Here is a 56,432-nt window from a genome sequence, read left to right on the forward strand (position 1 = left end):
ACCATGGCCAGGGTGTTTTTCATCCGGTGCGCAAGCTCACGATTGAGGAGCTTCAATTCCTCCTCGTGCCGCTGGCGCTCGTGCAGATGCTTCTGCGCCTCGACATAGGCTTCCTGCAGCGCCTGTCGGTCAACCACGGCGTGGGTGGTTTCGGTCACGACGTTGAGCAGACCTGCGATAAGGCCTTGATCGTCGTAGAGCGGGCTGTAGGAGAATGTCCAGAAGCTGTCCTGCATAACGCCGTCACGGCGGATCTGCAGTGGCAGGTTTTCCATCCAGGTGCCCTCGCCCGACTGCGCACGACGCACGAAGGGCTCAATGCCTTCCCAGACGTCGGCCCAATAGTCACGGAAGGGCTGACCCAGGGCGCTGGTTTCCCGGCCTGCCAGCATCGGCAGATAGGCATCGTTATGAAACTGCAGAAGCTCGTCGCCCCACCAAAAACACATGGGCTGGCGGGTCATGAGCACGAGGCGAAGCGTCGTCATCAAAGACATGGGCCATGTGTCGATCGGACCAAGCGACGTCGCTCCCCAATCAAAGGCTCGGATCTCCTCCACCATCTGGCCCGTGATGCCGTCAAGCTGCGTCGTGTCGCTCATGGGTCTCCAACTTCAGCAGCCTGCGCAAATCAAAATTGACGATAGTGCAATGGCTTAGGTTATCTTTTCCGCCGGCACAACCGAAACATGCCGCACAACCGGCCGAGGCCGAGCGAAGCCGATCAGTCGTCGTCTTCGCGGCGTGGGCGGTATTCTCCGGTTTCGGGATCCTGGATCAGCGTGCCAATCGCCTGGTTCTGCCGCTCCTTTTCTTCGGCGCGGGATTTTGCCGCGAGCTTTTCGGCATCGGATATGAAGCGGCGATAGAGCAGCCAGGCGCCACCGACCAGGATCGTCAAGAATATTAGCTGCGCCATGTCCCCTCGCCCGCCAGTCCCTCTCCATCGCTGCGGTCAGAGACCGTAGCGGCCCCATAGTGCCTTTTCCTCAAGCGTCTCGGCAAGACCGGCGACTGCCTGAGCAGCGATCTGGTCGGTCGAGCCGAAGGCACCGATGCCAGGCAAGCGACGACCGAAGAGACCCTTCTGCGCACCGACGAGCTCGAGGCGGGCATCCCTGCCGTAGCGGGTCTTGATCTCCTCGCGCAGGCCACCGAGGCGGTCGACGAGGCCGAGTTCGAGGCCCTTTCGGCCAGTCCAGAAGAGACCAGAAAACAGGGTCGGATCGTCGGCAAGCTGCGCGCCACGGCGGGCCTTGACCATGTCGATGAAGATCTCGTGGATCTCCGCCTGCAGGGTCTTGAGATATTCGATATCGCTTTCCTTTTCCGGCTGGAAGGGGTCGAGGATCACCTTGTTCTCGCCAGAGGTATAGACGCGGCGCTCGACGCCGATCTTCTTCAGGAGTTCCGGAAAACCGAAGCCGCCAGAGACTACGCCGATCGAGCCGACGATGGAGGTTGCGTCCGCGATGATCTCGTCACCGGCAATGGCGATCATGTAGCCGCCGGAGGCCGCGACGTCCTCGACGAAGACCAGAACACGCTTGTTCTTTTCTTCGGCCAGCGCGCGGATGCGGTCGTAGATCATGCGCGACTGGACGGGCGAGCCGCCCGGCGAATTGATCGACAGCGCCACCGCCGGGCTGTCCTTCATGGCGAAGGCCTTTTCCAGCTGGCCGGCGACCGAGGCGAGGTTCAATGCAGGGCGAAAGCGCGAACCGCCGCTCATGATCGGCCCATGCAGCCTGACGACCGGAATGACGATACCCTTCTTCTGGAAGCGCTTGGGAACCAGTCGTTTCAGAAAGCCTGCCATGGTCGCGTTTCAACTCCTCACGATCTCAATCTGATGGGAGATGTAAGAAGCGAGGCCGCAAACACAATGGTCGCCCCGGAAAATCAGTGTTTTCAACGCAGGCGCGGATATCCGGCCCGGCCATTGTTCAGATCATCGACAAAGGGCGCGAAGGCGTGGCTGTCGGGATTGTCGTGCATGAGAAGCGGCGCGCGCAACTGAAGCCTTGCCCGCGAACCCTTGATGGCGGTGACCAGGATGCGGGTCGCATTTTCGCCCGGTCGCGGATGGATAGCCGTGATCTCCAGTCCGCCGAAGCGCTTGCCGCAGGCGGCGATGATTTCGGCAATCGATTGGGGCCTTGCGATCAGCGACAGCTGTCCGCCGGGGATCATGATGGCACCCGCCGTCCGGATCCAGCTTTCAAACAGGTTTTCCGTCATCGCATGGGCTTCCGCCTTCAGCGCATCGGGTGTCTTGCGGTCGCCCGGGTCGTTGAAGGGAGGGTTCATGATGACGTGGTGAAAGCTGTCGTCGGCGAGGCCGGCAGCGACACGGGCCTTGCCGGTCAAAGTGACATCGGCCTGGATAACCTCGGCACGAGATGCGACATCGGCATTTTCCGTCAGTGCGAGGCTTTTGCGGGCGAAGCCGGCCATGTCAGGCGAGCGCTCGACAAGAACGACGGAAGCATGGGGAAGCCGGGTTGCGACGGCCAGACCGGCGGCTCCGGCTCCCGCACCGAGATCGGCAACGCGGATGGCGCGATCATCCACGATCAGACAGGCGAGCAGCATGGCGTCCATGCCGGCGCGATGGCCGCGACCGACGGGCTGCACGAGATGGAAACGACCGCGATGGAAGGCATCGACCGTTTCGGCCTGAGGCTTGTCGAGGCTGGGCTCTACGCTTGCCGCCATCGCGCCCTCACGCTTCGCGGTCGCGCAGTTCTGCCCCAAGGCCGGCATCGGTCAGGATGCGGCGGGCCTGATCCACGCAGTCGGAATCGACAAGAAGGCGTCGCTGCAACATGCCGAGCGAACCCTCCAGAATGCTCATCGACTGGTCTGCGATCATCGAAGCGATCCCGGCATCCCGCATCAGGCTTTCGGCAAAGGAGAGCAAGACGACGTCGTTGCTGCGAATGATCTCATGCATCGATTTCAGAACTCACTGTTAACGGCAAAACCGTGTTCAAGCCGGCAGGCGAGGCAATTCGCCCCTTGCCGTGGCCTTCCGGGCTTTTTATTGTCGGCCACCAAACTGAACAGGAGTCCGGTGCGTTGGGCGTAGTCATACCGCTTGAGGAAAGCAAAAACAAACAGGCATCCGTCAAGCCTCTGGTGGACCTGACCAAAAGCGGCATGGAGCGCGTCAACCAGCTGATCCTGTCGAAGGCAGGCTCGGATGTGCAGATGATCCCTGAGGTGGCCAACCACCTGATCTCGTCCGGCGGCAAGCGGCTGCGCCCGATGCTGACGCTGGCGACCGCGTCTATGTTCGGCTACGAAGGCGACCATCACATCAAGCTCGCGACATCCGTTGAGTTCATGCACACGGCAACGCTGCTGCATGACGATGTGGTCGATGAAAGCGATCTGCGCCGTGGCAAGTCCACCGCCCGCACCATCTGGGGCAACCAGGCCAGCGTTCTCGTGGGCGACTTCCTGCTTGGCCAGGCTTTCCGGATGATGGTCGAGGTCGGCTCGCTCGAGGCGCTCGACGTGCTCTCGACGGCGGCCTGCGTGATTGCCGAAGGTGAGGTGCTGCAGCTTTCCGTCGCCAAGAACATGGAGACGACGGAAGACGATTATCTGGCGGTGATCCGCGCCAAGACCGCGGCCCTGTTTGCTGCCGCCGCCGAAGTGGGTCCCATCGTTGCCGGCACGGACAAGGCTACCCGCAGCGCGATGAAATCCTACGGCATGAATCTTGGCCTCGCCTTCCAGCTGGTCGACGACGTGCTCGATTACGGCGGCAAGGCCGCAGAAACCGGCAAGAATGTCGGTGACGATTTCCGGGAAGGCAAGATCACGCTTCCAGTCATTCTCTCCTATCGCCGCGGCACGGCGGCAGAGCGGGAGTTCTGGAAGGAGGCGATCGAAGGTGGGCAGAACGACGATGCGCGGCTCGAGAAGGCGCTCGGCCTGATCGCCAAGTATGGCGCGCTCAACGACACCATTCAGCGCGCGCAGCATTACGGCACCATCGCACGCGATGCGCTGGCCCCGCTGCCCGAGACGCCATGGAAGAGCGCCCTCAACGACGTGATCGATTTCTGCATCTCGCGCGTGAATTGACGCAGACGCTGCGAGCTGCTTGCGAGGCTGCTTCAAAAAAGCCATTCTGTCGGTGAATCATCGTACGATCGTCCGCGCGCGGGCAACCGGCGCTCGTTCTCGGATCTGGAAAGGCTCGTTCATGCGGCAAAGCTTTGCCCTTCGCACTCTCGCTGGCACCGCGCTCGTGCTTCTTATGAGCCTCTCGCTGGCGCCACTGGCCAATGCGGCCGGCAGCGACAAACCCGCAGAGGCCGAGAGTTTCGATATCGAAGCCGTCGATTCCTTCGCCGGCGCCTTTCTTGCCGCACGGACGGCTGAGGCCGACCGCGATTATCCGAGTGCGGTGAAGTTCTACAAGAAGGCTCTGGAATTCACGCCCAACGAGCTGGAGCTGCAGCAGCGACTGATGATCGCGCTGATCATGAACGGCGAGTTCGATGAAGGTGCCGATCTCGCAAAGGTGCTTGAAAACGATCCGGCCGTCGAGCGCGTGACATCCGTTGCGCTTGGCTTCCGCGCAATCCGGGACGGCAACTACAGCGAAGCCTTGAAGCATTTCAAGTATCAGGGTCCGAATGATCTTGATCGCCTGATGAACCAGTTGCTGATCGCCTGGACCAAGGTTGGCGAGGACAAGGGCAAGGAAGCCCTGAAGCTGGTGCAGGAAATCAAAGGCCCGAGCTGGTACGGCATTTTCCGGAACTACAATGCCGGCGTGATGGCAGCCATGATCGGAGACGTGGACGCAGCCCGAAAAGCCCTGACCGAGACGGTGACGGATCGCAACGGCGGCGCTACGGCGCCGGATACGTTTGCGCGCGCCGTCATTGCGCTTGCGACGCTTGAGGCGCAGGCCGGCAACAAGCAGAAGGCTCTCGACGCTCTGGCGGCCGGGGACGAGCTCATTACCAATTACGCGCCGTTCAAGGCGTTGCGGGACGAAATCGAAGCGGGCGGCAAGCCGAAGCCGGTGGTTGCCTCGGCGGCTCAAGGCGCGGCCGGCGTGCTGTTCTCGATTGGCGGCGCGCTCAATCGCGAGGGTGCCGAAGACACCGTCATGCTTTATCTCCAGCTTTCCCATGCGCTGGACAAGGAAGCGGCCGATACGCTGATCTTGCTGGGCGGCATTGCGGAGAATGCGAAGCAACCGGAAAAGGCGATCGCCTTTTACCGGCAGGTTCCCGAGACTTCGCCGATGCGCCGCATTTCCGAGCTGCAGCTTGGCCTGACGCTGGCCGAGACCGGCAAGGTCGCCGAGGCCCGGGAACATCTGCAGGCGCTCATCGCATCGGATCCACAGGACATCAGAAGCTATCTTGCCTATGGTAGCGTGCTCTCCGATGCCAAGGACTATGCAGCCATGGCGGAGAATTACGACCGGGCGATCGAGATCATCGGTCCCAACCCATTGCGGAACCATTGGTCTGTGTTCTTCCAGCGTGGCATTGCCTACGAGCGTCTGAAGAAGTGGGAGAAGGCGGAGCCGAACTTCCACAAGGCGCTTGAACTCAATCCCGATCAGCCGCAGGTTCTGAACTATCTGGGCTACTCCTGGGTCGACATGAACCGCAATCTCCAGGAAGGCCTGGAGATGATCAAGAAGGCCGTCGAACTGCGGCCGGATGACGGCTACATCGTCGACTCGCTGGGCTGGGCCTATTATCGCCTCGGCCGCTTCGAGGAAGCGGTGGTCGAATTGGAACGGGCCGTCGAGCTGAGGGCTGGTGACGCGACGATCAACGACCATCTGGGAGATGCCTACTGGCGCGTCGGGCGCAAGCTCGAGGCCAAGTATCAGTGGAAGCGGGCACTGGCCTCCGAACCGGAAGAGGTGCAGATTCCGAAGATCCAGGCAAAGATCGACAAGGGGCTGCCGCCAATCGAGGCTGATGCGGCGAAGGTCGAGACCAAGCCGGCCGCAGAACCCAAGAAAGACGACAAGAAGACCTGATCCGCATGACCCCTGTTGCAGAGCGCCGGCCGGAGCGGATCGTCGAGACGGCTCCGGCCAAGATCAACCTCGCTTTGCATGTCACGGGCCGTCGCGATGACGGTTATCATCTGCTCGACAGCCTCGTGACCTTCGCCGAAGACGGCGACGAACTTACCTTCGAGACGGCTGAGCAAGACGGCTTTATCGTGTCCGGCCGCTTCGGGAGTGGACTTTCAAGCGAAGACAATCTTGTTCTGAGGGCGCGCGATCTGCTGCGGGCAGCACTGGCCGAATACGGCGAGCCCTATGGACCCGTATGCATCACGCTCGACAAGAGCCTGCCGATCGCGTCGGGGATCGGCGGTGGCTCGGCAGATGCGGCAGCGACATTGCGAGGGCTTCTGAAACTCTGGAACGCGAAACTGGCTCCCGGGAGGCTGGAACAGATTGCCGTGAAACTCGGGGCGGATGTGCCTATGTGCCTTGCCTCGACGCCACTTCGGGCGCGCGGGATCGGTGAAGCGATCGAGTTCGCCACCATGCCCTCCTTGCCGCTGGTGCTGGTCAACCCGCTGAAACCTGTTTCGACGCCGGAGATCTTTCGCAACCTGAAGCGTCGCGACAATGAACCGATCGGCGAGATGCTGCAGTCAACCGATGTTGCGACCTGGATGCAGTCGCTCTCAGCATTGCGCAACGACCTGCAGCCACCCGCCGAGACGCTGGTGCCAGAAATTGCCGAAGCCTGTGATCTTCTGCGTCAGAGCCTTGCTGGTTTCGTGCGGATGTCCGGGTCCGGCGCCACCTGTTTCGGGCTTTATCAGACAGAGGCTGCGGCGATGCGCGCCGCTCTTGCGCTTTCGGCCTATCGGCCAAACTGGTATGTGCTGCTGACGCGCACCGTATCTGGAGACAGCCGATGAGCCGTATCGACGAGAGCCGCCCTTTCATACCGGTTGGCATTGCCGTGCTCACCGTCTCGGACACACGCGGCCTGTCCGATGACAAATCCGGCGACACGCTGGTCGCGAGGATCGAAGAGGCCGGCCATCGCCTCGTGGCCCGGGCCATCGTCAAGGACGACAAGGCGGCGATCCGCGAGCAGGTCGAGGCCTGGACAAAAACGCCTGAGATCGACGTGGTGATCACCACCGGCGGCACGGGCTTCACCGGCCGCGACGTCACGCCAGAGGCGCTGGAGCCCCTGTTCGAAAAGCGCATGGACGGCTTTTCAGAAGTCTTCCACCGCATCTCCTACGACAAGATCGGGACATCAACGATCCAGTCGCGGGCAACCGGCGGTGTGGCAAACGCAACATTCATCTTCGTGCTGCCCGGATCACCGGGCGCGTGCAAGGATGCCTGGGACGGTATCATCAAGCTCCAACTCGACTACCGGCACATGCCCTGCAATTTCGTGGAAATCATGCCGAGGCTCGACGAGCATCTAAAGCGCAGCCAAAGCTGATCAGCGGCGTGCTTCGCGGGCGACCCAAGAGGGGATGATCTCGCAGGCAAGCCGACGGGGTTTGTGGCCTCGCGCCAGTTGCAGCAGTTCCCTGCCCTCACCGGCAAGCCCTTGCGCCTGACGTTTGGGAATCAGCAGTCCATTTTCCAGCGGCGGCGTGCTGCGGGTCAGACGCCTGTAGAGGGGAAGCCGGTAAAGCCGCGACTCGGAAAAGCGGGCTGGCGCCTTGTTGAGCGCAACATATTCCGCCACCTCGTCGACCCAACCCTGGCCGAGCCGGGCGCCTGGCTCGATCAGGAGAAGCCATTCGCCGCGTGCCTTCCCCAGCAGATCCTTCATGTCCCATTGCTGATAAAAGCGGCAACCGGCGGCATCGGCCACGAAGGACGAGCCGTCCGTCGAACCATGGTCCAGGATGATCACATCACTCACAAGCCCTTCGACAGCACCGGCAACTAGCACGGACAGCGTCTGTGCAAGCTCGGGTTCCTGGTCGTGGCATTCCATGATCACTGTCAACATTGCCTATATCTACCGCATTGCACAAAGTTTTGCCACATACAGATTCTTGAAGTTTGTTCTTGCAATGTTCTCGTTTTGGGGCTAGGAATAAAGTCATTGAGCGAGGCCGGAAAGCCCGCGAGGAGCAAACATGAACGAGCTGTCTCTTGTGAGCCAGGCTGCCTTTCAGCCCGGCAATACGGCAGATATTGCCGACGCATTGATGAATGCTTCCGGCATGCGGATCGAGATCGATCGGCGGCGCGGACGGGCAGCCGGGATCAATCCGGCCGGGCGGTTCGAAGTCCAGGAACGTGTTGCCTTCGACGATGGCTGGCAGACGCTGGAGGACATGCCGCCCTTCCGCACCGAGGTGCAGGTCGAGAAACCGCGCACGGTGATTACCCGCAACGATTCGCCCGACATTCCCTTCGACCGCTCGATCAACCCCTATCGGGGTTGTGAACACGGCTGCATCTACTGCTTTGCCCGGCCGACGCACAGCTATATGGGGCTGTCCGCCGGCCTCGACTTCGAAGCCAAGCTGTTTGCCAAGCCCGATGCGCCGCGTCTGCTGGAGCGGGAGCTCTCCAAGCCGGGCTACAAGGTCAAGCCGATCGCGATCGGCACCAATACCGATCCCTATCAGCCGATCGAGCGGGAATGGCGCATCATGCGGCAGGTGCTTGAGGTGCTGGATAAGGCGAACCATCCCGTGGTGATCGTTACCAAGTCGGCACTGATCCTGCGGGACATCGACATTCTCAAGTCGATGGCCGAGCGCGGACTGGCGAAGGTGGGAATTTCGGTAACGACGCTGGATCGCAAACTGGCGCGGACGATGGAGCCGCGTGCCTCGACGCCTGCCAAGCGACTGGAGGCGATCAAGGCCCTGTCGGAGGCCGGTATTCCCGTGGCCATTATGATGGCGCCTGTCATTCCGGCGCTGAACGACCACGAGATCGAGCGGATCCTCGACAGCGGCAAGGCTGCGGGGGCGACAGAGGCGAGTTATGTGCTGCTGCGCCTACCGCTCGAAGTCAGCCCGCTCTTCCGTGACTGGTTGCTGCAGAACTATCCGGATCGCTACCGGCATGTGATGTCGCTGGTACGCTCGATGCGCGACGGCAAGGATTACGATGCCGAGTTCGGAAAGCGGATGAAGGGGGCCGGGCCCTATGCCTGGCAGATCAGCCGCCGCTTCGAGATGGCGACAAAGCGGCTCGGCCTGACACGGCGCAGCCTGCATCTGAGGGAAGACCTGTTTGTCTCACCCAACAGCGATGGGGTTCAGCTCTCGCTGCTCTGACGGCGTTTTCGTATTCCGGTGCCGTTGTCCGCCGCCTCGCACCGGATGAAGTCCCTGGTAAGCCGCCCCGGCGCCATGATCGGCGATCGGGACCGGGGACTTGCAGGAGGTCGGGTGCGCGTGCGATTTCTGCCGCATGAAACGACGCACGCCACCCGATTCTCCTGGCCTCTTCCCCGACCTGCCTCTCGTGCCTGACTTCTCGCTGGAGAGCCGGGCCAAACGAAGAGGACTTTGGCCGGTTGCGGGAACGGATGAAGCGGGCCGAGGGCCTCTGGCAGGCCCCGTGGTGGCCGCAGCCGTCGTCCTCGATCCGAAGCGCATCCCCGAAGGCCTCAACGATTCCAAAAAGCTCTCGGCTGTCCAGCGGGAGGCGCTCTACTACCTGATTCTGGAGCAGGCAACGGTCTCGATCGCCTCCTCGTCGCCCCGGCGGATCGATCTCATCGACATTCGCAAGGCCAGTCTCGATGCTATGCGCAGGGCGGTCGCGGGACTGCAGATCGAGGCGCGGCATGTCCTCGCCGACGGACGGGACGTGCCGATGGGGCTCACCTGCAGCGGTGAGGCCGTGGTCAAGGGAGACGGGCGATCAGTCTCGATCGCCGCGGCCTCGATCATCGCAAAGGTCATGCGCGACCGGATGATGGTGCGCGCGGGGCTCGTCTATCCCGGTTACGGATTCGAAGTGCATGCAGGCTACGGCACCGACCGCCACCGCAGCGCCATCGTCACCCACGGCCCCTGCCCCCTGCACCGGATGAGTTTTCGGCCGCTGAAGCCCGCGACGGTCGATCAAGATGATCGCTTAGATCGATAATCGCTCCGACCTAAGCCTGCGCCCTGAACTCAATGAGCGTCCCAGACATATCTGTGCGCCGCCTCACCAACCCCCACAAACGAAAACGCCCCGAGCGGAAGACCACTCGGGGCGCCTGAACTTGTTTTGCCGCTAATGCGACCGAACCGACCTCAGTTGAGGCGCGACTTTACTTCGCCGATAGAGGCCTTGAACAGAGCCTGCTGTACGCCCTCATCAGACTTCTTGGCGAGAACCTTTTCCGCGGCAGCGATCGCAAGATCGACGGCTGCAGCGCGAACGGCATTCACAGCTTCCGTCTCGGCCTGCTTGATCTTCTGCTCGGAGAGTGCATTGCGGCGTGCAACGAACTCTTCGGTCTTCTGCTTGGCCTCTGCCGTCAAGGCAGCCGCTTCGCGTTCGGCCGCAGCGACGATGGCTGCCGCTTCGGCTTCAGCTTCCTTGCGCTTGCGCTGGTATTCAGCCAGCAGATGCTGGGCTTCTTCGCGCAGGCGCTTGGCTTCGGCAAGTTCGTCACGGATCTTGTCAGCGCGGTCATCAAGCGCCTTGGCCATCATGCCCGGCACCTTCAGATAGGCGAGCAGGCCGAGAAACAGGATGAGCGCAACAAGTGCAAAAAATGAAGCGTCCATGTTGCTTACGCTCCCTGCTTGGCGACGCCGGAAACGGCGGCCTTGATGTCGGCGGCGGTTGACTTCGTGCCGATCAGTTCTTCAACGATGGTACCGACGGTGTCGATGGCGATCGTGTCGACTTCGGCGAAGGCGCGAGCCTTGATGTCAGCGATGCGGCTTTCGGCGGCGGCGATCTTGGCAGAGAGTTCCGCTTCGATGGCAGCGCGCTCGGCGTCGGCCTTGGCCTTGGCCTGGTCGCGGGCGGCAGATGCAATCTGGCCGGCCTTGGCTTTGGCAGCAGTCAATTCGCGTTCGTAGGTTTCGATCGCGGCATCGGCTTCCGACTTCAGACGAGAAGCCTCATCGAGATCCTGCGCGATACGGTCGTGGCGATTTTCAAGAATGCCGCCGACGCGCGGAACGATGACCTTCTGCATGAGCATGTAGAACACGCCGAATGTGATCACCAGCCACAGAAGCTGAGACGGATAGGTCGAGAAATCGAACGGCGGGAACACGCCGCCGCCATGGCCCGCGTCGTGGGCAACGCCGGTTTCCGTGTGAAGCTGGCCTTCTGCCGGCACTTCCTCGGCATAGGCGGGGGTCACAAACATGCTCACCTCCAGGTGTATGCTCAAATGCGCGAGATCACGGCTGCCATCCCGGCGCGCCGTGACCCCAGACTCCAGCCGTTATCAGACGGCGAACAGGAGAAGGAGAGCGATGAGCAGCGAGAAGATGCCCAGAGCTTCCGTAACGGCGAAGCCGAATACCAGACGGCCGAACTGGCTGTCAGCAGCCGACGGGTTGCGCAGAGCGCCCGACAGGTAGTTGCCGAAGATGTTGCCGAGGCCGAGAGCCGTGCCGGCCATACCAAAGCAAGCCAGACCTGCGCCAATGTACTTTGCTGCTTCCGCTTCCATGAATGAACTCCTTCGAGATGGTTGTTGCGGGTGTTGACTGACGCGAGTGCGCCGATGTCGGTGATCCTTAGTGCCCGCCGGGGTGTATTGCGTCGTTGAGGTACATGCAAGTCAGCACCGCAAAAACGTAGGCCTGGAGGAAGGCGACGAGGAACTCGAGACCCGTCAGGGCGACGGTCATGATGAGGGGCAGAATTGCGCCGCCGATGCCGATCGCGCCAAGGGCGCTCAGCGAAGTGACGAAGCCTGCAAATACCTTGAGCGTGATGTGTCCGGCCAGCATGTTGGCGAAAAGTCGAACGGACAGAGAGATCGGACGCGACAGGAAGGAAATGATTTCGATCATCACGACCAGCGGCAGAAGCGCGCCTGGAACACCACTCGGCACGAAGATCTGCAGGAAGTGGAAGCCGTGCTTGTAGAAACCGTAGACCACAACGGTGCCGATCACGAACAGGGCGAGCGCGAATGTGACGATGATCTGGCTGGTGATCGTGAAGAAATAGGGGAACATTCCCAGAAGATTCGCCGTCAGAATGAACATGAACAGCGAAAAGACCATCGGGAAGAACTTCATGCCGTGACTGCCGGCACCTTCGCGCAGCATGGAGGCAATGAATTCGTAGGACATCTCGGCCACCGACTGCATGCGCGTCGGGATCAGGCCGCGATTGCTGGTGGAGAAGTACAGGAAGCCGGCAGCCGCCGCGACGGTCGCGACCATGAACAGCGAAGCATTGGTGAACGACAAATCAATTCCGCCAACCTCGATCGGCACAATCTTCTGAACCAGGAACTGATGAGTAGGATCGTTCGACACGTTCTGCTCTTTCGCTTTTGCCGCTCTGGGCGGGCACTTTCGTCCGGCACCGACCGTTAGAGGTCGTCGCCCTTGTTTTTAAAATCCATCCTGCGGTCTGCCGGATGAGGCGACGCCACCATCCCCACAGTTCGCATGACGTTCAACACACCGGCGCAGAACCCGAGGAGCAGCATCACGATCATGCCCCAGGGCCCTGTACCCGCAAAGTGGTCGAAAAGATAGCCGATGATCGCGCCGACAATGACAGCCGAGACGAACTCACTCGAGATCTTCATCGCCATTCCGTAGCCCTTGCGGGTTTCCTCGGCGCGGATCTCGTCGCGTTCTTCGTCCTTGTCCGCAGTTCCCCGCTGTGCGAGCTCTGCGGCCAGTCGCCGACGACGTTCTTCCAGACTTTCTTCTCGGTTATCCGTCACGATCCGCTCCGCCCGCTCCGTCTTCTGAGGGCGACCAGCGCCCGAAATGAATGCAGAAACGGCCGTATACAAACCCTCTGGCCCGCTTTGAAGTCGGGCGCACCATAATTTTGAGCCCCCGGATAGTCAAGGCATAGAAGGGGCAAGTTGCACCACAAATTAACCTCGGAAAATCATAGACTTAAGTACAAGGAGGGGAATCGTGTCAGATGACAGAGGACAATTCCGGTCAAATGACCGCGAGGAGCGGCCAGAATCTCCTGCGCGCAACAGCAATGACGGCGGCCTGCCGGGCCAAGGGAGACAGACATCCCGCAACAGCTTGCCGACGGTCGCGTCCCATGGGACGCTCCGTCTGACCCGGCCGGACAGGTTCAAAGATGACGCGCTTTCTTCTTCGCATTGCCATCAGCATCGTGCTCGGCTGGACGGTCGGCGTCTACGCAGCCTTGACCTTTGGCCCGGAAGGCAATCTCACGCCTATGCTGTATATCTTCGTGACGGTTCCGCTGACCTATGCGGCGTCGTTTCTGATCGTGCCGCTGCTATCGAACTGGCTGGACCGGCTGCGCTGAGAAGCGACTCAGCTCCAGCCGCCGCCATAGGTGCGATAAAAGATGTGCTTGCCGATCTTTTCGACGCGCTTCATCGTCGGCCCCCAGGCCGGGCGTACATATGTCGCATGGTAGTGGGTGGCAGAGCCGACGTCCTTGAACCAGATCTTGCCGGCAGTCACTGCCATCGCGATCTCCTTGGCGATCTTCCAGTGGCGTGGCGAGGTAACGAGGTCGGGGATGCGGTCGCAGGCGAAGGAGAACTGGCAGCGATTGCGCCAGTCTTCGTTCTGGTAGACCACGCCGCAAATCGTATCGGGATAATGGGGGTTGCGCACGCGGTTGAGGATGACCTGAGCGACAGCCGCCTGGCCCTTCACCGATTCGCCGCGCGCCTCGAAGTAGATGCCTTCGGCGAGGCACTTTTGCTCCTTGTCGGAGAAGACGCTGGCAGGCAGCGGAGTCGCGGCCCAAGCGTGATCCTGCGGCCCGATCTCGGGTATGAAACGGCCCTGATCAGGCTGTTTTTCGGTGAGGATGCTGTCGAATGGCGAGACTGTCGCGTAATCCGGCGCGGGCGGTGCATAGGCGGTTGCGAGAACGTCCGGTACGGTGTTGGTGACGAGGTCGGCGATCATCGGCGGCAGGGACGGATCGACTGCCGGTTTTTCGCGCTTGAAATAGAAGCTGGCGAGTTGAACGGGCTCTGCCTTGTCTTCTTCGCGAGCGAATACGGAGGGAGCCTTGAGCTCCGGCTCCAGTAGAGAACTGGTCCGCTGCATAATCGAACCGGCGGAGAAAGCGCGCGGCGGCAGCATGGGCTCGACGGCGACCACCCTGCCCTTCTTCTGGTCCCGGGTAACGCGCATCTCGTCTGGAAGCGAATTGGGATCGGCCTTGCCGCCATCGAAGGCAATCCGGCGGCCATCGGGCAGGATCAAACCGGCGCCACCGGAAAGTGCATCAGTCGCCTCACCCTCGGAGAAAGCCAGGCTGGCTTCGTGGATCGAGCCGGCCGGGGTCGAGGTCATGACCATGCGCCAGTTGCTGGTGCCACGGTCAAGACCGGTCAGAAGACCCGCCATGTCTGCCTGGGCGGCAACGGATGGGAAAATCAGCCAGCATGCGAGGCCGAAGACCAGGGGGGAGGTCCAGTTCTCCAATCGGGAGAGGACCTTCTTCGAAGGACGAAACTTGGGACGCAAGGCCACACTCCAACACACGCTGGCGCAGGTTCGATGGTTCGAACTGCAACCGGATTACATTAGAGGAATATCTCTCATTAACCTTGATGCTTCGTTAATGCGTAATCACAGCTTCGGGAGAAGGTCGCACATGGGAAAAGACCGCCGGACGCGCCTGCGGTCTTGTCGGGTTTGCGTGCTCCCGGACCGATCAGATGATGACGTGCGACCCGAGCTCGATCACCCGGTTGGCCGGAAGACGGAAGTAGTCGGAAGGGTCTGCCGCGGCTTCGGCAAGCGCGATATAGAGCCGGTCCTGCCAATGCGGCATGCCCATGCCCTGCCCTGCCACGAGCTTGCGACGGCCGAGATAGAAGGACGTCGACATGATATCGAACTTCAACCCGCCGCGCCGCAGGCTGGCCAGTGTCTTGGAGACGTTCTGGGTCTCCATGAAACCGAAGCGGATTTCAACGCGGGAGAAGCGTTCGGAGAGCTCTTCGACAGCGAAACGGTCCTCTTCGGCAATGCGCGGGCGACCCAGCGTGCGGATGGTCAGGATGATGTTGCGCTCATGGATGACATGGTTGTGCTTCAGATTGTGCATCAACGCTGCCGGCGCCCGTGTCGGATCGCTGGTGAGGAAGATCGCCGTGCCGGGGACGCAGGCCGGACCATGCTCGCCTTTCTTCTCGATCATGCCGATGAAGGCCTCGAGCGGGATATCGTCACGGCGGGTTTTCTGGAAGAGGATTGCGGTGCCACGCCGCCAGGTCCACATGAGCACCGTGAAGGCCGCGGCGAAAAGTACCGGTATGTAGCCGCCGTCATGGATCTTCAGGAGATTGGCGCCCAGGAAGACCAGTTCGAGCAGGAGCAGCGGGGTGAGCACGGCTGTTGCGAGCGCCAGGCTCCAGTTCCACTTCTTGCGGACGAATTCGAATGCCATGATCGTGGTGACAACCATCGCACCGGTGACCGAGATGCCATAGGCGGTGGCAAGCGCGTCCGAACTTTCGAAAAGCAGAACCAGCGACAACACACCGACAAGCAGCAGCGTGTTGACAGAAGGCAGATAGATCTGGCCGGTCTGGGTCTCTGATGTGAACAGGATCTGCATGCGGGGCAGGAAGCCGAGATGGATTGCCTGGCGCACGAGCGAGAAGGCACCGGTGATGACCGCCTGGCTGGCGATGATGGTGGCGAAAGTCGCGAGGACCACGATCGGCAGCAGCGCCCAGGAGGGAAACATCAGGAAAAAGGGATTGGACATCGTCGACGGGTCGCGGAGCACCATCGCACCCTGCCCCAGGTAATTCAGCACGAGTGCCGGAAAGACCAGAAAGAACCAGGCGAGCTGAATCGGCCTACGGCCGAAGTGCCCCAGATCGGCGTAGAGCGCTTCAGCGCCCGTGACCGTGAGGAAAACAGCACCGAGCACAACAATTCCGAGAAAGCCCTCGCGGAGCAGGAAGCTCACCGCGTACCAGGGATTGAAGGCAGCAAAGATGCCAATGTCATCGAAGATGTGGATGATCCCGCCAGCGGCCATGACAACGAACCAGATGGCCGTAATCGGTCCGAAGAAGCGGGCGACCGCGCCCGTGCCCCGCGATTGGACGGCAAACAGCCCAATCAGAATGGCAAGCGAGATCGGCACGATGAATTCGGACATGTCTGGTGCGACGAGCTTCAGACCCTCGACGGCCGAGAGTACCGAAAGCGCCGGCGTAATCATGGAATCGCCGAGAAAAAGGGCGGCGCCGATCAGGCCCAGCACCATCAGGATCGGGCCGTGGCCGTTTGCGCTTTTCGACAGGAGGGCGAGCAAGGACAGAGTACCGCCCTCGCCGTCATTGTCGGCACGTAGAAGGAAGAGGACATATTTCAGGGTCACGATGATGGTCAGCGACCAGATCATCAGGGAGATGAGGCCGATAACCTCGACGCGGGTGATGCCGTCAACGGCGATCGGCTTCAGGGCCTCGCGGAAGGCGTAGAGCGGGCTCGTTCCGATGTCGCCGTAGACGACGCCAACCGAGCCGAGTGCGAGGAGAAAAAGACTGCGTGCATCCTTCGGACCAGCCGCAGGCTGGTGATCGATCTGTTGCATGGGGTTACAGGCTCTTCAGAGCCAGCCTTTCCAACGGAAAAACAAGAAGGGGATGATGGCGGAAAGAAGCATGGCGAGGATCGCCATGGGATATCCGAAGTTCCATCCAAGTTCCGGCATGAACTTGAAGTTCATGCCGTAGATCGACGCGACGAGGGTCGGCGGCAGAAAGACCACCGAAGCGATCGAGAAGATCTTGATGATGGCATTCTGCTCGACATTGATGAGGCCGAGCGAAGCATCGAGCATGAAGGTGATGTTGTTGCCGACAAAGGCAGCGTGCTCTCCGAGCGACTGGATGTCGCGCGCCACGATCGTGCAGAGCTCCGCTGCATCCTCATCGCGCCGAACGACAGGCTGTGACTGGAGGAAGGTGACCAGACGAGCCAGGGAAACCAGACTGTCGCGCAGCTTGCCGACGAGCTGGTGATTGCTGGCGATGTCAAGCAGCTTGTCTTCCAGAAAACGCGGCGGCCGGCGCTTGGCCGCCTTGCGGTTGACGAAAATCGTTATCGACAAGGAGTCGAGGCGAGATGCCACCATCTCCAGGATCTCGGCCGTGCGGTCCACGACGGTCTCCAAGAGATGACCGAGCAGCTTGGCGCCCGTATCACACTGGCCATTCAGTCGCAGAAGGCTGGCGCTAAAGAGCGCAAAGGCCCTCGGCTCGGCATAGCGGATGGTGATCAGGCGCCCGCGATGGAGGATGAAGGCGACATCGGTGAGCAGCGGATAGGTGGAATCGGCCCGATAAATCAGCGAGGCCGTCATATAAATGGCCTCATTCTCGACGTAGAGACGGCTGGAGGGTTCGATATCCTTCAGTTCGTCCGGCGTCGGCAGCGGAATCCCGATCTGGCTCTCGACGAAGTGTTCTTCTTCGAGGGTCGGCTTGATCAGGTCGATCCAGATGAAGTCATCGAGGAAATTGCTGGCTTGAGGCTCCGTGCCGATGACTTCGGCACTTCCGTCTCGTCGATAGGCCCTTATCAAGGACTGGTCACCTTCATGGCACGCCGCACAATTGAGTTGCGGAGACAATCATAGTCCCGAATGGAAAGCCAAAGCAATTGTTGCAGCACAGCAATGCAGCCAATGCACGCCTGCGCGAGCAGATCGGCGAGCCGGCTCCTTGTTGCAGGTGACTATTCGAAGACGATGGCAGGCGCTGCGCGACCGGAACGTGCCTTGACCTGCTCCCAGGCCTTCGTCGCGATGTCACGGTAGATCCTCGCCTGCGGCCCATCGGGTTCGCTGACGACAACGGGTGTGCCGGCATCGGAGGTCTCGCGGATCGAGATGGTCAACGGCACCTCGCCCAGGAAGGGCACGCCGATCTTTTCGGCTTCCGCCTTCGCGCCACCATGACCGAAGATGTCGTAGCGGTTTCCAGTGTCGGGTGCGATGAAGTAGCTCATGTTCTCGACGATGCCGAGAACCGGAACCTCAACCTTGTTGAACATATTGAGCCCCTTGCGGGCATCGATCAGCGCAAGATCCTGCGGGGTCGAGACGATGACAGCGCCGGAGAGCGGCACCTGCTGGGCCATGGTCAACTGGGCATCCCCGGTGCCCGGCGGCATGTCAACGACCAGCACATCGAGATCACCCCAGGCAACCTCACGCAGCATCTGCATCAGCGCCGACTGGACCATCGGGCCGCGCCAGATCATCGCCGTGCCCTCATCGACCAGAAAGCCCATCGACATGGCCTTGATGCCGTAATTCTCCATGGGAACGATGATGCGGTTCTCGATCTGCTGCGGCCGTCCCGAAATACCGAGAAGGCGCGGCATGGAGGGGCCGTAGACGTCGGCATCCAGAATGCCGACTCGCAGGCCGTTCGCCTTCATTGCCAGAGCCAGATTGACAGCCGTGGTCGATTTGCCGACGCCGCCCTTGCCGGAGGCGACCGCGATGATCGCTTCTATCCCGGGAACGCCGGCCTTGACGCGCTGCGCCCCGCTCTGCGGAGCACCATGATTGTGGGCATGACCATGATGATGAGCAGGAGCCGCCGCCTGCGGACGCGGCGGCGGCGGGCTTGAGCCCTGCTTGCGTTCCGCCGTCAGGCTGACCACGGCGCCCTTGACGCCGGGCAGCGCCTTGACGGTGCGCTCGGCCGCCTGGCGCAGTGGCTCCAGCTCCTGCGCCCGTTCGGCCGGCACGTTGATCGAGAAATACACCTTGCCATCGGAGATGAAGACATCCGAGAGCATGCCGAGATCGACGATATTGCCGTCGAGATCCGGCCCGCGGACCCCCTTCAGCGCCTCAACCACCTGCTCGCGCGACAATTCGGCCATCTTGATCTTCTTTCCGCTTCCGCATTCACTTCAGCGCAACCAGATAATGGAGCGGAAGGCATTCGCCAACCGGAAATGCGGCGCCGGGCTGCGACCTTTGCGGCAGAAACAGACAAGCCGCCGGCGGAGAGCACCCCCCGCGGCGGCTTGTCAGGCTGCACCCGTTGACGGGTGTCGTGCAACGTCCCCTCTGGACTGTCTCATGTGATGCAGAAAGCGTGCCAATCTCGAAAACGCGGAAAATCAGGCCGCAAAGCACACTGCCTGAGTCACAACATCGCGTTCGTGCCGGGAAACTAGGCTGCCGCATTGGCTTGGCGCACAAAAAAGCACCAGCGTTTGCCGTTACTTGATCAGACCCAGCCTGAGCGCCTTGGCGACGGCCTGGGTGCGGTTGACGGCATCCAGCTTCTTGGTCGCACGGTTGAGGTAGTGGTTGATCGTGTGTTCCGACAAGGTCAGGATCTCGGCGATCTCCACGCTGGTCTTGCCGGCTGCCGTCCAGTTGAGGCAGTCGAGTTCGCGCTCGGTCAGCATATCGCTGTTGCGGCTGTCCATCTCGCGGATTTCGGCGAGGCGGTTGAAGACGTGGGCCGCGACATAGGCGAGCTCCATCATCTCCCGCGTATCAAACAGTTCACGATCGCCGATGAAGGAGACCGCGCCTCGGGCTCCGGTTGCATCGTGAACGGGGAAGTAAGCGCCGCGGTTCATGCGAAAGCGATGGAATAGCGCTTTGGACACTTCGCCTGAGCGCGGATCGCGCTGGGTAGCAACGTCATCGATATCGAAACGCAGGGGTATGGACGAGCGACGCAGATGCGCCAGCACGGGGCTGCCGGAAAGCAGTGAGACCTGGTCGAACTCCGTCAGCAGATCGGATGGCCAGTTGGTGATGATCGAACTGCTGCCGAGTTCCTGTGCTGTCGCACCGGGCAGGTTCAGTACCATGAAGGCGCGGGCACCATATTGCTCGGTCACGCGTTTCATAAAACGGAACACGTCAAACTGGGTCTTGAAGCCCTTGATGTCAGAGACCAGCGCTTCAACGCGGGCGGCAGCTGCCGCATCCTGGTTGGTCATCACACACCCGTCCAATCCGAATCAACGGTCAAGAGGTTCAGGAAGATCGTCCAAGACGTATACGTCAACTGCTACATCACCTGCCATCGGTCGTGCATCGGGAACGCAATGCGTCATGAAACGCGTGCCTATTCCCCATCATCGCCGGATCCTGCTTGCGGGATCATTCGAAAGAATGAATGAAGGGACACCCAAAGGCGATTTCAACAACGAATCTGGTCCCTCAGGTTGCTGGAGCATAGACTTGTCGAGGCCTTACGGTCCAGATACCCCAAAAATTTTACCGTAAACCTCTGTCTTCGGCCCTATCCGCAGCGCAGAGAGACACCGATAGCGACAAGGAGACGCGCGTGATCGCGACACAGAGCTTCAACGGAAAGCCACTCATCGAAGACCGGATGGAACTGGGTGAAGGCCCCACCTATGACGCCGCGACGGGCTTGCTCTACTGGTTCGACATTCTCGGCAAGACGCTTTGCGCCTTCGATGAGGCTACCGGTCAACTGAGCCGGCATTCGCTGCCTTTTCTCGCAAGCGTCCTGGCGATCATCGACGACAAGCGTCAGTTGCTTGCTTCCGACCAGGGTCTCTTCCTGCGCGACAGCCAGACCGGCACGCTCTCTCCTTATGCTGCCATCGAGGACAAGCCGCAGAACCGCTCGAATGATGGCCGCGTGCATCCGAGTGGCGCGCTCTGGATCGGTACGATGAGCCGGACTGCCGAGACGGGCGCCGGTGCGATCTATCACGTGAAAGGAACCGCGGTGACGAAGCTTTTCGATGCGGTCAGCATTCCGAACGGTATCTGCTTCTCGCCGGATGGCCGCGTCGGCTACTTCAACGATTCCAAGGTCAACCACATGATGCGGGTGGATGTGGATCCGACGACGGGTGTGCCGACGTCTGCGCCGACTGTGTTCATTGATCAGTCCCAGCGTCAGGGCGTCATCGACGGGTCGGTCGTCGATCTCGAGGGGACGATCTGGAACGCCAACTGGGACGGCGGGGCGGTGGATCGCTATGGCCCCGATGGCACCCACATTGCGCGCTACGCGGCTCCCATGCGCCGCCCGACATGCCCGGCCTTTTATGGCGCCAATCTCGACCGGCTTGCGGTGACGTCGTGCTGGGAGGGGCTGACGGATGCGGAACGTGTCGAAGACGTCCTTGCCGGTGTCACCTTCGATCTCGGCGTCGCCGTGAAGGGCAAGCCCGAACCCCGCTTCAAGCTCTGATAACCAAAGACGGACCGGATGCGGGGCCAAGGCGGCCCCGCAAACCATTGTCGGGACATTTTGTTCCGGCAGATAGACCAAAATATTCAAAGACTAACCTGCGGAACGAAGATCGCCGCCGGACATTTTCCTCTCGAACCGACGCGGCCCCGGAACATCTCGCAGGGCAGCGTCAGTCGCAGACCATCTCAGAGGAAAGGTAGGTCCATCATGAACAAGTCTCTCAAGACCCTCGCTGCAGCCATGCTGCTCGGCTCCACCGCCATGGCCCCGTTTGCCATCGCCCAGGACGCGGCGCCCGGTGCAACGACCACCCCGCCGGCCGCGACCGATGGCACCACAGGCTCCGGCGCTACGGGCACCGGTGTTGCTCCCGTGACCCCCGACGCGAATAGCGGTGCTGCCGGCACCATGGGCACGACCGCCCAGGACACGACCGGCGCAGCCTCCGGCAATGCCACCTACTTGACCGAACAGGCGGAAAACCACATTTCCGTCAACGACTTCATGGGTCAGGCGATCTACACCGCCGACAATCAGTCGATCGGCAACATCAATGACCTGCTCGTTGAAAAGGATGGCGGCGTTGTCGCAGCTGTCGTCGGCGTCGGCGGCTTCCTCGGGATTGGCGAAAAGAACGTCGCTGTTCCCTTCGAGAACATCACAATCACCCGCGTGATGGACGACGACACGGCAATGACGGGCACTGACGGTACTGCCACGACCGATGGCACCGCTGCCACCGGCATGGGTACGACCGGCACCACCGGTACGGCTGGCACGACGGCTGCCACCGGCACGGATCAGACCCAGGTCGAACAGGTGGCAGACGCGGAAGTGCGCCTGACGACCACTGAAACGGCCGAAAGCCTGCGCAACGCCCCGGAATTCCGCACGCTGGACGACCAGGCTGATGATGCGACCGACGGCACAACCACCTCGTCGACGGATAACAACTAATCCCGGAACGAGCTACGTGCTCGACGCTATGACGGGCGGCGCTTCGGCGCCGCCTTTTCTTTTGCAATCACAACAGGCTGCAAAAGCGCAGGGCGTCATAGATCGCCGCATGGATATTGCGGCTTTCGATAGCGTCACCGATGCGAACCAGATCGAAGGCTGCCTCTGCGTTCTTCACGGGTAGCGGATCCCGCCGGGCGATCAGGGCCGGATAATCGACTGCGCCGCAATTGCGTGAGAGCGGCTTGAGTTCCAGATAGAGATCGGCATTGGCCATGGTGCCATGTTCCACGACCACCTGAGCGACACGGCGTTCGAGACGGCTATCGGCGAAATCCGAGCCGAGGGTTGCGACGAGGCCGTTGCCCTCGCGACGCACGGCGACGAGCCGGGTGTTGATCGTCACCTTCACATTCTTTTGCGCAAAGACCTTCGCATAAGGCACGTGGTTCATGCCGCCCATTTCGGGCGCGAAGAAGCGTTCCGGCGAGACGACTTCCAGTTCGAGGCCAGCCTCGGCAATCAACTCCGCCGCACTCATGCCAGGATGGCCGCCATTGTCGTCAAACAGCAAAACGGGGCCTTCGGGCTTGACGCTGCCTGCGAGGATATCCCAACTCGAGGTCACCAGATCCTCGCCGGCCTCCAGTTCCGGAGCCTGAGCGATGCCGCCCGTCGCGATCACCACCAGATCGGGATTGAAGGCCATCACATCCTCGGCACCGGCATAGATGTCATAATGGATGGACACGCCAAGCCGCTCCAGTTCAGCAAGACGCCAATCGACGATGCCTACCATTTCCTTTCGGCGCGGATTGCGAGTGAGCAGGTTCACCTGGCCACCGGCCCGGCTCGATGCCTCCAAGACCTCGACATGATGTCCGCGTTCGGCGAGCACGCGTGCGGCTTCGAGGCCGGCAGGCCCCGCCCCGACGACGACCGCCTTGCGGGGTTTCGCTGCCTTGGGCAGGTCATGCGGGATCAGGGCCTCGCGGCTTGTCGCCGCATTGTGGATGCACAGAGCCTCGCCACCTTCATAGATGCGGTCGAGACAATAAGTGGCGCCGACGCAGGGGCGGATCTGATGTTCACGGCCCTCGATGATCTTTTTGACGATGTGCGGATCGGCGATATGGGCGCGGGTCATGCCGACCATGTCGAGCTTGCCCTCGGCAATCGCATGGCGGGCCGTCGCGACATCGGCGATGCGGGCGGCATGGAAGACCGGGAACTTGGTCGCCGCGCGCACGTCGCCGGCGAAATCGAGATGCGGCGAGGCCGCCATGCCCTGGATCGGGATCACGTCGTTCAGCGAGGCGTCGTGCTCGATGTGCCCCCTGATAATGTTGAGGAAGTCGATCTTGCCGGAGCTTGCGAAGCGCTTCGCGATCTCCACACCTTCGTCCCGGGAAAGACCTTTGTCCCAATCCTCGTCGGCGACCATGCGGATGCCGACGATGAAATCCGGGCCGACAGCCTTTCTGACGGCTGATATCACCAGGTTGGAAAAGCGCATGCGGTTGTCGAGCGAGCCGCCGAATTCATCGTCGCGCCTGTTGGTGGCCGGCGACCAGAAGCTGTCCATCAGGTGGCCATAGGCCTCGAACTCGATGCCATCGAGGCCGGCTTCCTGCATGCGGGCGGCGGCCGTCGCATAGTCGTCGACGATGCGCTCGATGTCCCAATCCTCGATCTCCTTGGGGAAATGCCGGTGGGCCGGCTCGCGGATCGGAGAGGGGCTAAGCACCGGCAGCCAGTCCCCCTTGTTCCAGTTGGTGCGGCGGCCGAGATGGGTAAGCTGGATCATCACGGCGCAGCCATGCTCGTGACAGTCGTTGGTCAGGCGCTTCAGATGCGGGACGATCTCGTCCTTCCAGGCCAAGAGGTTGCCAAAGGCGGGCGGGCTGTCGCGGCTGACACTGGCGGAGCCAGCGGTCATGGTCAGCGCAATGCCGCCCTTGGCCTTTTCGACGTGGTAGAGCCGGTAACGCTCGGTCGGCATGCCCCCTTCCGAATAGGCGGGCTCATGCGCCGTCGACATGATGCGGTTCTTCAGCGTCAGGTGCTTCAGCTGGAAGGGCTGGAGAAGGGGGTCGTTGGGGCGGTCAAGCATGGGGCATAACCCCCTCTGCCCTGCCGGGCATCTCCCCCTCAAGGGGGGAGATCGGATTGTCGCTGCCCTCCCAATCCGTTGATTTCAGTCCGGGCAGACAGTGGAACCGCAGGGCAGCGGATCGACCAATCTCCCCCCTTGAGGGGGAGATGTCACGCAGTGACAGAGGGGGGTGTCCCATGGGCTTGTCGTCTCTCAATACCAGGCGTCCGGCTTGGCGCGCTTCGTTCTCTCGACATAGTCTAGAAGCGCCTCGTCGATGGCGACATCCAAAGGCGGCGCTTCGTATTCGGCAAGCGTCTTCTTCCAGCGGGCATTGGCGCGCGTCGCCATGTCCGTGGAGCCGGCTTCCGACCATTTTTCGAAGGGTTCGTTGTCGGACAGCGACGAGTCCCAAAAGGCGGTCTGGTAGTTGCGCATGGTGTGGGCGGAGCCCAAGAAATGACTGCCCGGACCGACCTCTTCGAAGGCATCCATGGCGAGCGTGTTGTCGTCGACGACGACGCCGGCGAGATAGGAATGCAGAGCGCCGCAGAAGTCCGTGTCCATCACGAACTTCTCGTAGGACATGGCGAGCAGCCCATCGACGAAGCCGGCCGAATGCAGGATGAAGTTCGCGCCACAATGCACGGCCGACATCATCGACATGACGCCCTCCTGCATGGCCTGGGCATCCGGCAGCTTGGAATTGGAGAAGTTTCCGGCGCAGCGCAGCGGCAGTTTCAGCCGGCGGGCAAGCTGGCCGATGACCATGGAGCCGATTGCCGGCTCCGGCGTGCCGAAGGTCGGCGATCCCGAACGCAGCGACATTGATGACAGGAAGTTGCCGAAGATGACGGGTGCGCCGCGGCGTTCCAGCTGGGTGAGCGCGCAGCCGGCCATGGTTTCGGCGAGCGACTGGGCAATGGCGCCGGCATTGGTGACCGGACCCATGGCTCCGCCGAGGATGAAGGGCACGATGACAGCCGCCTGGTTGGCACGGGCATAGGCACGCAGCGCCTTGGTCATGGTGCCGTCCCAGACGAGCGGCGAATTGACGTTGACATTGCCGAGGATGACGCAGTTCCGGTCGACGAAATCCGCACCGAAGACGATGCGGGCCATCGCGATCGATTCCTCGGCGCGCTCTTCCGCCGTGACCGAGCCCATGAAGGGCCGGTCGGAATATTTGATGTGGCTGTAGACCATGTCGAGGTGGCGCTTGTTGACGGGAACATCGACCGGTTCACAGATCGTGCCGCCGGAATGGTGCAGCCAGGGCGATGACTGGGCGAGCTTGATCAGGTTGCGGAAGTCCTCGATCGTGCCGTAGCGACGGCCCTTGTCGAGGTCCATGACGAAGGGGGAGCCATAGGCAGGCGAGAAGACGACCGCATTGCCGCCGATCTCGACGTTGTTTGCAGGGTTGCGGGCATGCTGGGTGAAGGTTGCAGGCGCCGAGCTCAGGATTTCGCGCAGCATGCCCTTCGGAAACCGCACCCGGAGTCCCTCCATCTCGGCACCCGCCCCGCGCCACAGCTCGAGCGCTGCGGGATCGTCGCGGAACTCGATGCCGATCTCGGCGAGGATGCGGTCGGCCACGGCCTCGATGCGCTCGAGGTTTTCCTCCGACAGGATGTCGTAGGTCGGGATGTTTCGGCGGATGTAGGGCACCACCAAAGGCGAGACCAAGGCTCCCCCTCGCCGGGCCGGTCGCTGCCTGCGTGTGACGACGTTTTCCGCCAGTGCCTGATCCATGACGCTTCCCCTCGTTTTCTCAGAGGCTAGTTCAGGATAAACTTGCTGTGACGCTGGAAAATTACTGGAGATGCAATAAGCTCCACTTATGACAACATTTCGCAGCCTCATCCCCTCGGCCAATGCGCTGGTGATCTTCGAAGCGGCTGGCCGGCACGAGAACTTCACCCGGGCGGCGGAAGAACTCGGCATGTCGCAGGTCGCCGTATCCTATGCCATTCGCGGGCTTGAACAGCAGCTCGGCACGCAACTCTTCGAGCGGCAGCATCGGGCGGCACGGCTGACGGAGGTCGGCGAGCGGTTTCATGCCGATGTGTCGGCCGGGCTGTCGCGGATCGGCCGGGCGGCGGAGGAAATCCGCATGAAGGGCCGTGAGGTGAATGTGACGCTCGCGGCTTCCACGGCCTTTGCCTCGATGTGGATGCTGCCGCGCCTTTCCGCCCTCAGAGACGATCTGCCCGACATCGATCTCCGCATCCAGACCAGCGTGCGGGATCTCGATCTCGACGAGGAGGACATTCCGCTCGGGGTGCGCGGTGGCAACCCGCAGGACTGGCCGCATTATCATTCGGCCGAACTCGCTCCGGAGATCGTGGCGGCGGTGGCGAGCCCCGCCTTCGTCGAGGCGAATGGCTTGCCCGACAGTCCCGAGGCGATCGCGAAACACCGGCTGATCTGGCTGGAAGAGCCGGTGCGACAGGCCTGTAGCTGGCCGGAATGGTTCGCCTCGGCCGGTATCGACTATCGGCCGACCGGGCGGCGGCTGGCGATCAACGACTATGTACTCGTGATTCAGGCGGTGCTCGCCGGCCAGGGCATTTCGCTCGGCTGGCGGCATCTCGTCGAGCGGCTGGTCGAACAAGGGCAGCTTGTCGAGGTGGGCGGACATGCGCTGCGCACGGGGCAGGCCTTCCATGTCGTCTGGCCGAGGTCACGCGACTTGAGTGCGGCTGCGACGCGGGTGCGAGACTGGCTGCTGAAGCAGACCTGAGCGACAAGAGGATGAATCAGGCGGAGGCTCGGTCGACGAGCGCGAAGTCGTGATGGTTCTCGGCGAGGTAGCGAAGGGTGGCGGCTGCATCAACCGGCTTGCCGAAGTAATAGCCCTGTCCCATGCCGCAACCGAGTTCGCGCAGCTTCTGGGCTTCGGCCTCCGTCTCGATGCCTTCGGCGACGACCTCGAGATCGAGGCCTTCGCACATGCTGACGATCGCCTTGATGATGTGCTCGGACGTGCGGTCGGTGGTGATGGCCGAAACAAAGGCGCGGTCGATCTTGACCTTGTCGAAGGTGAACTCGCGCAGTCGCCCGAGGCTCGATTGGCCTGTGCCGAAGTCGTCGAGCGAGATGCGGATGCCGGCGTCCTTCAGTTCCTTGATGATACGGCGGGCGGTGTCGGCCGAGGACATGACCGCCGTCTCGGTGATTTCGAGTTCCAGGCGGCGCGGGTCGAAGCCGACGCTGTTCAAGATCGACAGCGTGTTGACGTAGGTCCTGAGATCCATGAGCTGAACGGATGACAGGTTGAAGGACAGGAACAGATCGCGCGGCCAGGCGAGCGTCGCTTCCGCTGCCTTGCGCAGCAGTGTCTCAGACAGCGTATCGATGAAGCCGCGCTCTTCAGCAAGCGGCACGAAGACGGCGGGGGAGACGAAACCTAGGTCCGGATCGATCCAACGGGCGAGCGCCTCGAAACCGACGACACGGTTGTCGCGCAGCCGCACGATCGGCTGGAAGTGAACATCGACCGTATCGTTGATGATCGCGTTGCGCAGCGCCTGTTCGAGCTGCGTTGCCTGCTTCATCTCCTGGGCGATCTCGCGGGAATAGACGGTGATCTGGCCGCGACCGCGGCGCTTGGAGCGGTAGAGCGCCGTCTCAGCGCTCTTCATCAGCTCCTCGAAATCCTCGCCGGCAAAGGGATAGACGGCGAAACCGAGCGAAGCAGAGAGGCGGACGTTGCGGTCTCCGAGATCATAGGGTGCGGACAGCACGTCCTTGATCAGCTGACCGGCGCGTTCGGCACCCAGTCGTTCGAAGACCAGCGGCAGGACGATTGCGAATTCATCGCCGTCGTGGCGGGTGACGGTCGCGCCATCGGGCACGCAGGCCTTCAGGCGATGGGCGACCTGGCAGAGGATCTCGTCGCCGGCGGCCTGGCCGAACAGATCGTTGATTGGCTTGAAGCCATCGAGATTGACGATGCCGACAGTGAAGGGGGCAGGATCGGAAGCACGGTCGGCGGCAAGCTGGCGCACCTTGTCACCCAGCCGATGGCGGTTGCCAAGGCCGGTCAAACGGTCGGTATAGCCTGTTATCTTCTGGTCGCCCTGAGCTTGCGGCTCAGAGGCGATGGCAGCGGGACCCATTCATGCTTCCTGGTACGGTTCCATTACGCATTCAGAATGGGTCCAAAACATTAAAATTATCATATCGATGCATGTGAAGACGCCGTCGCCTCCTCCCCAGAAATCGGGTATCAGGCTGTCGAGGCAATCCGCTCGATATCCGGCACGCGGCGGCGGATCGCCTGATCCACGACATCCGGGCTCAACGGCTTCAGGATGACATCGTTCATGCCGCAGGCGTAGCAGGCTTCGCGGTCGCGGTCGAAAGCCTGGGTCAGGACCCCGATGATCGGCACAGAGTTCACGACGTCGTCTTGTACCTGCCGGATGCGGCGCGCGGCCTCGAAGCCGTTGATCACCGGAAGTGTCACATCCATGAGGATGATGGCGGGATGAAGCTCGCTGCTCAGCCGCACCGCCGTCTCGCCATCGGTACAGATACGATAGGCGTAACCCAGACCTTCCAGGATTTGCGAGAAGACGATCTGGTTGATCTCGTTGTCCTCGGCCACCAGAACCAAGGAGGGTTCGGGTCTTGCCGGGATCGCCGGGGGCCTAGGGGCGATTTCATCCACTTGGCGCGCCACAGCGCCCTCACGAGGCGTGTCTTCCGTCGAAATCTCCCAGTCATCCGCCGGCGAGGGGCGCGCTTGCAGCGCGGTCAGCCGGTCGAGTACGCAGAAGGCGAGGTCCGTCTCGATCTCGCCAGCTGAAATCGTGAGATAGTCGACATCGGATGTCTGGAGCCGTTCGAGGCATCGCGTGTCGAGATCGATGTCAATGATGGCAAGATCTATCGCAACACCAACCGAACCGGCAACGTTGAGGAAGGCATCGACTTCCTGTTCGTCGCGTACGCAGCAGCTGTCGAGGCCAAGAAGCTGAAGAATGTCGAGCGCGCGCGCTTCGAACTCCCTGTCGGCGGTCACCAGCAAGGCCTTGCGCCCGGTCAGGCGACCATCCACGTGGATCGTTGAGATCGGCGGCGCATGACTGCTGGCCGCTGTCTCCGGGCGAGCCGTGGAAAGATCAGCCGTCGCGCCAACTTCGCCGAGGCTTGCCACCACCAGATAGCGGCCGGGTGTGCCGACACGCTGGACATGGACGAGGATCGGGCGAGGAGGATCGCCGTAAAGCCGCATGGACAAGGTCAGCGACGACGTCATACCGGTGTCAAGCACCTGACGTGCTGCGCTGGCCAGCCGTTCCGCGACTTCGGGCTCGAACAAGGCGTTGATCGTTCCCCCGAGAACATTGTCGGCGCCCACCGAGACTGCCGAGCAGAAGACCTTGTTGACCGCGACAAGCTGCAGGTTTCGGTCCTGAACGAAGACGGGATGGGCCAGATTGTCGAGGATTTCTTCGGTGAGCTGGACACGCTCGATGTCCGCACGCCATTGTTCTTCCCGGCGCTTCTGCTCGGTAATATCCGTCATCACACAGAAGCCATGGCCTGACGGAAGGCGACGCTTGGAGAAACGGGTCCAGCGCTTGCCATCGTTGCAGGCCTGAAACTCGTAACGCTCCTTCCAGTGCGCAGCGATCTGGCGCGTCAACCACTCCTCGCGGCTGAGCGTTGCGCCCTCTGCCTCACCGCTTGCCGCATTGCGAAGACCGAGATCATAGGCGGCTCCCAGGATATCCCGCAGACGCGTGCCGGGCTCGAAAAAGGAGATCGGCAGCGGCAGGAACTGGCGGGCACTGCGGCTTGCGAAGATCAGGTGGTCGTTGCGGTCGTAGACGAAGAAGCCTGAGGAGAATGCTTCGGCGACAGCATCCAGAAGGGCAGCATCCAGCGCAGCTTCAGCCGACGGATTGTCGAGCCCCTGCCCTGTTTTTTCCTGGCCGGGGACCGGTGGAAACTCGCTCACACTGCTGCCTCTTGGAACCTCGTCGCAAAAAGCGCCGAGAATTTGTGGGGCTGATGCCATGACGGAGACATGCCGTGTTGCACTTCCGGCGGGAACCCACACGAGGGACACATCGGCCGGTGCCCTCATTCCACTGCCAGCGGACCTGCTGTCGGTACATTGCAAGTCATTGTTCAGATTAGACAGATTCCGTTAAGGTCGGCTTAATGATGGGCATTTGCCGAGGCGAAGGCGATTTCGTCTTTCGTCGAAGGCCCGAATCCGCGAAAATGAAACCATGATCATCAAGCAGCTTTCCGAAACCCTGATCAACCAGATCGCCGCCGGCGAGGTCATCGAGCGACCGGCCAGTGCGGCCAAGGAATTGATCGAGAATGCGATCGACGCAGGCGCCACCCGGATCGAGGTGGCGACGGCCGGCGGCGGCAAGACGCTCTTACGCGTCATCGACAACGGTTGCGGCATGGGACCGGAGGATCTGGCGCTCGCCATTCGCCGGCATTGCACGTCAAAGCTCAACGAGACGTTGTTCGACATCCGCTCGCTCGGCTTTCGCGGCGAAGCCCTGCCCTCGATCGGCTCCGTGGCGAAGCTGACGATCACCAGCCGTCCGCCGGGTGCGGACAGCGGTGCGGAGATCGCCGTGGTCGGCGGCAAGGTCGGCGATGTCAGGCCGGCGGCGGCCAATCCCGGCACCACGGTCGAGGTGCGCGATCTCTTCTTCGCGACACCGGCGCGGCTGAAATTCATGAAGACCGAAAAGGCGGAAGCCGGCGCGATCACCGAGATCGTCAAGCGCATGGCAATCGCCTTTCCGGCGATCCGCTTCGTGCTTTCCGGCACCGACCGCTCGACGCTCGAATTCCCCGGCACCGGTGACGACCATCTGGCGCGCATCGCCCAGGTGCTGGGCGCCGATTTCAAGGACAATGCGATCGAGCTCGACGCCGAGCGCGAGGATGTGCGGCTGACGGGCTTTGCCGGCGTGCCAACCTTCAACCGGGGCAATTCGGCCCATCAATATGCCTTCGTCAACGGACGGCCTGTGCAGGACAAGCAGATCCTGTCGGCAATCCGCGGCGCCTATGCCGAGACCATTCCGCAAGGTCGATATCCGGTGGCGGTTCTGTCGCTGACGCTTGATCCGGCGCTGGTCGATGTGAACGTGCATCCGGCGAAATCGGACGTGCGCTTCCGCGACCCGGCGCTCGTGCGCGGCCTGATCGTCGGTGCCATCAGGCAGTCCTTGCAGCGCGAGGGAGATCGGGCGGCAACAACCGGGGCCGGCGGGATGCTGCGGGCGTTTCGCCCGGGATTTTCGCCGCAGCCGACGCAGGCCTGGTCACCGGCCAGTTCGCCCTCGCGACCGCTTTATGGCGGCGCACCAAGCTTCGGCGGCGGGTTTGCCGGGGCTGCAGCGCCAGCCGCTCGCGGGTTTGGCGAGGCAGCGCAGGCGGCTTTCGACAGCCTTTCCATGCCGACCGCCAGGAGCGAGCCGATCGTGGCCGCTCCGGAAACGCAGGGCGCTGCCGTCGACGCGATTGGCAGCTATCCGCTGGGAGCCGCGCGGGCGCAGGTGCATGCCAACTACATCGTCGCGCAGACGGATGACGGGCTAGTCATCGTCGACCAGCATGCCGCCCATGAGCGGCTGGTCTTCGAACAGATGCGCAAGGCGCTGACGGGTCGCAGGCTTCCCTCACAGGGTCTGCTGATCCCCGAGATCGTCGACCTGCCGGAAGAAGATTGCGACCGGCTGATGACCCATGCGGAAAGCCTGGAGCAGTTGGGGCTTGCGATCGAACGCTTCGGTCCGGGCGCCATTGCCGTGCGCGAGACGCCGGCAATGCTGGGCGAAATGGACGCTACGCAGCTGGTGCGGGACCTTGCCGACGAGATCGCCGAATGGGATACGGCTGACCGTCTGTCGGCGAAGCTCGAACATGTCGCGGCGACCATGGCCTGTCACGGCTCGGTGCGATCCGGGCGTCGCCTGAGGGTCGAGGAGATGAACGCGCTTCTGCGCCAGATGGAACAGACGCCGGGGTCTGGCCAGTGCAACCACGGGCGGCCGACCTATGTGGAGCTGAAGCTCTCCGACATCGAACGTCTGTTCGGGCGCAGTTGAGCGGCATTCGACGGGGTTTTGGGGTGGAGCATCTTTCATTCGCCGGGAGGGCGCTGTATTGCAGTTCCGTGACACGCGGCGCAGGAGAAGAGTGATGAACCGTTTCGAAGGCGGCGGAAACCGCGAAGCCAAGATCCGCTATCTCGATGCCGATTTCCAGATCCTGACGCCCGGAACCTTCGTCACCTGCGCGATCACCGGTCGCCCTGTCATGGTCGACGAGCTGAAATACTGGAGCGTGGCGCGGCAAGAGGCCTATGTCGACGCGGCAGCCTCCCTGGAAGCAGAAAAGCGCGCGGGCGCCCTGCCCAACCAGCGCCGCTGAGGTTTACGCCTTTTTTGCCAGACGCCTGCGGCGGCAGGCCTCGATCGCACGGTCGATGATCAGGCCCGGCGCCTTCGGATCGTCGAAAAGCATGTCGACATCCACCACGCGTGATTTCTCCCGAAGTTCTTCCGAACGGCCGTGACCACCGGTCAGGCGCACGCTGTCCTTGGCCGTTGTGACGAGCTGCAGCCCCTGCCTTTCGGCACGGGCCAGCAGGTCCGCGATCTCGTCGTCGGCGAGGTGGTGGTGGTCGGGAAAATCCTGGCGGTCGGCGATGACGGCGCCCAGCTCTTCCAGCGTGCGGTAGAACTTGTTGGGATCGGCGATGCCCGCATAGGCGAGGACCTGATAACCGGCGAGATCGTCTGCGGCGCGCGGCACGACATTGGCGACGAGCACGGGCTTGCCGCTGCGCGATGCTTGGCGGACGAACTGATCGGCGGCGTCCCCTCGCCCGACCTTCAGGATGGCATCGAGATGGCGCATCTGGATGCCGATCGGAGCGCGAACAGGCCCTGATGGGACGACCCAGCCATTGCCGATGCCTCTGAGGCTGTCGACCACGATCAGCGCGTAGTCGACGGCAAGACGCGCGCTCTGGAAACCATCATCCATGATGATGAGATCGGCGCCTTCTGCCACCAGCTTTTCGGCACCGGCGATCCGACGGCGGGAAATGACCGTCAGGCCCTCGCGGGCGAGCAGCAGCGGTTCGTCTCCGACGGCGGTGGAGCGGTGATGATGGCCGTCGACGACCGTGGTGACATCGAGCGAGCCGCCGTAACCGCGGCTTAAGAAACCCGGCTTCAGGCCCTTGGCCTTGGCGGCGCGGGCAATGGCAATTGCAGTCGGGGTCTTGCCGGCACCGCCGACGGTGAAGTTGCCGACGCAGATGACGGGAACCGGCAGTGCATGCCTGCGGCGGTGGCGCATGATGGCGCCGGAGATGCGGCCATAGACAAAGGAAAGCGGGTAAAGGCAGATCGCCTGCCAGCCGGTCTTGGTCCACCAGAAAGGCGGTGCCTCGGATACCATTCTCGTCCCTGTCGTGACCACGACGCCCCTGTGGCGTCCTTCCCTTGGGCGCAACAAGAACCATTGCAACGCATAATGGTCAAGCTGGAGCGTGCCAAAATGGCACTGACGGCATCAGGCGAGGACGGCCTCGAGCTCGGTAATGTCCGCCAGAACCATGTCGGAATGCAAGGTCAGCGTTTCGCGCGAGCCGGTGCCCGAGAGCACGCCGACCTTCAGCCCGGCGCCGGCATTTCGAGCCATGTGGAGATCGTGGTTGTTATCCCCGACGACGGCGACCTCCAGCGGGGACAGGCCGGTTGCGGCACAGAAGCCGAGCACCATTCCGGCCTCTGGCTTCTTGCCATGGCCGCTGTCATAGCCCGCGACGAAATCGATATAGGGCAGGATGCCGAAACGTTCGGCGGCCACGCGGATCGAGCGCTCGTTGTCGCTGGAGGCGATGCCGAGGCGCAGACCCTTGCCATGCAGGCGGGCGAAGAGCGGCTCAAGTTCGGTCACGGGAACGGAAAACTCGGCGGCCCGTGCAAAGCAGTCGTCGATCTTCGGAACCAGGGTTTCGAGACTGAAGGGCGAGCCAGCCTTGATCATGCCTTCGGCGATCTCGACCGTGTTTCCGGCGGCAAACAGGCTGTCGGGGACAATCGCGCCGCTCACCGGATCCATGCCGCAGGCTGTCAGCAGACGGTCTGCGAGGGACGCATCGCCGTCGGCGGCCATCAAGGCGACTTCCCGGTTGACCGGGCCCCAGCTCGCGTCGAAGTCGAGCAGCGTCCCGTCCTTGTCGAACAGAATACCGGCAATACGGGGTTTGTCGGTCATGGATAAGGTCCTGGATAAAGAATCAGCTCTGGCCTGCGACGCGCGGCTCAAGCTTGGCCTTGACTGAAAGTGGGCTGATATAGGGCTCGAGGCCCTTGAGGGTCGCGGTCAAGGCTCCGCGCATCTCCTGCATGCTTTCGAGACCGGCGTCGATCATCTTCGAGCGGGCGACTTCGTTGTTGAGGAGGAAATGCACCGCCTTGGCCAGCATCTCGGCATCGCGAACGATGCGGGCCGAACCCTTGCGCACGAGGCGCTGGTAGCTTTCGCGGAAATTGCTGACCTGCGGGCCGGAAAGAACTGCGCAGCCCAGCATGGCCGGCTCCAGCGGGTTCTGGCCACCGTCGGCGGAGAGCGAGCGCCCGACGAAGGCGACTTCGGTCAAGCGCAGGTAAAGACCCATTTCGCCAATCGTATCGCCGAGGAAGACATCGGTTTCGGGCGTGATCATATCGCCGCGGGTGCGACGGGCGACCACAAGCCCCTTTTCGACCAGCATGGCCTCGATCTCGTCGCTGCGCTCCGGATGGCGCGGCACGAGCACGGTCAGCATGCCGGTATGGGCCTTCAAGGCCCGATGGACCATGGAGGCGATCTTCTCTTCACCGTCGAAGGTGGAGATGGCGGCCCAGGTCTTGCGGTTGCCGATTTGCTGGCGATAGCGCTCCAGGACCTGCTCGTCGCAAGGCGGCGCATCGCTGTCGACCTTGATATTGCCGGAGACGCTGACCGGCCAGGCGCCGAGATCGCGGAAACGCTCGGCATCGAGATCGGATTGGGCAATCACCAGGGCAAGCTTGCCGAACAGGGTTTCGGCGATCGACGGGTGGCGCTTCCAGCGGTCGAAGGAGCGGTCCGACATGCGGGCATTGACGAGGATCTGCGGGATATGGCGGCGATGCAACTCGGCAAGCGTCGTCGGCCAGATCTCGGATTCGACGCCGATCGCAACGTCGGGCTGCCAGTAATCGAGGAAGCGGCGGACGGAGGGCAACAAATCGAGTGGCACATACTGGTGCAGCACCATATCGCCGAGGCGGTTTTTGGCGACTTCGGCGGAGGTCACGGTGCCGGTCGTCAGCAGTACGTGGATGTCGCGGCGGCGCAGTTCGCGCATCAGGGCGACGACCGCCGTCGTTTCGCCGACACTTGCCGCATGGATCCAGACCAGCGGGCCGGCCGGCCGGGCAAGGCTTGCATGGCCGAAGCGTTCGTTGCGGCGGGCGCGGTCTTCCTTGCCCTTGGCCGCACGATAGGCGAGCATCGGACGCGACAGAGGATATATGGCAAGCCCGAGCCAGCCATAGGATGTGAGCGCGAAGGATGCGAGACCGTCGCTCAGCGCCATGGTTCAGACCTGCTCATCTTCATCGACAATGCCATGTTTCCCGTTCAGGAGGCGTCGCTACGCAACAAGAGAGATGCAAGAAGACTGAGTTGAAAACGTGACCCTTTCGGGTCGGGTGCGGCGGCGGTCAACAAGCCGCCGCCTGAACCTCACTTGTCGGAGGGGTTCAGAAGCCGATGCATATGCACGATGAAGTAGCGCATATGGGCGTTGTCGACGGTTGCCTGTGCCTTTGCCTTCCATGCCACGAGTGCACTGGCGTAATCCGGGAAGATGCCGACGATGTCGAGCGCGTCCAGATCACGGAACTGCACCTCTTCGAGGTTCGACAATTCACCGCCAAAAACCAGATGGAGAAGCTGCTTGTTTTCGTTGGTTTCCGTCATGATTGCGGCCTTTTTCGCATTCTTGGTCTGTTGCAATCCATCTGCGCGATTTCCCCTGAAAGGTCAACTCCGTGGAACTCGGGTGATGTTCTTGAGCAATGCCGGAAGAAGGTCACCCGATGCTGCGCACAGCACGGGATGGGTGACGTCTTGCCTGTTATAAACGAGCGGCTGGCCCTCGAGATCGGTGATCGACCCGCCGGCCCGCGTCAGGATCAGATCGGCGGCGGCCAGGTCCCAATCGTGTGAACTCTTCTTGACCAGCGTCGCATCGATACGGCCATCGGCGACCAGAGCCAGGCGATAGGCGAGCGAAGGGATATGCTCGACGCGCTCGATGCGGGGTCTCAGCACCGGGCTGAAGCTTGCTATCATGTCCTGGGCGGAGGCGACCTTCAGGCTACCCTCGATGCCGGCCGTCGATACGGTGATGTCCTGGCCGTTGCGCCTTGCCGGACCGGCCGCAGTTGCCGTGAATTCCTCACCGAGGGAGGGCGCGACGAGAATGCCCGCGACCGGCTTTCCCTTGTGGACAACGGCGACCGACACACACCAGGTGTCCTTGCCGGCCAGGAAGGCGCGGGTGCCGTCGATCGGGTCGATGACGAAGAGGGTTTCGCAGGAAAGGCGTGCCGGGTCGTCATCGGTCTCTTCCGACAGCCAGCCATAATTTGGCCGGGCGTGGCGGAGGATTTCCTCCAGAATGCGGTTGGCGGCATAATCGGCAGCACTGACCGGCGAGCGGCCCTCGTTCTTCCACCAGACTTCCGGCGACTGGCCGAAATGGGCCATGGCCACCTTGCCCGCCTCGCGGGCCGCTTCGGTGATCAAAGCGAGATCCGCCTGCCAGTCGAAACGGGGTGCGCTTTCCGGCTTTCGATCAGAGTCCGGCAAGGGTCATGCCCTCGATGGCGAGCGTGGGAGCGGCCACACCGAACTTGCGGTCGATGTCGTTGGCGACCGTGATCCGCATGAACATGTCCTTGAGGTTCGAAGCCAGTGTGATCTCGGAGACCGGATAGGTGAGCTCACCGTTTTCGATCCAGTAGCCACTCGCACCGCGACTATAGTCGCCAGTGATCATGTCGACGCCACTGCCGATCATGTCGGTGACGTAAAGGCCCGTGCCGACGCTGCGGATCAGCTCTTCCGGCGAGATGTCGCCGGGCTCCAGCGCGAGGTTGGTTGAGGATGGCGAGACGGAGGTGCCGCCGCGCACGCCGCGACCATTGGTCTTGAGCCCCAGTTCGCGGGCGGCAGACGACGAGAGGAACCAGTGCTTCAGCACCCCGTCCTCGATCATGGTCAGCGCCTTGCCCGAAACGCCTTCGCCATCGAAGGGGCGAGAGGAGGAGCCGCGCATCTTCAGCGGATCGTCGGTGATGTTGAGGCCGGCCTTCAGCACCTGCTGCCCCATCTTGTCGCGCAGGAAGGAGGTTTTGCGGGCGACCGAAGCACCGTTGATGGCGCCGGCGATCGTGCCGACAAAACCACGGGCGACACGTGGGTCGAAGACGACGGTGAGGTTCGAGGCGGTCGGCACTTGACGCGGGTTCAGGCGGCGGATGGCGCGCTCGGCGGCGCGGCGGCCGATGTCCTCGGGGCTGTCGAGTTCGGCGAAATAGAGGCGGCTGTCGAAATCATGGTCGCGCTCCATCTTGGTGCCCTCGCCGGCGATGACGCCGACGGAGCGGGAGAAGCGCGAGCCGGCATAGCTGCCGGAAAAGCCGTGCGAGGTGACGAGCACCAGACCGCCCATGCCGGCGGAGGCACCGGCACCCAGCGAGTTGCTGACGCCGTTGACCGAGCGTGCCGCCTCTTCCATGGCCAGCGCGCTCTCGCGCAGCTGGTCGCTTGAGACATCCGTGTCGTCGAAGAGCTGGAGATCGGCGATTTCGCGTGCCAGATCGCCTTCGTCGGCGAGGCCGGCAAAGGGATCTTCGGGAGACACCTTGGCCATGGCGACCGCGCGCTCGGCGAGCGCCTTCAGGTCGAAGCCGGGATTGGCCGAGACGCTTGCCACCTGGCGGCCGATGAAGACGCGCAGCGAGAAGTCGTCGCTTTCGGATGCTTCCGTCGACTCGACCTTGCCGAGACGCACGCTCACACCCTTGGAGCGGGAGCGGACAACGACGGCATCGGCCTTGTCGGCACCCGCCTTGATGGCAAGATCGACAAGCTGTTCGGCGCGTTCGAGGAGGTTGGCGGAATCGATTTGATTGGGCATAGGTTGGCCTTTCCTTCCCGCTCCATTTATTGTGCCTTACAAGGGGCATCAAGGGCGGTTCGGGCTTTTCCATTCACGAGCCCGGCATAGGCCCACGAGAAGTCCGCCTGACGTCGGCAAACAAGGAGAATAGACTTGGCCAGCGCAACCGAAGCCCTGTTTGCCCAACCCCTGCTTCTGCTCGGCGGTGCCGTCATCGCGGCCCCGATTTTCCGCAAACTCGGGCTTGGGACCGTGCTGGGCTATCTCGCGGCCGGCGTGATCATCGGCCCTGTGCTGCATCTGATCGGTGGCTCGGGCGAAATCCTCGCCGTGGCCGAACTCGGCGTCGTGCTGCTGCTCTTCATCATCGGGCTTGAGCTCAAGCCCAGCCGCCTCTGGCATATGCGGCGCGACATCTTTGGGCTGGGCACCAGTCAGGTCGTGCTCACAGGTCTGGCGCTGACGGGCATCGTGATGGCTTCGGGTCTGCTCGACTGGCGCGGGGCGCTGGTTGCGGGGTTCGGCCTGGCGCTGTCATCGACCGCCTTTGCCCTGCAGCTTCTGGAGGATTATGGCGACATGAACAGTCGCTACGGACAGCGGTCCTTCTCGATCCTGCTGTTCCAGGACCTCGCGATCGTGCCGCTTCTGGCGATGGTTTCGGTGCTCGGTGCACAGGGAGGCGGGGCTGAGCAGTCACCGCTTCTTGAAGTGGCAATCGCGGTCGGAGCCGTGATCGCGATGATCCTGGCTGGCCGCTACCTGCTGACTCCGATGTTCCAGATCATCGCCAGGACCGGCGCCCGCGAGGTGATGATTGCCGCAGCCTTGTTCGTGGTGCTCGGATCGGCCTATCTCATGCAGGTCGCCGGGCTTTCCATGGCCATGGGCGCCTTCCTCGCCGGCGTGATGCTGGCGGAATCCTCCTATCGCCACGAGCTGGAGGCCGATATCGAGCCGTTCCGCGGCTTGCTGCTGGCGCTCTTCTTCATCGCCGTAGGGCTTTCGATGGAACTGCAGGTGATTACCGACAACCTGCTCTTGATCGCGCTTGCCGTACCGGTGCTGATGGCGGTCAAGGCACTTGCGATCTTCACGATCTGCAGAATCGCCGGATCGTCGCGCAATGATGCAATCCAGATCGCCATGCTCCTGCCGCAAGGCGGAGAGTTCGGCTTCGTGCTATTCACTACGGCTGCGGCGGCCGGCCTGTTCAGCGGCGCGGAGGCCTCGCTGCTGATCTCGATCGTCACCCTCTCGATGGCGCTGACGCCGCTGACGGCGATGATCGGCCAGAGGTTGCTGAGCCGGGATTCCGTCGAAAAGGAAGAGATGGAAGAGGATTTCGAAGGGGCCGGATCCGACGTGCTGATGATCGGCTTCTCGCGCTTCGGCCAGATCGCGGCGCAGATCCTGCTGGCCAGCGGACGGGACGTGACCATTCTCGACGACAGCCCGGACCGCATTCGTCAAGCGGCGACCTTCGGCTTCCGGATTTATTTCGGAGACGGCACACGGCTCGACATGCTGCGCGCAGCCGGCATCGAGAAGGCGAAGATCGTTGCCGTGTGTACGCACAAGAAGGAAATCACCGACAAGATCGTCGACCTTATCCGGTCAGAATACCCGGATGTCCGGCTCTTCGTGCGCGCCTATGACCGGATCCACAGCCTCGAACTGCGGGCCAGGGACGTGGAATACGAGCTGCGCGAGACCTTCGAGTCCGGTCTGCTTTTCGGTCGCCGAACCCTGGAGGGCCTGGGGGCTACCGAGGACGAGGCCTATGAAATCGGCGAGGATATCCGCCGGCGTGACGAAGAACGGTTGAGGCTTCAGGCACAGGAAGGCATTCTTGCCGGCCGGGAACTGATGCACAAGCGACCGGTGAAACCGGAACCGCTGATCAAGCCGAAGAAACCGATCCAGACGGTCGAGGAAGACGACAAGATACCAGCGGCCTGATCGCGCTCAGTGGCGGACGAAATCCTCGATCCGGGCAGCAAGATCACGCTTCAGCGGATCCTTCAGGCGGTCGCAGATCTCGAGGATCTGGCGGGCCTTGAAGAAGTCGAGGACCTTGTAGCTGTTGACCTCCGGCCGGATGTAGATATCCGGCTGGCAGATCTTCATCTTCAGCGCGATATGCGACTGCATCATCAGCTGCGAGGCGCCGAAGAGGCTGTCGATGCGGTTCGGGACGAGCGAGCCATCGCCTTCCGGCGCACCGATGACGTCGATCGCCACCATGATATCGGTCTTGCCGACGAGATGGTCGTAAGGGACCGGGTTGAAGATGCCGCCATCGATCATAAGCCGACCATCAATCGTCACGGGTGCGAAAAGCGCCGGGATGGCCGCCGATGCCGACAGCGCTTCGTAAAGATCGCCTTCGCTGCGGACCATTTCGCACTGGCCGTAGTAGTCGGTCGCGATCACCGTCAGCGGCAGTCTCAGGTCTGCAAAACTCTCGGGGATCTGCGGCGGCAGGAAGGCGCGCAAGAGGCGCGGCAGGTTGAACTGGCCAAGCCGAAAACCGCCCAGCGCGCGGATGCTGGCCGGGCGCAGGCTCCAGAAACGGTTGAGAACAAGGCCCCGGTTGTCGGCGAGTTCCAGGGTGTAGTCCCTGATGTCGCGACCGCTCATGCCGGCGGCATAGCCCGCACCGAGGATCGCGCCCATGGACGAGCCGGCAATCAGCGCCGGCCTGATGCCGAGTTCATCGAAGACTTCGAGAACCGGAATATGGGCAAAGCCGCGAGCGCCCCCTGCCCCAAGCGCCAGACCGATCGTCGGATCGGCCTTGACGGCTGTGGATGGGATGGGCGTTTCTGCAACGAGATCCATGGGCTCAGCCTTTCTCCACTGACGGGATCAGGATGGCCTATAGGAAAAGAAGTACATTTTCGTGTCACCGAAGGTGCGCTCCTCGATGAAGGCGAAGACCGGATCGACGGAGACCTGCACATCGCCGCGCTCTTCGAGGATGACGAGCGCATCCTTCGCCAGCCAGCCACCCTGATGGGCGGACAGGAGCGCCTTTTCCCCCAACCCCTTCCCATAGGGCGGATCGGCAAACAGAAGCTCGAAGGGTTCGATATTGTTCGAGGGGCCGAGGCTGGTGGCGTCGCGCCTCAGGATGCGGGCCCGGCCGTGCAGGCCGAGCGCATCGATGTTTTCCCACAGAAGGCTGCGGCCCTCGACGCTGTTTTCGACAAACAGCGCCGACTTGCAGCCGCGCGACAGCGCCTCGATGCCAACGGCACCTGTCCCGGCAAAAAGGTCGAGGATGCGGGTGCCGTCGAGCACGCCCGGATGGGCGTGCGCGAGGATGTTGAAGAGGCTTTCGCGCGTCCGGTCGATGGTCGGCCGGATGTCATTCGACTTCGGCGTGGCCAGGCTGCGGCCACGAAACTCACCGCCGACGATGCGCATGCCGGTTTACCTCTTGCCCTTCGGGGCGCCGCTGCGGCCACCGGAGGGCTTACCGCCCGGGCCACCCGCGCGCGGGCCACCGGCAGGACGACCGCCTGGCTTGCCGCCAAAGCTCTTGCCACCACCGGGCTTGCCACCAAACGACTTTCCACCAGGCTTACCTGCGGGCTTGCCGCCGAAGGATTTGCCTGCAGGCTTGTCACCGAAGGGCTTTCCGCCACGCGGCTTGTCGCCGAAGGGACGTTCGCCACGCGGGCGGTCATCCCGGGGTCTGTCGTCGCGGGGACGATCATCGCGCGGGCGATCGCCACGCGGAGGACGATCACCAAAGTCACGCTTCGGACCACGGTCGGAAAACTCGCGGCGCGGGCCGCGGTCTTCACCTTCGCGACGCGGCGCTCGTTCGGCACGGTCGCCGAAATCGCGGCGAGGTCCACGGTCGGCACCTTCGCGGCGCGGAGCGCGATCGTCACCGTCACGACGGGGCGGACGGGCACCGAAGCCACCAGGCTTACCACCGCGGCCGCCGGGCTTCTGATCCGGACCGTCGGCGCGGATCCAGTCACCCTCTTCGTCGCGGGCACGAGTGATCTGAACGGTCGAGGTCGGTCGGTCGTCAAAACGGTCAACGGGCTTTGCGCCCCGCGGATCGGGCTTCCGGCGCGCTGCGGCGGCGGCTGCCTTTTCGCCAAGCGGACGGGCGCCGGGCGCCATCCAGACATTGGCGGTGCGGCCTTTGGTGTTGCCAGCCGGACGCTTCGGCTTGTCGCCAAACTTGTCGCCGGACTTGCCATCGTCGCGGCGCGTGTCGAGGCGTCCGAGTGCCTTCTCGCGGCGGTCGCCCTTGTCGGACCAGTCTTTTGGCGCGCGCTTCTTGTCTGTCGGGCGCTCTTCGCGGCTCCAGTCGGACTTCGTTTCGCGGCCGGGCTTCTTCGCCGTCGCTTGCGCCTCTTCCTCGTCGGTCTCGACGCCGTGGCTGTAAAGCGGCGCGTCGAAATTGGCCTTGGATTCCTCGATCAGGCGGGGACCGAGCTGGTCGCGCAGCATGCGGCCGCGGACCTCAAGCACCTTTCCTTCCGGCAGGTCGCCAAGCTGGAAGGGACCGTAGGAGATACGGATCAGGCGGTTGACCTCGAGACCAAGCGCGCCGAGCACGTTCTTGATTTCGCGGTTCTTGCCTTCGCGCAGACCCATGGTGATCCAGACATTGTGGCCCTGCTTGCGGTCGAGCGTGGCGTCGATCGCGCCATAGAGCACGCCGTCGACGGCGATGCCTTCCTTCAGCGCGTCGAGCGCCGGCTGGTCGACCTCGCCATAGGCGCGCACGCGGTAGCGGCGCAGCCAGCCGGTGGTCGGCAGTTCGAGCACGCGGGCGAGACCGCCGTCATTGGTGAGCAGCAGCAGGCCCTCGGTGTTGATGTCGAGGCGGCCGATCGACATGACGCGCGGCAGCTCTTCTGGCAGGTTCTCGAACACTGTCGGGCGGCCTTCCGGATCGGAATTCGTCGTCACCAGGCCGGCCGGCTTGTGGTAGAGCCACAGACGGGTACGTTCGATGCCACGGATCGGATGACCGTCGACCTCGATCTTGTCGGCGAGCGTCGCATTGACGACGGGGGTGTCGAGCACCTTGCCGTTCATCGACACGCGGCCTTCCATGATCATGCGCTCGATGTCGCGGCGCGAGGCGACGCCGGCGCGGGCGAGCAGCTTGGAGATACGTTCGGGCTTGACGACGTCGTCGCTCGCGGTTGCTTCGGCACGCGGAGCGCGGGCGGGCTTCGACGCGGGCTTGTCTTCGAACTTGTCGGCCGAACGGGCGGTTGGTTTTCTGGTTTGCGGCTTGCCGCTGCGGTCGGAGGACTTTGCCCCCGGACGCCTGGACTTGTCTTTGAATGTCATTTGCTGTTTGCCTGTGGTTTGGGCTGTCGTATCAGGTCGCGCGGCTCTGGTTAAGTGGAAAGTTCAGGCATGGCGCAGACAAACGGCTTCATGGAAGCGGCTTTCGAGGAGGCGCGGGCCGCCGGCGCCCGGGGCGAGGTTCCGATCGGCGCCGTGGTCGTGCGCGACGGCGAGATCCTTGCACGAGCCGGCAACGAAACGCGCGCGCTGAACGATGTCACGGCGCATGCCGAGGTGCTGGCCATCCGGCGCGCGGCCTCTGCCGTCGGGGACGAGCGTCTCGTCGATGCCGATCTTTACGTGACGCTCGAGCCCTGCACCATGTGCGCCGCTGCAATCTCCTTTGCCCGTATTCGCCGACTCTATTATGCTGCGCAGGATGTGAAAGGCGGAGCGGTGGAGAATGGCGTGCGCTTCTACGAGCAGGCAACCTGCCATCACGTACCGGACGTCTATTCGGGCATCCGCGAAAGCGAGGCCGCCGAGATGATGCGCAACTTCTTCCAGGACAGGAGAGATTGATGATCTATGTCGTGCTCGCTCTTTCGATCGGGATCATGGCATCCATTTCGATCTGGGCCTATCGCAATGTTGCGCCGCAGGCGGACAGGCTGCCAATGCAGTGGTCGGCGCGCGGAGAGATCAACTGGCGGGCTCCGCGCATCGTCGCCGTGGCGGCATCGCCGCTGCTGATGATCAGCCTCATCGTGATCATCTTCATATTTTCCCGGCATGACCATGCCGAGCGCAACATGGCCTTGCTCTGGGTTTCGTTCATCGGTCCGGCCTTGCAGGCCCTGCACATGGCGCTTGTCGCACGCACTGTCGAAAACGAGGAGTAACTCTCGATCAGGAACCGGCGAAGGTCTTCAGCTTGTCGCCGGCCATCCGATAGCGGATCCACTCCGTCTGCGGTTCGGCACCGACGGCGTCATAGACGCGGATCGCCGGCTCGTTCCAGTCGAGCACGCTCCATTCAAACCGGCCACAGCCCTTGTCTACCGCGATGCGTGCGAGATGCTTGAGCAGCAGCTTGCCGGCCCCTGAACCACGATAATCCGGGGAGACATAGAGATCTTCGAGATAGAGGCCGTTCTTCGCCTGCCAGGTCGAGTAGCTGTAGAACCAGACGGCAAAGCCGGCCGGACGACCGTCATAGTCAAGGATCGCAGCCTCGGTCACCGAACCTTCGCCGAAGATCGAGGCGCGGATCGTCTCTTCGGTCGCCTCCACCTCATGGCCTGCCTTTTCATAGACGGCAAGTTCGGTGATGAAGCCCAGAATGATGGCGGCATCGTCCGATGTTGCGGGGCGGATGGTGAACGGCATGTCTCGACCTCAAGCAAAAGGGCAGGTCGTTTCCGCCCTGCCCCGGTATGATGTGCTGCAAAAGACGCTTATTGGAAGGGCATCCACCAGGAGCTACTCTGCCGGGCGGCCTTGGCCTCCTTCTTGCGGCGCTTTTCCTTCTTCAGTTCCGGTTCGCCGAGATCGGTCAGCGCCACGTCCTGGGTCTGGCGATATTCGGCCGGCGGATCGGAGAGAAGGCGGCGTTGATCGAGGTACGCACCCTTCTGGAGCGCACGCGCGTCGCGGAAGGCCTGCCATTTCTGCGTCTCGGTCAGGGTGCCGGCCGTGCCATAGCCTGCGAGCAGCGGCGAGCGGTAACGCGGATTGTTGGCATTGGCATCAGCCTCGGCCACGAGACGCTCGCGCGCCTCTTCCGGCGATTCCACCCATTCCGGATTGTTTTCACGGTTGGCAACCGATGTCTGTGGGGCAACGAGGGCCGCAGTCTGCGCGCCACCCGGCGGCAGAACGAGGTCCGGACGCGGATTGTATTTCGTGCCCTTGTTGGCAGCTTCTCGCGGGGCGATCGAGACGGCGGAGCCGACGTCATCCACCAGCTGCTCCATCGCGGTCTTGTCGGTGCCGTAGGTCGGGCTGCCGACGCAACCGGAAAGACCTGCCGTGACGCCGAAAAGACCGACCAGACCCAGGCCAACTCTGAACAGATATGCCGAATTCATGAATGCCTACCAGCCTCGCCGCAGTTTCATAAGTCGTGCCGAATACTCCCGACCAGCCCTGCCGGTCGATTTCGGCCAATTTCAGGCAGTTTTACCGGATGACCCGCGAAAGCGCAAATCATCCGGTCACATTTCCTCAAGCCAGGCTTTCTTAGCCAGCCAGCGCCTTGAGTTCGCGCAGCGCCTGGGCGTCGCGCGCCGACACATCCGGATAATCCGGATCGGAGCCCACGTCCCTGGTGATCTTCCAGGAGCGGGCGCATTTCGTGCCTTCGGCAAGCTTCGGCTCTACGGCGACCTTGGTGCCATCGTCGAGACGGAAGGCTTCGGCAGGGCCTTCACCTGCGACAACGGAGATGTCGGAGGTGATGCAGATCTCGGCGAAGTCGAGACCGTCTAGCGCCTTCAGAAGCTCCGCATCGGCGACATGCACGACCGGGGCGGCTTCCAGCGAAGAGCCGATGCGCTTTTCCTTGCGCTCGATTTCCAAGGCACCGGTGACGGCACGGCGGACGGCGCGAACGCCCTTCCACTTTTCGGCGATGGCCTCGTTGGACCAGTCGGCCGGGATCACCGGGAACTGTTCCAGATGGACCGATTCGGCCTTCGGATCGCGCGAGAGCCAGGCCTCTTCCGTCGTGAAGGGCATCATCGGGGCAAACCACAGGACCAGGCAGTCGAACAGCTTGCGGATGACGAAGAGGGCCGAGCGGCGCTTCAGGCTCGACGGGGCGTCGCAATAGAGCGTGTCCTTGCGGATATCGAAATAGAAGGCCGAGAGTTCGACATTGGCGAAGTCCGAAAGCGCGCGGACGATGCGCTTGAAGTCGAATTCGTCATAGGACTTGCGGACCAGCTGGTCGAGTTCGGCCAGGCGATGCAGCATCAGCTTTTCGAGTTCCGGCAGGTCGGCATAGGAAATCTCGTCGCCGTGGTCATGGGCGAGCGTGCCGAGCATCCAGCGGATGGTGTTGCGGATCTTGCGGTAGGCGTCGATGTTGGTCTGGATGATCGTCTTGCCGAGGCGCTGGTCTTCGGCATAGTCGGTCGACATGACCCAGAGGCGCAGGATATCGGCGCCGGATTCCTTCATCACATCCTGCGGCGTCACCGTGTTGCCGAGCGACTTCGACATCTTGCGACCGTCTTCCGCCATCGTGAAGCCATGGGTGATGACGGCGTTATAGGGCGCACGGCCACGGGTGGCGCAGCTTTCCAGGAGCGAGGAATGGAACCAGCCGCGATGCTGGTCGGAGCCTTCCAGATAGACATCGGCCGGCCATTTCAGGTCCGGGCGATCTTCCAGCGTGAAGGTGTGGGTCGAGCCACTATCGAACCAGACGTCGAGAATGTCGGTGACCATCTGCCACTTGTCGCCGTCATGCTCGTTTCCGAGGAAACGCTCCTTGGCACCTTCGGCAAACCAGGCGTCGGCGCCTTCCTTTTCGAAGGCTTCGAGGATGCGGGCGTTAACCTTCTCATCCTTCAGGACATTGCCTTCGGCATCGGCGAAGACGCAGATCGGCACGCCCCAGGCGCGCTGACGCGAGAGCACCCAATCCGGGCGCTGCTCGATCATGGCGCGCAGGCGGTTCTGGCCACCGGCGGGGACAAAACGGGTCTGATCGATGGCCGAGAGCGCGCGGGTGCGCAGGGTCGAGCCGTCGCCGAGTTCCTTGTCCATGTAGACGAACCACTGCGGCGTGTTGCGGAAGATGACCGGCTTCTTGGAGCGCCAGGAATGCGGATATTCGTGCTTGATGCGGCCACGGGCGAAGAGGTTGTTGGCGGCGATCAGTGCCTCGATGACGCGCTTGTTGGCGTCGCCCTTCTTGCCGTTGTCATCGAGCACACGCGCGGCACCGCCTTCAGCCGAGGGGCCGAAACCGGGGGCGTCTTCCGTGTAGAAGCCGGCGTCATCGACCGGGAACGGGATTTTCGTTTCGATACCACGGGCTTCGAGCGCGCGGACATTGGCCATCCAGGCTTCAAAGTCTTCGCGGCCATGGGACGGCGCCGTGTGGACAAAACCGGTACCGGCGTCGTCGGTGACGTGATCGCCGTCGAGCATGGGCACGGCGAAGGTGTAGCCCATGGATGCCAGCGGGTGGGCGCAGGTGATGGCGCCAAGTTCGGCACCGGTCACGTCGCGGACGAGCTTGAAGGTCACCTTAGCTTTGGTGGCTGCGTCTTCGGCCAGGCGCTTGGCGAAGATCAGCTTCTCGCCCGGCTGCGGACCGAAGTCGTTGGTGGCTTCCGTGATCTCGTAGAGACCGTATTCGATCTTGGAAGAATAGGAGATCGCGCGGTTGCCCGGGATGGTCCATGGGGTGGTTGTCCAGATGACGACGGACGCCGACTTCAGATCCGCGGCGCCTTCGACTACCGGGAACTTCACCCAGATCGTGTCGCTCTCGACTTCGGCATATTCCACTTCGGCTTCGGCGAGCGCCGTGCGTTCGACGACCGACCACATGATCGGCTTCGATCCACGATAGAGCTGGCCGGACATGGCGATCTTCAGGAGTTCGCCGGCGATCCTGGCTTCCGCGTGGAAGGCCATGGTCGTGTAGGGATTGTCGAAATCGCCCTCGATGCCGAGGCGACGGAACTCTTCGGCCTGGATGTTGATCCAGCCTTGGGCAAACTCGCGGCATTCCTTGCGGAATTCGTTGACCGGGACCTCGTTCTTGTCCTTGCCCTTTTCGCGATACTTTTCCTCGATCTTCCACTCGATCGGCAGGCCATGGCAGTCCCAGCCGGGCACGTAGTTGGAATCAAAGCCGCGCATCTGGAAAGAGCGCGTGATGACGTCCTTCAGCACCTTGTTCAGCGCATGGCCGATATGGATGTTGCCGTTGGCATAGGGCGGGCCGTCATGCAGGACGAATTTTTCGCGGCCGACGGCCGAGGCGCGCAGCTTCTTGTAAAGCCCCATCTGCTTCCACTTCGCCGCCATTTCCGGCTCCTTCTGGGGAAGGCCGGCGCGCATCGGGAATTCGGTCTCGGGCAGATAAAGGGTCTTGGAATAATCTGTCTTTTCAGGGGTATCGGTCATGGATCAGCCATCGGATGGGGCGACCTCAAACGGTCGCGGAATTACGTCTTGGAGTGGCGGCAAGCGGGCGTCAGGCTTCAAACCCAACGCCAAAAACCCGGACCTTCCCGCAGCTTCTCAAGCCGCCGGGAGGGCCGGGCCAATAATTCGAATGATCCGGGCCGCCAGAAGATACGTCATGTCGCCGCGTTCTTTAGGGGTTTTTCGCGCCGAAAGGAAGGGGGCAAGATGGGCGAGATGGACAGGTCAAAGCGACACGCTTAAACTCACTTCACAACTGCAGGTCCTGAGCCTTTTTGACGGCAGAACGGAAGTGCCATGACGCGCAAGGCGCATATTCAAATCGACATCGACGCTAAACTGGCCAACGACTTCGCTGCCGCGGTTACCTCCGCGCAGACGTCTGAAGCCGAAGTGCTGCGGGAGATGGTTGAAGACTACGTCGAGCGCCAGAAGGTCGATAGCGGCTATCGTCAGTTTCTGGAGGCCAAGGTTGCGCGTGGCCGCGAAGACGTGGCTGCAGGAGCGGTCGTCACGGCAGACAATACCGAACAGATGTTTGCCGAGCGACGGGAAATGGCTCTCAAGGCGAGCCGCTCATGATCGTTCGATGGACGCGTCAGGCCATTCGTGACCGCGCTTCCATCTTCGACTACCTCGTGGCGAAAAACCCGATGGCAGCGCTGTCCATCGACCACAGCTTCGAACAGGCCGCCATCCAGCTTGGTCAGTTTTCCCATTCCGGCTAAATCGGCCTGGTCCTTGGCACCCGTGAACTTCTGCCGCATCCCAGTTATCGCCTTATCTATGAGGTAACCGACGGCCAGCTCGCCATCCTCGCGATCGTCCATACCTCACGGCAATGGCCACCGATTGACCGAGACTAATAGGACCGTCCGCTCTACGCGCCGAGAGCATCAAGCCGCCAGTGTTGGCTTAAACGCTGGATCTCTGTCAGCCGGAGCGCGCCGCATCCGCAAAGAAATCGGCTTGGGCGAGCCTACGGGCAACCAAGATGCCGACCAGCAGAGACGCCACGAAGATCGCGGCGGAGGCGTGACCGAGGCCAATTGCCGGGATGGAGGCCCCCGGGCAGAAACCAGCAATGCCCCAGCCGATGCCGAAGACGGCGGAACCGCCGATCAGCTTCGCATCGATGGCGCTTGCCTTCGGCAGGTGGAAGGTCTCGTCGAAGATCGGCTTTTGGCGGCTGCGGAAGAGCAGCGCGTAGCCGGGGCCGGCCACGGAAAGCGCGCCGGCCATGACGAAAGCGAGGCTCGGATCGAAACTGCCGGCGAAATCGAAGAAGTTCAGAACCTTGGCAGGGTTCGCCATGCCGGAGAGGACAATCCCTGTGCCGAAGAGCGCGCCGATCAGGAAAACGAGGAGGAAAGGCATCAGATCGCCCCTGCGAAGACATGGCGGATGAGGAAGACGGTTGCGATGGCAAAGGCCATGAAGGTGACAGTCGCGGCAATCGAGCGGCGCGACAGGCGGGCCATGCCGCAGATGCCATGGCCGGAGGTGCAGCCGGAGCCGAAGGTGACCCCGATGCCGGCGACCAGGCCGCCGATGATCAGGGCGGTTGTCGAGACGGGCACCGAATACTCGACCTCGTAACCGCTGAATGACAGGGCGAGCGGCGCGAGGATCGCACCGGCCAGAAAGGCTGCCTTCCAGGACCAGTCCCGCCCCAGCGGCGGCAGGATGCCGCCGATGATGGCGGTCATGCCGGCAATCCGGCCCCAGGTCAGCATCAGGAGAAGCGCCGAAAGCCCGATCAGCAGGCCACCGGCAAAGGACGTAAGGGGGGTGAATTCGGTCAAGACAGGCTCCAGCGTCACCCGCGACGTCACGGGCTCGAATTACATATGCCCACTCATATGTGACGCGAGACCGCACGGCAACTCACGTCGCCGACAAACCCCGAGTGTTCAGAAGGCGATGGCCTCGTCCAGGGGGCCGATGGGCTTGACGCCTGACAGCAGCGCCCTCGCCTCCTCCGCATCCTTGCGGATTTGGGCCACAAGCGGATCGAGGCCGTCGAACTTCCACTCGTCACGCAGGAAGCCGAAGAGCGACACGGAGCCGATTTCGCCATAGAGATCGCCGGAGAAATCGAAGATGAAAGTTTCGAGCCAGGGATCGCCATTGGTGGTGACCGTCGGTCGGTAACCGAAGCTTGCGACGCCATCGCGGATGATGCCATCGGGGCGACGGAAGCGGACGGCATAGATGCCGGGGCGGAGCGTCGCTTCGGGTGGCAGATGCATGTTGGCAGTGGGAAAGCCCAGCGTCCGACCGAGCTGCTTGCCCTTCATCACCTCGGCTTCGACAGTGTAGCGATAGCCAAGAAGCCCGGCCGCCTGCGCGACGTCGCCTTCAGCGATCAGGCCACGAATGCGGCTCGACGAAATGACTTCTCCCCCCTCGTCGCGGAAGGCATCCACGAGGCTCACGCCAAAGCCGTGCCGGCTGCCGGCCTGCATCAGGAAAGCCGGGCCGCCCTGCCTGCCCTTGCCGAAATGGAAGTCAAAGCCGGTGACCACTTCGCGGGCCCCCAGCCAGTCGCGCAGGATCGTCTCGACGAAATCCTCTGCCGAGCGCTGCGAGAACTCCCGGTCGAAGGGATATTCGATGACGGAATGGAAGCCCATGGCTTCCAGAATGCGTGCCCTGAGCGAGGGCGGGGTCAGGCGGAAAACCGGGTTCTCGGGATTAAAAACGGTACGCGGATGGGGCTCGAAGGTCAGCACGAGTGCGGGTACCCCAAGCGCTTCGGCCCGCTCCAACGCCCGGTTCAGCACCGCCTGATGACCGCGATGCACACCATCGAAATTGCCGATGGCGACCACACCGCCGCGCAGTTTTGCGGGCAGCGGTTCCCTCTTTTCGTTGCGGTGAAAAACGGTCATCGCAGGTCTCGCCTCATGCCAGCCTGTGCATCCAGTATTGCGGGGCGACCTTTTCCCGCTCGAGGAAGAGCTTCAGCCTTGCCTCGTCCGTCACGTTGTTGGTCGCGTAGTCGGCGGCGTGGATGCCACCGGAAATGTAGAGCAGATCAAGGCCGGCATCGACGGCGCCCTTGACGTCGGTCGGCATGCCGTCGCCGATGGCCAGCACACGCGCCTTGTCGAAGTCGCCGCGCGCCTCACGGGCGGCGGCGAGCGTCGCCTCGTAGATTGGCGTGTGCGGCTTGCCGGCGATACGTGTTTCACCACCAAGGGCGGTGTAGAAGGCCGCCACCGCGCCGGCGCAGGGGATGATGCGGTGGCCGCGCTCGACGACCAGATCCGGATTGGCGCAGATCAGCGGCACCTTGCGGGCCACAAACTCGGTCAGCATGTAGCGATAGTCTTCCGGCTGCTCGGTCTCGTCGTCGAAGAAGCCGGTGCAGACGACGCAGTCGGCCTCCTCCTTCGAGACGACCTCGACATCGAGACCATCGAACAGCGGCAGGTCGCGCTCTGGGCCGAGCAGGAAGACCTTCCTCGGGCCGGCGGCAATCAGGGTGCGCGTCACGTCGCCGGAGGTGACGATCCGGTCATAGGCGCTGTCGGGAACGCCGATGGCGCGCAGCTGCGGGATGACGCCGATCGCGGGGCGCGGCGAGTTTGTGATCAGCACAACCGTCAGGCCCTTTTCGCGGGCTGCGGTCAGCGCCTCACCGGCGAGCGGGAAGGCATCAATGCCGTTGTGCAGGACACCCCAGACATCGCAGAGAATGACGTCGTAAGCGTCGGTCACGTCGCCAAGGGTGGAAATGCTGCGGGTCATCGTCTGTCCTGACTGCTGATGTGAGACCGGTGACATGGCAAAGGACGGGCGGCAAGGCAAGGGGGAAGCGTGCCGGAGGCCGAAAATGCCGCGACCTCTCCTTCCGTGTCAGAGCAGGAAATGCGCGGCCAAGCCAAGCGCTCCGGAAACCAGAAGCGTCTTGCCGATGCCAAGGTGGAAGCGGAAGATCATTACGGCAGCCAGGACGGCGATGACGGATGCCTGCCAGTCTAAGGTCGACCAGACGGGGTGCGGCACCGACAGCGTGAGGAGCCCGAAACTGGCAATCGTGGCCGGCTCCACCTGCCTGAAGATCACATGCAGCGCAAACCAGACAGCCAGATTGAGGATCACGCCGACAACGGCGGCGGTGATGGCGGACAGTGCCGCACTCAGGAGCCTATTGCCGCGCAGCCGCTCGATATAGGGGGCGCCGGCGAAGATCCAGATGAAGCTCGGGATGAAGGTGGCCCAGGCGGCGATGACGCCCCCGAGGAGGCCGCCGAGCAACGGATCAAGCGCCCCGCTCTGCCGGAAGCCGGCGAGGAAGCCGACATAAGAGAGAACCAGGACCAGCGGTCCCGGCGTCGTTTCGGCGAGCGCCAGACCATCGAGCATTTCGCCGGGTTTTAGCCAGGCGTAGTGATCGACGGCGACCTGGGCGACATAGGCGAGCACGGCATAGGCGCCGCCAAAGGTGACGAGCGCCATCTTCGAGAAGAAGCTCTGGATTTCCGGCAAAGCCGTCTCCGGCAGCAGGAGCCAGAGGAGCGGAAGAGGCGCGAGCCAAACCGCGATCCAGAAGAGGAGTGCCGCAAGCTGTCGGAGGAAGGGAGGACGGGCCGTTGCCTCTAGCACAACCACGACGGCGGCGTTGGACGTTGACACCTTAGCGTGAAGAAGACCAATCAGCGCGGCGGTCAGAACGACCAGGGGGAATGGGATCGAGAACAGGAACAGGGCGAAGAAGGCGGTAGCGGCCAGCCAGCGGTGGAAAGCCGTCTTCAGGGCCCGCTTGCCGATGCGGATGACGGCTTCAACGACAATCGCCAATACTGCAGCCTTCAGTCCGAAGAACAGGCCGGCGACAAGGCTCGTGTCCTGGTAGAGCGCATAAAGCGTGGAAAGACCAAGGATGACTGCAAGGCCGGGGAGAACGAAGAGAAGGCCTGCGACAATGCCGCCGCGCACGCCATGCAGGAGCCAGCCGATATAGGTCGCGAGTTGCTGCGCCTCCGGGCCGGGCAGCAGCATGCAGTAGTTCAGGGCATGGAGATAACGGTCCTCATCGATCCAGCGCTTTTCCTCGACGCAGATCTTGTGCATCAGCGCGATCTGTGCGGCCGGACCACCGAAGGAGAGGCAGCCGATGCGAGCAAAGGCGGATACGAGTTCCGAGACTGTTGGAGCTGCAGGGCGATCGATCGGAATCTGGGAATCGTGAATGTCGGTGGGCTTCGCCGGCATGCACCCTTCCTTTTTTCAAACGCGCGCTTGACTCGTCACGAGGCTATTCTTATCTCAGCGTCGCTGGCACTCCCCAAGGGAGAGTGCTAACAAATTCCGATGTGGTCCCGTCCGGGATCGCGAATGTCATTTGATCGAGGGATTAGACAATGGCAAGCACCAATTTCCGTCCTCTGCACGATCGCGTTGTCGTCAAGCGCGTCGAGTCCGAAGAAAAGACCAAGGGCGGCATCATCATTCCCGACACCGCCAAGGAAAAGCCGGCTGAAGGCGAAGTCATCGCCGTTGGCCCGGGCGCCCGCGACGAAAGCGGCAAGCAGGTTGCCCTCGACGTCAAGGTCGGCGACCGCGTTCTGTTCGGCAAGTGGTCCGGCACCGAGGTCAAGCTCGACGGCGTTGACCTGCTGATCATGAAGGAAGCCGACATCATGGGCATCATCGGCTGATTTCAGCCGGATACCCGACTTCCTTTTTAACCAATTCACCAATGGGCTAGACGCCCGGGAGTTTTGAACATGGCTGCTAAAGAAATCAAGTTTGGCCGCACCGCGCGCGAAAAGATGCTGCATGGCGTCGACATCCTCGCTGACGCCGTGAAGGTTACCCTCGGCCCGAAGGGTCGTAACGTCATCATCGACAAGTCCTTCGGCGCTCCGCGCATCACCAAGGACGGTGTATCGGTCGCCAAGGAAATCGAACTGGAAGACAAGTTCGAAAACATGGGCGCCCAGATGGTCCGCGAAGTTGCTTCGAAGACCAACGACATCGCCGGTGACGGCACCACCACTGCAACCGTTCTTGCCCAGGCCATCGTTCGCGAAGGCGCCAAGGCTGTTGCTGCCGGCATGAACCCGATGGACCTGAAGCGCGGTATCGACCTCGCCGTTTCGGAAGTCGTCAAGGATCTGCAGGCCAAGGCCAAGAAGATCTCCACCTCGGCTGAAGTTGCCCAGGTCGGCACGATCTCGGCAAACGGCGACACGCAGGTCGGTAACGACATCGCTGAAGCCATGCAGAAGGTTGGCAACGAAGGCGTCATCACCGTCGAGGAAGCCAAGACCGCCGAGACCGAACTCGAAGTCGTTGAAGGCATGCAGTTCGACCGCGGCTACCTGTCGCCGTACTTCGTGACGAACCCGGAAAAGATGGTCGCTGACCTCGAAGACGCGTTCATTCTCCTCCACGAGAAGAAGCTCTCGAACCTCCAGGCCATGCTGCCGGTTCTCGAAGCCGTCGTTCAGACCGGCAAGCCGCTCGTCATCATCGCTGAAGACGTCGAAGGCGAAGCTCTTGCAACGCTCGTCGTCAACAAGCTGCGTGGCGGCCTGAAGATCGCGGCCGTCAAGGCTCCGGGCTTCGGCGATCGCCGCAAGGCCATGCTGGAAGACATCGCCATCCTCTCGGGCGGCACTGTCATCTCGGAAGATCTCGGCATCAAGCTCGAGTCGGTCACCCTCGACATGCTCGGCCGCGCCAAGAAGGTCTCGATCACCAAGGAAAACACCACCATCGTTGATGGCGCCGGTGCAAAGTCCGACATCGAAGGCCGCGTTGCCCAGATCAAGGCCCAGATCGAAGAAACCACCTCCGACTACGACCGCGAGAAGCTCCAGGAGCGTCTGGCCAAGCTCGCCGGTGGCGTTGCCGTCATCCGCGTCGGCGGCTCGACCGAAATCGAAGTCAAGGAGCGCAAGGACCGCATCGATGACGCTCTGAACGCGACCCGCGCGGCCGTTCAGGAAGGCATCGTACCGGGCGGTGGTACCGCTCTCCTGCGTTCTTCCACGAAGATCACCGTGAAGGGCGTCAACGACGACCAGGAAGCCGGCATCAACATCGTTCGCCGCGCCCTGCAGTCGCTGGTTCGCCAGATCGCCACCAATGCCGGTGACGAAGCTTCGATCATCGTCGGCAAGATCCTCGACAAGAACGAAGAAAACTACGGCTACAACGCCCAGACCGGCGAATTCGGCGACATGATCGCCATGGGTATCGTCGATCCGGTCAAGGTTGTCCGCACTGCCCTGCAGAATGCAGCTTCGGTTGCTTCGCTGCTGATCACCACCGAAGCCATGATCGCCGAACTTCCGAAGAAGGAAGCTGCTGGCGGCATGCCGGG

Annotated in this window: 56 protein-coding genes (2 of these 56 running past the window's edge); 19 read left to right on the forward strand and 37 right to left on the reverse strand. The window is 62.4% G+C overall.

All coding sequences use genetic code 11. The features are described 5' to 3' along the window. From H6M51_RS09125 to H6M51_RS09145, 5 genes are all read right to left on the reverse strand, one after another. A protein-coding gene (locus tag H6M51_RS09125) for a sensor histidine kinase (protein ID WP_185809561.1) crosses the window boundary here: on the reverse strand, nt 1–602 show its 5' portion. The gene continues 538 nt to the left of window position 1, outside the view; 602 of the gene's 1,140 nt are visible here — the first part of the coding sequence; it begins with the start codon at nt 600–602; the stop codon falls past the left edge of the window. A 122-nt stretch (nt 603–724) separates the two neighbouring features. After that, nucleotides 725–919, reverse strand: a complete 195-nt coding sequence (locus tag H6M51_RS09130; protein WP_162548204.1) for a hypothetical protein — start codon at nt 917–919, stop codon at nt 725–727. Between the two features lie 36 nt (nt 920–955). After that, the gene (locus H6M51_RS09135) at nt 956–1,819 is read right to left on the reverse strand and encodes a S49 family peptidase (protein WP_185809562.1); all 864 of its coding nucleotides are present in this window, start codon (nt 1,817–1,819) and stop codon (nt 956–958) included. Nucleotides 1,820–1,911: 92 nt separating this feature from the next. Next, nucleotides 1,912–2,718: a tRNA1(Val) (adenine(37)-N6)-methyltransferase gene (locus tag H6M51_RS09140; RefSeq protein ID WP_185809563.1), complete on the reverse strand. Its 807-nt coding sequence runs from the start codon at nt 2,716–2,718 to the stop codon at nt 1,912–1,914. 7 nt (nt 2,719–2,725) lie between these two features. Continuing rightward, on the reverse strand, nt 2,726–2,956 hold the full coding sequence (locus tag H6M51_RS09145; protein WP_054148845.1) for a DUF2007 domain-containing protein: 231 nt from the start codon (nt 2,954–2,956) through the stop codon (nt 2,726–2,728). A gap of 125 nt (nt 2,957–3,081) precedes the next feature. Here H6M51_RS09145 and H6M51_RS09150 point away from each other — a divergent pair, with 125 nt between their 5' ends. The 4 genes from H6M51_RS09150 (at nt 3,082) to moaB (ending at nt 7,481) form a co-directional block, all read left to right on the forward strand. Next, nucleotides 3,082–4,098, forward strand: coding sequence for a polyprenyl synthetase family protein (locus tag H6M51_RS09150; protein ID WP_185809564.1), 1,017 nt, complete (start codon nt 3,082–3,084; stop codon nt 4,096–4,098). Between the two features lie 121 nt (nt 4,099–4,219). Then, nucleotides 4,220–6,031 (forward strand): tetratricopeptide repeat protein, encoded by a 1,812-nt coding sequence (locus H6M51_RS09155; protein WP_185809565.1) that lies wholly within the window; start codon nt 4,220–4,222, stop codon nt 6,029–6,031. A gap of 5 nt (nt 6,032–6,036) precedes the next feature. Then, complete coding sequence (locus tag H6M51_RS09160) at nt 6,037–6,936, forward strand: 4-(cytidine 5'-diphospho)-2-C-methyl-D-erythritol kinase (protein ID WP_185809566.1); 900 nt, start codon at nt 6,037–6,039, stop codon at nt 6,934–6,936. Next, the gene (moaB, locus tag H6M51_RS09165) at nt 6,933–7,481 is read left to right on the forward strand and encodes a molybdenum cofactor biosynthesis protein B (protein ID WP_162548199.1); all 549 of its coding nucleotides are present in this window, start codon (nt 6,933–6,935) and stop codon (nt 7,479–7,481) included. The genes H6M51_RS09160 and moaB overlap by 4 nt, the downstream gene beginning before the upstream one ends. On the opposite strand, the gene H6M51_RS09170 is transcribed toward moaB, so the two are convergent. Beyond that, nucleotides 7,482–8,003: a glycosyl transferase gene (locus H6M51_RS09170; protein WP_185809567.1), complete on the reverse strand. Its 522-nt coding sequence runs from the start codon at nt 8,001–8,003 to the stop codon at nt 7,482–7,484. Between the two features lie 130 nt (nt 8,004–8,133). On the opposite strand from H6M51_RS09170, the gene H6M51_RS09175 reads away from it, so the two are divergent. Beyond that, nucleotides 8,134–9,291: a PA0069 family radical SAM protein gene (locus tag H6M51_RS09175; protein ID WP_185809568.1), complete on the forward strand. Its 1,158-nt coding sequence runs from the start codon at nt 8,134–8,136 to the stop codon at nt 9,289–9,291. 136 nt (nt 9,292–9,427) lie between these two features. Then, nucleotides 9,428–10,111 carry a ribonuclease HII gene (locus H6M51_RS09180; protein WP_185809569.1) on the forward strand — a complete coding sequence of 228 codons (684 nt, stop codon included), beginning with the start codon at nt 9,428–9,430 and terminating at the stop codon, nt 10,109–10,111. A 152-nt stretch (nt 10,112–10,263) separates the two neighbouring features. Here the strand turns inward: H6M51_RS09180 and H6M51_RS09185 are convergent, their stop codons facing one another. The 5 genes from H6M51_RS09185 to H6M51_RS09205 form a co-directional block, all read right to left on the reverse strand. Next, a complete protein-coding gene (locus tag H6M51_RS09185; protein WP_162548195.1) occupies nt 10,264–10,743 on the reverse strand; it encodes a F0F1 ATP synthase subunit B in 480 nt (159 codons plus the stop codon). A 5-nt stretch (nt 10,744–10,748) separates the two neighbouring features. Continuing rightward, the gene (locus H6M51_RS09190; RefSeq protein WP_162548194.1) at nt 10,749–11,339 is read right to left on the reverse strand and encodes a F0F1 ATP synthase subunit B; all 591 of its coding nucleotides are present in this window, start codon (nt 11,337–11,339) and stop codon (nt 10,749–10,751) included. A gap of 81 nt (nt 11,340–11,420) precedes the next feature. Beyond that, complete coding sequence (locus tag H6M51_RS09195) at nt 11,421–11,648, reverse strand: F0F1 ATP synthase subunit C (protein ID WP_006466154.1); 228 nt, start codon at nt 11,646–11,648, stop codon at nt 11,421–11,423. 67 nt (nt 11,649–11,715) lie between these two features. Further along, nucleotides 11,716–12,468, reverse strand: a complete 753-nt coding sequence (locus tag H6M51_RS09200) for a F0F1 ATP synthase subunit A (RefSeq protein ID WP_162548193.1) — start codon at nt 12,466–12,468, stop codon at nt 11,716–11,718. Nucleotides 12,469–12,524: 56 nt separating this feature from the next. Beyond that, nucleotides 12,525–12,887, reverse strand: a complete 363-nt coding sequence (locus tag H6M51_RS09205) for an AtpZ/AtpI family protein (protein ID WP_162548192.1) — start codon at nt 12,885–12,887, stop codon at nt 12,525–12,527. A 380-nt stretch (nt 12,888–13,267) separates the two neighbouring features. Between H6M51_RS09205 and H6M51_RS09210 the strand changes: the two genes are divergently transcribed. Continuing rightward, the gene (locus tag H6M51_RS09210) at nt 13,268–13,462 is read left to right on the forward strand and encodes a hypothetical protein (RefSeq protein WP_185809570.1); all 195 of its coding nucleotides are present in this window, start codon (nt 13,268–13,270) and stop codon (nt 13,460–13,462) included. Between the two features lie 8 nt (nt 13,463–13,470). On the opposite strand, the gene H6M51_RS09215 is transcribed toward H6M51_RS09210, so the two are convergent. The 5 genes from H6M51_RS09215 to H6M51_RS09235 form a co-directional block, all read right to left on the reverse strand. After that, nucleotides 13,471–14,646, reverse strand: coding sequence for a cell wall hydrolase (locus tag H6M51_RS09215; RefSeq protein ID WP_185809571.1), 1,176 nt, complete (start codon nt 14,644–14,646; stop codon nt 13,471–13,473). Between the two features lie 190 nt (nt 14,647–14,836). Continuing rightward, nucleotides 14,837–16,738 (reverse strand): potassium transporter Kup, encoded by a 1,902-nt coding sequence (locus H6M51_RS09220; protein WP_185809572.1) that lies wholly within the window; start codon nt 16,736–16,738, stop codon nt 14,837–14,839. A 15-nt stretch (nt 16,739–16,753) separates the two neighbouring features. Continuing rightward, complete coding sequence (locus H6M51_RS09225; protein ID WP_185809573.1) at nt 16,754–17,731, reverse strand: magnesium transporter CorA family protein; 978 nt, start codon at nt 17,729–17,731, stop codon at nt 16,754–16,756. Between the two features lie 152 nt (nt 17,732–17,883). Beyond that, the gene (gene apbC / locus H6M51_RS09230; RefSeq protein ID WP_185809574.1) at nt 17,884–19,044 is read right to left on the reverse strand and encodes an iron-sulfur cluster carrier protein ApbC; all 1,161 of its coding nucleotides are present in this window, start codon (nt 19,042–19,044) and stop codon (nt 17,884–17,886) included. A gap of 345 nt (nt 19,045–19,389) precedes the next feature. Then, nucleotides 19,390–20,127: an autoinducer binding domain-containing protein gene (locus H6M51_RS09235; RefSeq protein ID WP_162548187.1), complete on the reverse strand. Its 738-nt coding sequence runs from the start codon at nt 20,125–20,127 to the stop codon at nt 19,390–19,392. Nucleotides 20,128–20,525: 398 nt separating this feature from the next. Here H6M51_RS09235 and H6M51_RS09240 point away from each other — a divergent pair, with 398 nt between their 5' ends. Further along, the gene (locus H6M51_RS09240; protein ID WP_185809662.1) at nt 20,526–21,362 is read left to right on the forward strand and encodes an SMP-30/gluconolactonase/LRE family protein; all 837 of its coding nucleotides are present in this window, start codon (nt 20,526–20,528) and stop codon (nt 21,360–21,362) included. Nucleotides 21,363–21,572: 210 nt separating this feature from the next. Next, nucleotides 21,573–22,322 (forward strand): PRC-barrel domain-containing protein, encoded by a 750-nt coding sequence (locus H6M51_RS09245; RefSeq protein ID WP_162548186.1) that lies wholly within the window; start codon nt 21,573–21,575, stop codon nt 22,320–22,322. A gap of 67 nt (nt 22,323–22,389) precedes the next feature. Here the strand turns inward: H6M51_RS09245 and H6M51_RS09250 are convergent, their stop codons facing one another. Together H6M51_RS09250 and H6M51_RS09255 are read right to left on the reverse strand one after the other, a co-directional pair. Then, the gene (locus H6M51_RS09250; protein WP_185809575.1) at nt 22,390–24,435 is read right to left on the reverse strand and encodes an NADH:flavin oxidoreductase; all 2,046 of its coding nucleotides are present in this window, start codon (nt 24,433–24,435) and stop codon (nt 22,390–22,392) included. A gap of 195 nt (nt 24,436–24,630) precedes the next feature. After that, entirely contained in the window at nt 24,631–26,172 is a 1,542-nt protein-coding gene (locus tag H6M51_RS09255; protein ID WP_185809576.1) for a trimethylamine methyltransferase family protein, read from the reverse strand. 88 nt (nt 26,173–26,260) lie between these two features. Between H6M51_RS09255 and H6M51_RS09260 the strand changes: the two genes are divergently transcribed. Beyond that, a complete protein-coding gene (locus H6M51_RS09260; protein WP_185809577.1) occupies nt 26,261–27,163 on the forward strand; it encodes a LysR substrate-binding domain-containing protein in 903 nt (300 codons plus the stop codon). 16 nt (nt 27,164–27,179) lie between these two features. Here H6M51_RS09260 and H6M51_RS09265 read toward each other — a convergent pair whose 3' ends face one another. Together H6M51_RS09265 and H6M51_RS09270 are read right to left on the reverse strand one after the other, a co-directional pair. After that, on the reverse strand, nt 27,180–28,541 hold the full coding sequence (locus H6M51_RS09265) for a bifunctional diguanylate cyclase/phosphodiesterase (protein ID WP_162548182.1): 1,362 nt from the start codon (nt 28,539–28,541) through the stop codon (nt 27,180–27,182). Nucleotides 28,542–28,651: 110 nt separating this feature from the next. Continuing rightward, nucleotides 28,652–30,391: a response regulator gene (locus H6M51_RS09270; protein ID WP_185809578.1), complete on the reverse strand. Its 1,740-nt coding sequence runs from the start codon at nt 30,389–30,391 to the stop codon at nt 28,652–28,654. Between the two features lie 277 nt (nt 30,392–30,668). On the opposite strand from H6M51_RS09270, the gene mutL reads away from it, so the two are divergent. Further along, nucleotides 30,669–32,519: a DNA mismatch repair endonuclease MutL gene (gene mutL, locus H6M51_RS09275; RefSeq protein ID WP_185809579.1), complete on the forward strand. Its 1,851-nt coding sequence runs from the start codon at nt 30,669–30,671 to the stop codon at nt 32,517–32,519. A gap of 94 nt (nt 32,520–32,613) precedes the next feature. Continuing rightward, on the forward strand, nt 32,614–32,844 hold the full coding sequence (locus tag H6M51_RS09280) for a DUF2093 domain-containing protein (protein ID WP_162548179.1): 231 nt from the start codon (nt 32,614–32,616) through the stop codon (nt 32,842–32,844). Between the two features lie 3 nt (nt 32,845–32,847). Here the strand turns inward: H6M51_RS09280 and lpxK are convergent, their stop codons facing one another. The 6 genes from lpxK to H6M51_RS09310 form a co-directional block, all read right to left on the reverse strand. Beyond that, entirely contained in the window at nt 32,848–33,882 is a 1,035-nt protein-coding gene (gene lpxK, locus H6M51_RS09285; protein WP_185809580.1) for a tetraacyldisaccharide 4'-kinase, read from the reverse strand. Between the two features lie 114 nt (nt 33,883–33,996). Further along, nucleotides 33,997–34,704 (reverse strand): HAD family hydrolase, encoded by a 708-nt coding sequence (locus H6M51_RS09290; RefSeq protein WP_185809581.1) that lies wholly within the window; start codon nt 34,702–34,704, stop codon nt 33,997–33,999. Between the two features lie 22 nt (nt 34,705–34,726). Then, nucleotides 34,727–36,046 (reverse strand): lipid IV(A) 3-deoxy-D-manno-octulosonic acid transferase, encoded by a 1,320-nt coding sequence (gene waaA, locus H6M51_RS09295; protein ID WP_185809663.1) that lies wholly within the window; start codon nt 36,044–36,046, stop codon nt 34,727–34,729. Between the two features lie 155 nt (nt 36,047–36,201). After that, nucleotides 36,202–36,438: a DUF4170 domain-containing protein gene (locus H6M51_RS09300; protein ID WP_162548176.1), complete on the reverse strand. Its 237-nt coding sequence runs from the start codon at nt 36,436–36,438 to the stop codon at nt 36,202–36,204. A gap of 63 nt (nt 36,439–36,501) precedes the next feature. Further along, nucleotides 36,502–37,332: a 3'(2'),5'-bisphosphate nucleotidase CysQ gene (locus H6M51_RS09305; RefSeq protein WP_185809582.1), complete on the reverse strand. Its 831-nt coding sequence runs from the start codon at nt 37,330–37,332 to the stop codon at nt 36,502–36,504. Further along, on the reverse strand, nt 37,319–38,665 hold the full coding sequence (locus tag H6M51_RS09310; protein ID WP_185809583.1) for a TldD/PmbA family protein: 1,347 nt from the start codon (nt 38,663–38,665) through the stop codon (nt 37,319–37,321). Before H6M51_RS09310 ends, H6M51_RS09305 begins: the two co-directional genes overlap by 14 nt. A gap of 135 nt (nt 38,666–38,800) precedes the next feature. Between H6M51_RS09310 and H6M51_RS09315 the strand changes: the two genes are divergently transcribed. Beyond that, nucleotides 38,801–40,609, forward strand: a complete 1,809-nt coding sequence (locus tag H6M51_RS09315; RefSeq protein WP_162548173.1) for a monovalent cation:proton antiporter-2 (CPA2) family protein — start codon at nt 38,801–38,803, stop codon at nt 40,607–40,609. A gap of 6 nt (nt 40,610–40,615) precedes the next feature. On the opposite strand, the gene H6M51_RS09320 is transcribed toward H6M51_RS09315, so the two are convergent. The 3 genes from H6M51_RS09320 to H6M51_RS09330 are packed head-to-tail and all read right to left on the reverse strand — an operon-like array spanning nt 40,616 to nt 43,981. After that, entirely contained in the window at nt 40,616–41,491 is an 876-nt protein-coding gene (locus H6M51_RS09320; protein WP_185809584.1) for a patatin-like phospholipase family protein, read from the reverse strand. A 27-nt stretch (nt 41,492–41,518) separates the two neighbouring features. Then, a complete protein-coding gene (gene rsmD, locus H6M51_RS09325; protein ID WP_162548170.1) occupies nt 41,519–42,079 on the reverse strand; it encodes a 16S rRNA (guanine(966)-N(2))-methyltransferase RsmD in 561 nt (186 codons plus the stop codon). 6 nt (nt 42,080–42,085) lie between these two features. Continuing rightward, nucleotides 42,086–43,981, reverse strand: coding sequence for a pseudouridine synthase (locus H6M51_RS09330; protein WP_185809585.1), 1,896 nt, complete (start codon nt 43,979–43,981; stop codon nt 42,086–42,088). A 69-nt stretch (nt 43,982–44,050) separates the two neighbouring features. Here H6M51_RS09330 and H6M51_RS09335 point away from each other — a divergent pair, with 69 nt between their 5' ends. Next, nucleotides 44,051–44,503 carry a nucleoside deaminase gene (locus H6M51_RS09335; protein WP_185809586.1) on the forward strand — a complete coding sequence of 151 codons (453 nt, stop codon included), beginning with the start codon at nt 44,051–44,053 and terminating at the stop codon, nt 44,501–44,503. Continuing rightward, nucleotides 44,503–44,823, forward strand: coding sequence for a hypothetical protein (locus tag H6M51_RS09340; protein WP_162548167.1), 321 nt, complete (start codon nt 44,503–44,505; stop codon nt 44,821–44,823). The genes H6M51_RS09335 and H6M51_RS09340 overlap by 1 nt, the downstream gene beginning before the upstream one ends. A gap of 7 nt (nt 44,824–44,830) precedes the next feature. On the opposite strand, the gene H6M51_RS09345 is transcribed toward H6M51_RS09340, so the two are convergent. The 3 genes from H6M51_RS09345 to ileS form a co-directional block, all read right to left on the reverse strand. After that, nucleotides 44,831–45,310: a GNAT family N-acetyltransferase gene (locus H6M51_RS09345; protein ID WP_185809587.1), complete on the reverse strand. Its 480-nt coding sequence runs from the start codon at nt 45,308–45,310 to the stop codon at nt 44,831–44,833. A gap of 68 nt (nt 45,311–45,378) precedes the next feature. Next, nucleotides 45,379–46,011, reverse strand: a complete 633-nt coding sequence (locus H6M51_RS09350) for a hypothetical protein (protein WP_162548165.1) — start codon at nt 46,009–46,011, stop codon at nt 45,379–45,381. Between the two features lie 151 nt (nt 46,012–46,162). Then, a complete protein-coding gene (gene ileS / locus H6M51_RS09355; RefSeq protein WP_185809588.1) occupies nt 46,163–49,069 on the reverse strand; it encodes an isoleucine--tRNA ligase in 2,907 nt (968 codons plus the stop codon). A gap of 318 nt (nt 49,070–49,387) precedes the next feature. Here ileS and H6M51_RS09360 point away from each other — a divergent pair, with 318 nt between their 5' ends. Beyond that, complete coding sequence (locus H6M51_RS09360; protein ID WP_185809589.1) at nt 49,388–49,672, forward strand: hypothetical protein; 285 nt, start codon at nt 49,388–49,390, stop codon at nt 49,670–49,672. Continuing rightward, nucleotides 49,669–49,818 (forward strand): type II toxin-antitoxin system RelE/ParE family toxin, encoded by a 150-nt coding sequence (locus tag H6M51_RS24615; RefSeq protein ID WP_246780452.1) that lies wholly within the window; start codon nt 49,669–49,671, stop codon nt 49,816–49,818. Before H6M51_RS09360 ends, H6M51_RS24615 begins: the two co-directional genes overlap by 4 nt. A gap of 205 nt (nt 49,819–50,023) precedes the next feature. Here the strand turns inward: H6M51_RS24615 and H6M51_RS09370 are convergent, their stop codons facing one another. From H6M51_RS09370 to chrA, 5 genes are all read right to left on the reverse strand, one after another. Further along, nucleotides 50,024–50,467 (reverse strand): DUF6691 family protein, encoded by a 444-nt coding sequence (locus tag H6M51_RS09370; protein WP_185809590.1) that lies wholly within the window; start codon nt 50,465–50,467, stop codon nt 50,024–50,026. Beyond that, complete coding sequence (locus tag H6M51_RS09375; protein ID WP_185809591.1) at nt 50,467–50,895, reverse strand: YeeE/YedE family protein; 429 nt, start codon at nt 50,893–50,895, stop codon at nt 50,467–50,469. Before H6M51_RS09375 ends, H6M51_RS09370 begins: the two co-directional genes overlap by 1 nt. Before the next feature lie 108 nt (nt 50,896–51,003). Beyond that, the gene (locus tag H6M51_RS09380) at nt 51,004–51,984 is read right to left on the reverse strand and encodes a bifunctional riboflavin kinase/FAD synthetase (RefSeq protein WP_162548160.1); all 981 of its coding nucleotides are present in this window, start codon (nt 51,982–51,984) and stop codon (nt 51,004–51,006) included. Nucleotides 51,985–51,997: 13 nt separating this feature from the next. After that, nucleotides 51,998–52,846, reverse strand: a complete 849-nt coding sequence (locus H6M51_RS09385; RefSeq protein WP_185809592.1) for a TIGR01459 family HAD-type hydrolase — start codon at nt 52,844–52,846, stop codon at nt 51,998–52,000. Between the two features lie 108 nt (nt 52,847–52,954). Continuing rightward, nucleotides 52,955–54,313 (reverse strand): chromate efflux transporter, encoded by a 1,359-nt coding sequence (chrA, locus tag H6M51_RS09390; protein ID WP_185809593.1) that lies wholly within the window; start codon nt 54,311–54,313, stop codon nt 52,955–52,957. A 149-nt stretch (nt 54,314–54,462) separates the two neighbouring features. Here chrA and groES point away from each other — a divergent pair, with 149 nt between their 5' ends. Continuing rightward, the gene (groES, locus tag H6M51_RS09395) at nt 54,463–54,759 is read left to right on the forward strand and encodes a co-chaperone GroES (RefSeq protein WP_062276043.1); all 297 of its coding nucleotides are present in this window, start codon (nt 54,463–54,465) and stop codon (nt 54,757–54,759) included. A gap of 69 nt (nt 54,760–54,828) precedes the next feature. Continuing rightward, nucleotides 54,829–56,432 carry the 5' portion of a chaperonin GroEL gene (groL, locus tag H6M51_RS09400; RefSeq protein WP_185809594.1) on the forward strand. It continues 37 nt past the right edge of the window, so the window shows 1,604 of its 1,641 coding nt (coding positions 1–1,604); the start codon lies at nt 54,829–54,831; its stop codon lies beyond the right edge, outside the window.

The sequence above is a fragment of the Rhizobium sp. AQ_MP genome (assembly GCF_014237835.1).
Classification (GTDB): domain Bacteria; phylum Pseudomonadota; class Alphaproteobacteria; order Rhizobiales; family Rhizobiaceae; genus Allorhizobium.

Coding starts and splice junctions, on each gene's coding strand:
- H6M51_RS09130 (WP_162548204.1), bottom strand. CDS start 919: ATGGCGCAGCTAATATTCTTGACGATCCTGGTCGGTGGCGCCTGGCTG.
- H6M51_RS09135 (WP_185809562.1), bottom strand. CDS start 1,819: ATGGCAGGCTTTCTGAAACGACTGGTTCCCAAGCGCTTCCAGAAGAAG.
- H6M51_RS09140 (WP_185809563.1), bottom strand. CDS start 2,718: ATGGCGGCAAGCGTAGAGCCCAGCCTCGACAAGCCTCAGGCCGAAACG.
- H6M51_RS09145 (WP_054148845.1), bottom strand. CDS start 2,956: ATGCATGAGATCATTCGCAGCAACGACGTCGTCTTGCTCTCCTTTGCC.
- H6M51_RS09155 (WP_185809565.1), top strand. CDS start 4,220: ATGCGGCAAAGCTTTGCCCTTCGCACTCTCGCTGGCACCGCGCTCGTG.
- H6M51_RS09160 (WP_185809566.1), top strand. CDS start 6,037: ATGACCCCTGTTGCAGAGCGCCGGCCGGAGCGGATCGTCGAGACGGCT.
- moaB (WP_162548199.1), top strand. CDS start 6,933: ATGAGCCGTATCGACGAGAGCCGCCCTTTCATACCGGTTGGCATTGCC.
- H6M51_RS09170 (WP_185809567.1), bottom strand. CDS start 8,003: ATGTTGACAGTGATCATGGAATGCCACGACCAGGAACCCGAGCTTGCA.
- H6M51_RS09175 (WP_185809568.1), top strand. CDS start 8,134: ATGAACGAGCTGTCTCTTGTGAGCCAGGCTGCCTTTCAGCCCGGCAAT.
- H6M51_RS09180 (WP_185809569.1), top strand. CDS start 9,428: ATGAAACGACGCACGCCACCCGATTCTCCTGGCCTCTTCCCCGACCTG.
- H6M51_RS09185 (WP_162548195.1), bottom strand. CDS start 10,743: ATGGACGCTTCATTTTTTGCACTTGTTGCGCTCATCCTGTTTCTCGGC.
- H6M51_RS09190 (WP_162548194.1), bottom strand. CDS start 11,339: ATGTTTGTGACCCCCGCCTATGCCGAGGAAGTGCCGGCAGAAGGCCAG.
- H6M51_RS09195 (WP_006466154.1), bottom strand. CDS start 11,648: ATGGAAGCGGAAGCAGCAAAGTACATTGGCGCAGGTCTGGCTTGCTTT.
- H6M51_RS09210 (WP_185809570.1), top strand. CDS start 13,268: ATGACGCGCTTTCTTCTTCGCATTGCCATCAGCATCGTGCTCGGCTGG.
- H6M51_RS09220 (WP_185809572.1), bottom strand. CDS start 16,738: ATGCAACAGATCGATCACCAGCCTGCGGCTGGTCCGAAGGATGCACGC.
- apbC (WP_185809574.1), bottom strand. CDS start 19,044: ATGGCCGAATTGTCGCGCGAGCAGGTGGTTGAGGCGCTGAAGGGGGTC.
- H6M51_RS09235 (WP_162548187.1), bottom strand. CDS start 20,127: ATGACCAACCAGGATGCGGCAGCTGCCGCCCGCGTTGAAGCGCTGGTC.
- H6M51_RS09240 (WP_185809662.1), top strand. CDS start 20,526: ATGGAACTGGGTGAAGGCCCCACCTATGACGCCGCGACGGGCTTGCTC.
- H6M51_RS09245 (WP_162548186.1), top strand. CDS start 21,573: ATGAACAAGTCTCTCAAGACCCTCGCTGCAGCCATGCTGCTCGGCTCC.
- H6M51_RS09250 (WP_185809575.1), bottom strand. CDS start 24,435: ATGCTTGACCGCCCCAACGACCCCCTTCTCCAGCCCTTCCAGCTGAAG.
- H6M51_RS09255 (WP_185809576.1), bottom strand. CDS start 26,172: ATGGATCAGGCACTGGCGGAAAACGTCGTCACACGCAGGCAGCGACCG.
- H6M51_RS09260 (WP_185809577.1), top strand. CDS start 26,261: ATGACAACATTTCGCAGCCTCATCCCCTCGGCCAATGCGCTGGTGATC.
- H6M51_RS09265 (WP_162548182.1), bottom strand. CDS start 28,541: ATGGGTCCCGCTGCCATCGCCTCTGAGCCGCAAGCTCAGGGCGACCAG.
- mutL (WP_185809579.1), top strand. CDS start 30,669: ATGATCATCAAGCAGCTTTCCGAAACCCTGATCAACCAGATCGCCGCC.
- H6M51_RS09280 (WP_162548179.1), top strand. CDS start 32,614: ATGAACCGTTTCGAAGGCGGCGGAAACCGCGAAGCCAAGATCCGCTAT.
- lpxK (WP_185809580.1), bottom strand. CDS start 33,882: ATGGTATCCGAGGCACCGCCTTTCTGGTGGACCAAGACCGGCTGGCAG.
- H6M51_RS09290 (WP_185809581.1), bottom strand. CDS start 34,704: ATGACCGACAAACCCCGTATTGCCGGTATTCTGTTCGACAAGGACGGG.
- H6M51_RS09300 (WP_162548176.1), bottom strand. CDS start 36,438: ATGACGGAAACCAACGAAAACAAGCAGCTTCTCCATCTGGTTTTTGGC.
- H6M51_RS09310 (WP_185809583.1), bottom strand. CDS start 38,665: ATGCCCAATCAAATCGATTCCGCCAACCTCCTCGAACGCGCCGAACAG.
- H6M51_RS09320 (WP_185809584.1), bottom strand. CDS start 41,491: ATGGATCTCGTTGCAGAAACGCCCATCCCATCCACAGCCGTCAAGGCC.
- rsmD (WP_162548170.1), bottom strand. CDS start 42,079: ATGCGCATCGTCGGCGGTGAGTTTCGTGGCCGCAGCCTGGCCACGCCG.
- H6M51_RS09330 (WP_185809585.1), bottom strand. CDS start 43,981: ATGACATTCAAAGACAAGTCCAGGCGTCCGGGGGCAAAGTCCTCCGAC.
- H6M51_RS09335 (WP_185809586.1), top strand. CDS start 44,051: ATGGCGCAGACAAACGGCTTCATGGAAGCGGCTTTCGAGGAGGCGCGG.
- H6M51_RS09340 (WP_162548167.1), top strand. CDS start 44,503: ATGATCTATGTCGTGCTCGCTCTTTCGATCGGGATCATGGCATCCATT.
- H6M51_RS09345 (WP_185809587.1), bottom strand. CDS start 45,310: ATGCCGTTCACCATCCGCCCCGCAACATCGGACGATGCCGCCATCATT.
- H6M51_RS09350 (WP_162548165.1), bottom strand. CDS start 46,011: ATGAATTCGGCATATCTGTTCAGAGTTGGCCTGGGTCTGGTCGGTCTT.
- ileS (WP_185809588.1), bottom strand. CDS start 49,069: ATGACCGATACCCCTGAAAAGACAGATTATTCCAAGACCCTTTATCTG.
- H6M51_RS09360 (WP_185809589.1), top strand. CDS start 49,388: ATGACGCGCAAGGCGCATATTCAAATCGACATCGACGCTAAACTGGCC.
- H6M51_RS24615 (WP_246780452.1), top strand. CDS start 49,669: ATGATCGTTCGATGGACGCGTCAGGCCATTCGTGACCGCGCTTCCATC.
- H6M51_RS09370 (WP_185809590.1), bottom strand. CDS start 50,467: ATGCCTTTCCTCCTCGTTTTCCTGATCGGCGCGCTCTTCGGCACAGGG.
- H6M51_RS09380 (WP_162548160.1), bottom strand. CDS start 51,984: ATGACCGTTTTTCACCGCAACGAAAAGAGGGAACCGCTGCCCGCAAAA.
- H6M51_RS09385 (WP_185809592.1), bottom strand. CDS start 52,846: ATGACCCGCAGCATTTCCACCCTTGGCGACGTGACCGACGCTTACGAC.
- chrA (WP_185809593.1), bottom strand. CDS start 54,313: ATGCCGGCGAAGCCCACCGACATTCACGATTCCCAGATTCCGATCGAT.
- groES (WP_062276043.1), top strand. CDS start 54,463: ATGGCAAGCACCAATTTCCGTCCTCTGCACGATCGCGTTGTCGTCAAG.